Origin of the sequence: Paenisporosarcina quisquiliarum, assembly GCF_043641925.1 — a bacterium.
GTDB classification, from domain to species: domain Bacteria; phylum Bacillota; class Bacilli; order Bacillales_A; family Planococcaceae; genus Paenisporosarcina; species Paenisporosarcina quisquiliarum_A.
Genome location: NZ_JBHZRU010000002.1, coordinates 57,672 through 115,342, shown reverse-complemented (window position 1 = coordinate 115,342; position 57,671 = coordinate 57,672). Strand labels below are relative to the sequence as shown.

The 57,671-nt window shown below is 36.9% G+C and carries 52 protein-coding genes, 1 other RNA gene, 1 pseudogene and 3 other annotated features (1 of these 57 only partly in view); of the genes and pseudogenes, 5 read left to right on the top strand and 49 right to left on the bottom strand.

Features of this window, described 5'->3' with window-relative positions:
* From udk to cymR, 14 genes are all read right to left on the bottom strand, one after another.
* On the bottom strand, positions 1–232 hold the 5' portion of the coding sequence (gene udk, locus ACHUE4_RS02260; protein ID WP_394187663.1) for a uridine kinase. Its footprint begins 407 nt before the window's first position; only the first 232 of its 639 coding nucleotides appear in the window; the start codon lies at positions 230–232; its stop codon lies beyond the left edge, outside the window.
* Positions 229–1,506: a peptidase U32 family protein gene (locus ACHUE4_RS02255; protein ID WP_394187662.1), complete on the bottom strand. Its 1,278-nt coding sequence runs from the start codon at positions 1,504–1,506 to the stop codon at positions 229–231. The genes udk and ACHUE4_RS02255 overlap by 4 nt, the downstream gene beginning before the upstream one ends.
* A gap of 80 nt (positions 1,507–1,586) precedes the next feature.
* Entirely contained in the window at positions 1,587–2,516 is a 930-nt protein-coding gene (locus tag ACHUE4_RS02250) for a peptidase U32 family protein (protein WP_394187660.1), read from the bottom strand.
* Positions 2,517–2,521: 5 nt separating this feature from the next.
* A complete protein-coding gene (locus tag ACHUE4_RS02245) occupies positions 2,522–3,157 on the bottom strand; it encodes an O-methyltransferase (protein WP_394187659.1) in 636 nt (211 codons plus the stop codon).
* Between the two features lie 173 nt (positions 3,158–3,330).
* Positions 3,331–4,446 carry an endolytic transglycosylase MltG gene (mltG, locus tag ACHUE4_RS02240; RefSeq protein ID WP_394187658.1) on the bottom strand — a complete coding sequence of 372 codons (1,116 nt, stop codon included), beginning with the start codon at positions 4,444–4,446 and terminating at the stop codon, positions 3,331–3,333.
* A gap of 96 nt (positions 4,447–4,542) precedes the next feature.
* The gene (locus ACHUE4_RS02235; RefSeq protein WP_394187657.1) at positions 4,543–4,839 is read right to left on the bottom strand and encodes a DUF1292 domain-containing protein; all 297 of its coding nucleotides are present in this window, start codon (positions 4,837–4,839) and stop codon (positions 4,543–4,545) included.
* Between the two features lie 5 nt (positions 4,840–4,844).
* On the bottom strand, positions 4,845–5,270 hold the full coding sequence (gene ruvX / locus ACHUE4_RS02230) for a Holliday junction resolvase RuvX (RefSeq protein ID WP_394187656.1): 426 nt from the start codon (positions 5,268–5,270) through the stop codon (positions 4,845–4,847).
* A gap of 2 nt (positions 5,271–5,272) precedes the next feature.
* Complete coding sequence (locus ACHUE4_RS02225) at positions 5,273–5,539, bottom strand: IreB family regulatory phosphoprotein (protein WP_017380185.1); 267 nt, start codon at positions 5,537–5,539, stop codon at positions 5,273–5,275.
* Positions 5,540–5,628: 89 nt separating this feature from the next.
* On the bottom strand, positions 5,629–8,256 hold the full coding sequence (gene alaS / locus ACHUE4_RS02220; RefSeq protein WP_394187655.1) for an alanine--tRNA ligase: 2,628 nt from the start codon (positions 8,254–8,256) through the stop codon (positions 5,629–5,631).
* Between the two features lie 43 nt (positions 8,257–8,299).
* Positions 8,300–8,509 (bottom strand) — a binding site (T-box leader).
* Positions 8,510–8,605: 96 nt separating this feature from the next.
* On the bottom strand, positions 8,606–11,029 hold the full coding sequence (gene recD2 / locus ACHUE4_RS02215; RefSeq protein WP_394187654.1) for an SF1B family DNA helicase RecD2: 2,424 nt from the start codon (positions 11,027–11,029) through the stop codon (positions 8,606–8,608).
* A gap of 20 nt (positions 11,030–11,049) precedes the next feature.
* Positions 11,050–11,706, bottom strand: coding sequence for a tetratricopeptide repeat protein (locus ACHUE4_RS02210; RefSeq protein ID WP_394187653.1), 657 nt, complete (start codon positions 11,704–11,706; stop codon positions 11,050–11,052).
* An 18-nt stretch (positions 11,707–11,724) separates the two neighbouring features.
* Positions 11,725–12,846, bottom strand: coding sequence for a tRNA 2-thiouridine(34) synthase MnmA (mnmA, locus tag ACHUE4_RS02205; RefSeq protein ID WP_394187652.1), 1,122 nt, complete (start codon positions 12,844–12,846; stop codon positions 11,725–11,727).
* Positions 12,847–12,867: 21 nt separating this feature from the next.
* Entirely contained in the window at positions 12,868–14,010 is a 1,143-nt protein-coding gene (locus ACHUE4_RS02200) for a cysteine desulfurase family protein (protein WP_394187651.1), read from the bottom strand.
* A gap of 35 nt (positions 14,011–14,045) precedes the next feature.
* Positions 14,046–14,465, bottom strand: coding sequence for a cysteine metabolism transcriptional regulator CymR (gene cymR, locus ACHUE4_RS02195; RefSeq protein WP_394187650.1), 420 nt, complete (start codon positions 14,463–14,465; stop codon positions 14,046–14,048).
* A 135-nt stretch (positions 14,466–14,600) separates the two neighbouring features.
* Between cymR and ACHUE4_RS02190 the strand changes: the two genes are divergently transcribed.
* Positions 14,601–15,890, top strand: a complete 1,290-nt coding sequence (locus tag ACHUE4_RS02190; protein WP_394187649.1) for a replication-associated recombination protein A — start codon at positions 14,601–14,603, stop codon at positions 15,888–15,890.
* Positions 15,891–15,920: 30 nt separating this feature from the next.
* Here the strand turns inward: ACHUE4_RS02190 and ACHUE4_RS02185 are convergent, their stop codons facing one another.
* From ACHUE4_RS02185 to hisS, 4 genes are all read right to left on the bottom strand, one after another.
* Positions 15,921–16,682, bottom strand: a complete 762-nt coding sequence (locus ACHUE4_RS02185; RefSeq protein WP_394187648.1) for a tRNA threonylcarbamoyladenosine dehydratase — start codon at positions 16,680–16,682, stop codon at positions 15,921–15,923.
* Positions 16,683–16,779: 97 nt separating this feature from the next.
* Positions 16,780–16,963, bottom strand: a non-coding RNA gene (gene ssrS, locus ACHUE4_RS02180) — 6S RNA.
* A gap of 44 nt (positions 16,964–17,007) precedes the next feature.
* Complete coding sequence (gene aspS, locus ACHUE4_RS02175) at positions 17,008–18,795, bottom strand: aspartate--tRNA ligase (RefSeq protein ID WP_394187647.1); 1,788 nt, start codon at positions 18,793–18,795, stop codon at positions 17,008–17,010.
* Positions 18,792–20,084: a histidine--tRNA ligase gene (gene hisS, locus ACHUE4_RS02170; RefSeq protein WP_394187646.1), complete on the bottom strand. Its 1,293-nt coding sequence runs from the start codon at positions 20,082–20,084 to the stop codon at positions 18,792–18,794. Before hisS ends, aspS begins: the two co-directional genes overlap by 4 nt.
* 62 nt (positions 20,085–20,146) lie before the next feature.
* Positions 20,147–20,381: a binding site (T-box leader), on the bottom strand.
* Between the two features lie 639 nt (positions 20,382–21,020).
* On the opposite strand from hisS, the gene ACHUE4_RS02165 reads away from it, so the two are divergent.
* Entirely contained in the window at positions 21,021–22,571 is a 1,551-nt protein-coding gene (locus ACHUE4_RS02165; RefSeq protein WP_394187645.1) for an SH3 domain-containing protein, read from the top strand.
* Positions 22,572–22,606: 35 nt separating this feature from the next.
* Here the strand turns inward: ACHUE4_RS02165 and ACHUE4_RS02160 are convergent, their stop codons facing one another.
* From ACHUE4_RS02160 to ACHUE4_RS02135, 6 genes are all read right to left on the bottom strand, one after another.
* On the bottom strand, positions 22,607–23,656 hold the full coding sequence (locus ACHUE4_RS02160) for a LacI family DNA-binding transcriptional regulator (RefSeq protein ID WP_394187644.1): 1,050 nt from the start codon (positions 23,654–23,656) through the stop codon (positions 22,607–22,609).
* A gap of 65 nt (positions 23,657–23,721) precedes the next feature.
* A complete protein-coding gene (locus tag ACHUE4_RS02155) occupies positions 23,722–25,395 on the bottom strand; it encodes a glycoside hydrolase family 13 protein (protein WP_394187847.1) in 1,674 nt (557 codons plus the stop codon).
* Positions 25,396–25,426: 31 nt separating this feature from the next.
* Positions 25,427–26,953 (bottom strand): alpha-amylase family glycosyl hydrolase, encoded by a 1,527-nt coding sequence (locus ACHUE4_RS02150; RefSeq protein WP_394187643.1) that lies wholly within the window; start codon positions 26,951–26,953, stop codon positions 25,427–25,429.
* Between the two features lie 37 nt (positions 26,954–26,990).
* On the bottom strand, positions 26,991–27,833 hold the full coding sequence (locus tag ACHUE4_RS02145) for a sugar ABC transporter permease (protein ID WP_394187642.1): 843 nt from the start codon (positions 27,831–27,833) through the stop codon (positions 26,991–26,993).
* A 1-nt stretch (position 27,834) separates the two neighbouring features.
* Positions 27,835–29,118: a carbohydrate ABC transporter permease gene (locus tag ACHUE4_RS02140; RefSeq protein ID WP_394187641.1), complete on the bottom strand. Its 1,284-nt coding sequence runs from the start codon at positions 29,116–29,118 to the stop codon at positions 27,835–27,837.
* Between the two features lie 236 nt (positions 29,119–29,354).
* On the bottom strand, positions 29,355–30,638 hold the full coding sequence (locus ACHUE4_RS02135; protein WP_394187640.1) for an extracellular solute-binding protein: 1,284 nt from the start codon (positions 30,636–30,638) through the stop codon (positions 29,355–29,357).
* Between the two features lie 353 nt (positions 30,639–30,991).
* Between ACHUE4_RS02135 and ACHUE4_RS02130 the strand changes: the two genes are divergently transcribed.
* Complete coding sequence (locus tag ACHUE4_RS02130) at positions 30,992–32,758, top strand: glycoside hydrolase family 13 protein (protein WP_394187639.1); 1,767 nt, start codon at positions 30,992–30,994, stop codon at positions 32,756–32,758.
* 95 nt (positions 32,759–32,853) lie between these two features.
* On the opposite strand, the gene dtd is transcribed toward ACHUE4_RS02130, so the two are convergent.
* From dtd to ACHUE4_RS02095, 7 genes are all read right to left on the bottom strand, one after another.
* Positions 32,854–33,300 (bottom strand): D-aminoacyl-tRNA deacylase, encoded by a 447-nt coding sequence (gene dtd, locus ACHUE4_RS02125; protein WP_394187638.1) that lies wholly within the window; start codon positions 33,298–33,300, stop codon positions 32,854–32,856.
* A gap of 11 nt (positions 33,301–33,311) precedes the next feature.
* Complete coding sequence (locus ACHUE4_RS02120; protein WP_394187637.1) at positions 33,312–35,507, bottom strand: RelA/SpoT family protein; 2,196 nt, start codon at positions 35,505–35,507, stop codon at positions 33,312–33,314.
* Positions 35,508–35,596: 89 nt separating this feature from the next.
* A complete protein-coding gene (locus tag ACHUE4_RS02115; protein WP_394187636.1) occupies positions 35,597–36,109 on the bottom strand; it encodes an adenine phosphoribosyltransferase in 513 nt (170 codons plus the stop codon).
* Between the two features lie 12 nt (positions 36,110–36,121).
* Positions 36,122–38,455, bottom strand: a complete 2,334-nt coding sequence (gene recJ / locus ACHUE4_RS02110; protein ID WP_394187635.1) for a single-stranded-DNA-specific exonuclease RecJ — start codon at positions 38,453–38,455, stop codon at positions 36,122–36,124.
* 321 nt (positions 38,456–38,776) lie between these two features.
* Positions 38,777–39,151: a LapA family protein gene (locus ACHUE4_RS02105; protein WP_394187634.1), complete on the bottom strand. Its 375-nt coding sequence runs from the start codon at positions 39,149–39,151 to the stop codon at positions 38,777–38,779.
* 114 nt (positions 39,152–39,265) lie between these two features.
* Positions 39,266–41,536 (bottom strand): protein translocase subunit SecDF, encoded by a 2,271-nt coding sequence (gene secDF / locus ACHUE4_RS02100; RefSeq protein WP_394187633.1) that lies wholly within the window; start codon positions 41,534–41,536, stop codon positions 39,266–39,268.
* A gap of 108 nt (positions 41,537–41,644) precedes the next feature.
* Complete coding sequence (locus ACHUE4_RS02095; RefSeq protein ID WP_394187632.1) at positions 41,645–41,995, bottom strand: post-transcriptional regulator; 351 nt, start codon at positions 41,993–41,995, stop codon at positions 41,645–41,647.
* 97 nt (positions 41,996–42,092) lie between these two features.
* On the opposite strand from ACHUE4_RS02095, the gene ACHUE4_RS02090 reads away from it, so the two are divergent.
* On the top strand, positions 42,093–43,598 hold the full coding sequence (locus ACHUE4_RS02090; protein WP_394187631.1) for a putative polysaccharide biosynthesis protein: 1,506 nt from the start codon (positions 42,093–42,095) through the stop codon (positions 43,596–43,598).
* Here the strand turns inward: ACHUE4_RS02090 and ACHUE4_RS02085 are convergent.
* The 9 genes from ACHUE4_RS02085 to ACHUE4_RS02045 form a co-directional block, all read right to left on the bottom strand.
* On the bottom strand, positions 43,585–44,232 hold the full coding sequence (locus tag ACHUE4_RS02085; RefSeq protein ID WP_394187630.1) for a DUF421 domain-containing protein: 648 nt from the start codon (positions 44,230–44,232) through the stop codon (positions 43,585–43,587). The two genes, ACHUE4_RS02090 and ACHUE4_RS02085, sit on opposite strands and share 14 nt — an antisense overlap.
* Before the next feature lie 101 nt (positions 44,233–44,333).
* Complete coding sequence (yajC, locus tag ACHUE4_RS02080; RefSeq protein ID WP_394187629.1) at positions 44,334–44,606, bottom strand: preprotein translocase subunit YajC; 273 nt, start codon at positions 44,604–44,606, stop codon at positions 44,334–44,336.
* A gap of 152 nt (positions 44,607–44,758) precedes the next feature.
* Positions 44,759–45,898 carry a tRNA guanosine(34) transglycosylase Tgt gene (gene tgt, locus ACHUE4_RS02075; RefSeq protein WP_394187628.1) on the bottom strand — a complete coding sequence of 380 codons (1,140 nt, stop codon included), beginning with the start codon at positions 45,896–45,898 and terminating at the stop codon, positions 44,759–44,761.
* Complete coding sequence (queA, locus tag ACHUE4_RS02070; protein WP_394187627.1) at positions 45,895–46,953, bottom strand: tRNA preQ1(34) S-adenosylmethionine ribosyltransferase-isomerase QueA; 1,059 nt, start codon at positions 46,951–46,953, stop codon at positions 45,895–45,897. Before queA ends, tgt begins: the two co-directional genes overlap by 4 nt.
* Before the next feature lie 21 nt (positions 46,954–46,974).
* Entirely contained in the window at positions 46,975–47,976 is a 1,002-nt protein-coding gene (gene ruvB, locus ACHUE4_RS02065) for a Holliday junction branch migration DNA helicase RuvB (protein WP_394187626.1), read from the bottom strand.
* Between the two features lie 18 nt (positions 47,977–47,994).
* Positions 47,995–48,615, bottom strand: a complete 621-nt coding sequence (gene ruvA / locus ACHUE4_RS02060; protein ID WP_394187625.1) for a Holliday junction branch migration protein RuvA — start codon at positions 48,613–48,615, stop codon at positions 47,995–47,997.
* A 327-nt stretch (positions 48,616–48,942) separates the two neighbouring features.
* Entirely contained in the window at positions 48,943–49,143 is a 201-nt protein-coding gene (locus tag ACHUE4_RS02055; RefSeq protein ID WP_394187624.1) for a hypothetical protein, read from the bottom strand.
* A gap of 105 nt (positions 49,144–49,248) precedes the next feature.
* The gene (locus tag ACHUE4_RS02050) at positions 49,249–50,091 is read right to left on the bottom strand and encodes a phosphotransferase (RefSeq protein ID WP_394187623.1); all 843 of its coding nucleotides are present in this window, start codon (positions 50,089–50,091) and stop codon (positions 49,249–49,251) included.
* A 17-nt stretch (positions 50,092–50,108) separates the two neighbouring features.
* Positions 50,109–51,080 (bottom strand): LysM peptidoglycan-binding domain-containing protein, encoded by a 972-nt coding sequence (locus tag ACHUE4_RS02045; protein ID WP_394187622.1) that lies wholly within the window; start codon positions 51,078–51,080, stop codon positions 50,109–50,111.
* A 141-nt stretch (positions 51,081–51,221) separates the two neighbouring features.
* Here ACHUE4_RS02045 and ACHUE4_RS02040 point away from each other — a divergent pair.
* A pseudogene (locus tag ACHUE4_RS02040) lies at positions 51,222–51,752 on the top strand (3H domain-containing protein).
* 29 nt (positions 51,753–51,781) lie between these two features.
* Here ACHUE4_RS02040 and pheA read toward each other — a convergent pair.
* The 9 genes from pheA to ACHUE4_RS01995 form a co-directional block, all read right to left on the bottom strand.
* On the bottom strand, positions 51,782–52,666 hold the full coding sequence (pheA, locus tag ACHUE4_RS02035; RefSeq protein ID WP_394187621.1) for a prephenate dehydratase: 885 nt from the start codon (positions 52,664–52,666) through the stop codon (positions 51,782–51,784).
* A gap of 55 nt (positions 52,667–52,721) precedes the next feature.
* Positions 52,722–53,177, bottom strand: a complete 456-nt coding sequence (locus tag ACHUE4_RS02030) for an ACT domain-containing protein (RefSeq protein ID WP_394187620.1) — start codon at positions 53,175–53,177, stop codon at positions 52,722–52,724.
* Between the two features lie 18 nt (positions 53,178–53,195).
* The gene (gene obgE, locus ACHUE4_RS02025; protein ID WP_394187619.1) at positions 53,196–54,485 is read right to left on the bottom strand and encodes a GTPase ObgE; all 1,290 of its coding nucleotides are present in this window, start codon (positions 54,483–54,485) and stop codon (positions 53,196–53,198) included.
* 3 nt (positions 54,486–54,488) lie between these two features.
* A complete protein-coding gene (locus ACHUE4_RS02020) occupies positions 54,489–55,019 on the bottom strand; it encodes a Spo0B domain-containing protein (protein WP_394187618.1) in 531 nt (176 codons plus the stop codon).
* 108 nt (positions 55,020–55,127) lie between these two features.
* Positions 55,128–55,418, bottom strand: coding sequence for a 50S ribosomal protein L27 (rpmA, locus tag ACHUE4_RS02015; protein WP_394187846.1), 291 nt, complete (start codon positions 55,416–55,418; stop codon positions 55,128–55,130).
* Positions 55,419–55,433: 15 nt separating this feature from the next.
* Positions 55,434–55,769, bottom strand: a complete 336-nt coding sequence (locus ACHUE4_RS02010) for a ribosomal-processing cysteine protease Prp (RefSeq protein ID WP_394187617.1) — start codon at positions 55,767–55,769, stop codon at positions 55,434–55,436.
* 18 nt (positions 55,770–55,787) lie between these two features.
* Positions 55,788–56,096, bottom strand: a complete 309-nt coding sequence (rplU, locus tag ACHUE4_RS02005; RefSeq protein ID WP_394187616.1) for a 50S ribosomal protein L21 — start codon at positions 56,094–56,096, stop codon at positions 55,788–55,790.
* Positions 56,097–56,110: 14 nt separating this feature from the next.
* Positions 56,111–56,187, bottom strand: a sequence feature (ribosomal protein L21 leader region).
* 43 nt (positions 56,188–56,230) lie between these two features.
* Positions 56,231–56,833 carry a site-2 protease family protein gene (locus ACHUE4_RS02000; RefSeq protein WP_394187615.1) on the bottom strand — a complete coding sequence of 201 codons (603 nt, stop codon included), beginning with the start codon at positions 56,831–56,833 and terminating at the stop codon, positions 56,231–56,233.
* Positions 56,820–57,368, bottom strand: a complete 549-nt coding sequence (locus ACHUE4_RS01995; protein WP_394187614.1) for a hypothetical protein — start codon at positions 57,366–57,368, stop codon at positions 56,820–56,822. The genes ACHUE4_RS02000 and ACHUE4_RS01995 overlap by 14 nt, the downstream gene beginning before the upstream one ends.
* Between the last annotated feature and the right edge of the window lie 303 nt (positions 57,369–57,671).

The window sequence follows — 57,671 nt, the reverse complement described above, 5'->3', positions numbered from 1 at the left end:
ATTGGTGTATGTGTTCGATTAACAAATCAGTATCAAATGCTAATGGATGATCATAGTTCGTTTTTAAACGCTCTTCCATCTCTAAATGACTCTGATTTTTATAATAATAGTCTTGTTCAATAACTACAACAGCATGCTCTTTGTATACTTCATAAATGGCGTTTGTAACACTTGTTTTACCGGAACCAGATCCTCCTGCAATTCCGATGACAACTGGACGTTTATGATTCATCTGATAATCTCCCTTCGCATCATATTATTTGGGTAAAGCGGGACTTCGGATTTAAATTGAACAATTTGTTTCGGATGTCTTGCTATGTCTATTGGACGACCTTTTTCATCCCACAATTCGTTAATCGTCATACGTACATTGTTGATTTCAGGTCCGAAAAATTCAACTTCGTGACCGACTTCAAAATAGTTTCTTTGTTGTAAAGTAACTATTTGCGATTCTTGATCGTAATTTAAAACTAGCCCTATAAAGTCTGTAGATGTTTTTCTACCATGTATACCATACATTTGTTCATCAACCCCTGGTTCACCTTCAAAGAAAGCCGAAGCAGAGTCTCGATTCGCACATTTATCTAATTCTTCTAGCCATTCTTGTTTAATCTTAAAATTATCTGGATCTGCACAATACGCATCAATTACCTTTCGGTATACGCTAACAACTGTAGCTACATAATGAATCGATTTCATGCGCCCTTCAATTTTAAGAGAGTCAATTCCAAGTTCAATCATTCTTGGAATAGATTCAACTAATTTTAAATCTTTAGGACTCATGGCAAATGGCGCATCCGATTCATCGAATAAAGCTTTTTCATTGCCATCTTGAACGGTATATAAATCATAGTCCCATCGACATGACTGGCAACATCCTCCACGATTAGAATCACGTGCAGTCATATGATTAGACAATGTACAACGCCCACTGTAGGCAATACACATCGCACCATGAATAAAAGCTTCAATTTCAATATCGACTTTTTCTTTCATTTCTTGTATTTCATCACCGCTAGTTTCTCTAGCCAGTACTACTCGATGTAATCCTTCATTTTTCCAGTACTCTACTGCCTTCCAGTTAGAAAGTGATTGCTGAGTACTTAAATGAATCTCAAGTTTCGGTGCTTCTTGACGACAAGTTTCAATGATTAATGGGTCCGCAACAATTATACCAGTGACCCCTGCAGATTCAATGTTCTTTAAATAATCAGCTAACCCAAACATATTTTCATTGTGAGCAAAAATATTGGTCGTTACATAAATCTTCGCACCATAAGGATTTGCAAATTCAACCGCTTGTCGCATTTCATCAATAGAAAAATTCCCAGCATTTGAACGTAATCCAAATTCTCGGCCGCCAATAAAAACAGCATCCGCTCCGTAATGAATAGCTATTTTCAACTTTTCTAAATCCCCAGCTGGAGCAAGGAGCTCAGGTTTTTTTGTAATGACCCGTTTTCCATCTATATATTCGCTGATTCCTTTTTGTTGTAACAATGACATAGAAATCCTCTTTTCTTAAAAGCTTTGTAAACTTTTGCAATGCATTTGGCTTCGTTAAATATTCGTTAAAAAGAGCTATCTTAATAAACCGTTTCCTTAAAGAAAAATCCTGTATCAAGCGGGCGTAAATCTGATTGGATATTCTCTATTGAAGCTACTAGTTGATTTTTTAACTCTTCATATAAATCAGGTGATTCCATATATGCATCGATCGCTTGACGATATAATGCCGTTACGGTCGTAATATACGATTCCTCTTGTAAAATGCCATCGATTTTAAATGAATCGATTTCGGCTTCAATCATTTCTCCTAGTTCATCGATTAAACACATGTCATTAGGACTGAAAATATGTGTTCCATTTACATCTTCAAATATAGGGTATTTATTGTTTCGTTCTTTATCATGTAGAAACATCGGTTGACCACTAGAGCGATTCTCAATTTCCATTGCTTTATCTTGATAAAGAAAATAATTTCCTAACAAGGCTCTTTTTGATTGGAACATGCATGTCATCCCATGAATTTGAACCTCAATCGCTACTTCTGCGTTTTCTTTTATTTCAACGACTTCTTCGAGGCTTAATTCTCTTGCAAGAACTGCTCTATTGGCACCCCGTCTACCCCAGTAGTTTGCTGTGAACCAGTTGGTCGCCGTGGTTTCAGTATTCCAATGCAGAGGAATGGATAGCTGAGAATCTTTTTTTATTTGAACGATTGCTGGATCTCCAAATACAATTCCATCAACGTTCATCTGTTCTAAGTTCTTCATATAAGGTAAAAGGGCATCAATTTTTTCATTATGAAATAAAGCATTCATCGATACATAGACCTTTTTGTTTGAAGCGTGAGCGAGTTGAACTGATTTTTCAATATCTGTTAGTTTAAATTCACCAGGGAGCCTTAATCCGAATTGTTTTTCACCAATTAGAAATGCATCAGCACCCGCAGAAATAAGTTCATTTAGATGATTTACAGATTTTGGCGTAACGAGAAGTTCTGGTTTTTTCATCAATGTCACCTCTTTATACTTATCGTAATTCCATCACCAATTGGAAGGAAGGTTGTTATATAATCTTCGTGATTCATTAACCATTTTGTGAAGGATTGAAGATTTCTTACCATTGTTCGTTTTCTTCTAGGAACATCAGATAGCTGAATCTCAGTAAAACCACGCATCAACATATTGTCACAATAAATAACACCACCTGAAGGCACTAGTGGTGAATACTTATCAAAAAATCGTTGATATTGACCTTTAGCTGCATCAATAAAAATAGCTTGGTATTTAGTGGATGCGAGTGAATGTAAATCAATATCCAATGCATCTCCAGATAATAATTGAATCCTATTGGATAATTCATTTTTTTCGATATATGTGCGAGCTAATTCAGCCCGATTTTCATCTTTTTCAATCGTTGTGATCATTGTATTTGGAAGGGCTGTCGCCATTCGTATGGCTGAATAACCAATTGCAGAACCAATTTCTAATATTGAATCTGGATTTTGTAATCTTAAAAGTTGTAAAAATGATTCAATTGAAACGAGTTCCATAATTGGAATATGGTTGATTCGAGCGAATTCTTCCATTTCCATTAATTGTGGCGAACGATTAATTATATGTGATTCAATGTAGGAATCTGTTGTCCTCATATCGACTTTAACTCCTTTAATTCGCAAAAATTACACTCAATCATAGCATTACAAATTCCAAGCTGGCAACCTTATTGTCACAACCTACCATGTTTTCTTATGTAAAGTTTTCAAAAGTTGGACACCTTTAGACACGAAAAAAGAAGGAAAGCGAATAGCTTCCCTTCAACCCCTTAACGCAAGTGTTCTTCGATTTTTTGCAAGTGTTCTTCGTAACTTTCAGAAAAATAATTCGTTCCATTTTCATCAGCAAGGAAATATAAATTATCTGATTCAGGTGCATTTAGAACTGCATCAATAGATGCTTGTCCAGGATTAGCAATCGGGCCTGGAGGTAGACCTTGAACCGAATACGTATTATATGGATGTTCTGTATTTTTATCAGAGGCAATATTGTCTCTTTCCCCTTCAAATGCATACAAAACAGTTGGATCCGTCTGTAAAGGAATCCCTTCATCTAGACGATTAAAGAAAACACTCGCAATCATTTCGCGGTCAGTGGAAGCTGTTGCTTCTTCTTCTAATAAGGAAGCAAATGTTAATAGCCAATGAACCGTTTTTTCTTGTTCTGCTAACACATCTGTATACGGTGCAACTACAGTAGCAGTTGAACTCAACATTTGATCAACAATCTCTTCTAAAGAAGGGTTTTCTTCATAAAAAGCATACGTAGCAGGATATAAGTACCCTTCAAATGCGTAACGAACATTCTCGCCTTTTACTTCATCAGTCAATAATGTTGGATATTTATTAATCATTTCGTCGATAAAAACTGGATCTTTCACAAGTTCTAAAAAGTCTTCTGCTGAATGAGCAGTTCTTTTTTCAACAACTGCCGCTATTTGACCCAATGTTAAACCTTCAGGTACTGTCATAGTGAAAACTGGTTCACGATATACTTTACCCGTTTTTAAACTTTCAATTAATTCGTCAAGAGTCATCGCTTGCGTTAAGCCATAATCACCTGCTTGGAAATCTGATTCGTTGTTAAACTTTGCATAATATTTGAAAATACGAGCATCTTTAATAATCTCATTTTTTTCTAATAGTGTTGCAATTGAATCTAAATTTGAACCAATTTCGACTGTAATAGGGATAACTTTTTCAGAATTTTCATCCATCGGTTGTAAAGCACTCTTTACATAATTGTATCCACTATAGGCTGCAATACCCCCGCCAATCAAGACAATTAGAACAATTGCAAGCACAATCCGTCGAACGATTTTCACTTCTTTTTTCTTTTCTTTCATACGATTAAACATAATCTCTTTTTTTGTTTCGTTTTCCACGGGTTTCCCCCCTCTATCTGACACTTATTATACTAGAATTTTACACAAAAGAAAAAGGTGGAATGATTTTATTCATTCCACCTTTAGAAAGATTGATTATTCTTCGTCTTCTTCCTCTTCTTCATCTAAGAAAGTGTTAAGCATTTCTTCAATCATCGCCCACTCTTCGTCAGTTTCGATTGGTTGAAGTTCGCCATCTTTACCGTCTTCTGATGGTAAGAAAGAAGATGCATGAATTTCAATCTCTTCATTTTCATCTTCTTCAGCACCAATTGGGTAGTAAAGAACATATGATTTTTTAAATTCATCTGACTCAAATGTAAAAAGAATCTCGCATAATTGCTCTGTACCGTTATCATCTACTACTGTAATGTTTTGTTGTCCGTGTTCCATTCCAATCACCTCATATTAGATTTGCTGTCTAAGTAACCTTGTAAAATCATAACCGCAGCCATTTTATCAATCACTTGTTTCCTTTTTTTACGGCTCACATCTGCTTGTATTAACATTCTTTCTGCAGCAGCCGTTGTTAAGCGCTCATCCCATAAGACAACAGGTTTGTTAAATGTCACTTTGAGCAATTCAGCGAACCTTTCAGATGCTTCAGCTCTAGGACCAATACTGTTGTTCATGTTTTTTGGATAACCCACAACAAAAGTAGACACTTCATGAGATTTCACAAGTTCTTCAATCCGATCAATGCCGAATTGGTTATTACTTTCATCAATTTTGATGGTTTCAATCCCTTGGGCTGTCCAACCGAAAGCATCGCTAACTGCGATACCAACCGTTTTTGAACCAACATCAAGCCCCATTATTCTCATGTCTACGCCTCGTTATTCTTCTTGATATAAAACTTAACAAGCTCTTCAAGGATTTCGTCTCGCTCAAGCTTGCGTATCAAATTACGTGCTTCTTGATGGCGAGGAATATATGCCGGATCACCCGAAAGTAAATAGCCGACGATTTGGTTAATTGGGTTGTAACCTTTCTCTTCAAGTGCCGAATGGACATGAAGCATTACTTGTTTTACTTCTTGTTCCATAGACTCTTCTGGAAAGTTAAACTTCATCGTCTTGTCAAATGAACTCATGATCAGCACCTCGCTTTCAGAAAAAATGGGTTGTACTTATATATATGATTTTGACTTACAACATTAGTATAACCGATTTCATCTGACAATTAAACGGATTTGACATAATCATACACAGATTGTAAAGCACCATCAAGTTTTGAAGCATCTTTAGCGCCGGCCATCGCCATATCCGGACGACCTCCACCCTTGCCATCACATTGTTCTGCAACAAATTTCACAAGATTTCCTGCATGATATTTGCCACCTGATAAATCGTTTGTTACACCAGCGATTAACATAACTTTTCCTTCTTCAGATGCACCTAAAACAATAACAGCCTGTTTCATTTTTGTTTTTAAGTCGTCCACCATTTGTCGTAATTGGTTATTATCTTTCGCTTCAACACGCGCAGATAATACCGTAACACCATTCATTTCTTGTGCATTTGAAAGTACAGAAGACGACTGGCTATTCGCAATTTTTGCGGATAATGATTCATTTTCTCTTTGTATTAGTTTCATTTCCATCTGTAATCCTTGGATTTTCGTTAATAAATCTTTCGGATTTGATTTAACTAAAGTTGCAACTTCACTCAAAAGTTGTTCCTCTGCTTTAATTAATTCATAAGCAGCTTTTCCAGTTAGAGCTTCAATTCGTCGAGTTCCCGCTCCAATACCACTTTCTGAAACAAGTTTGAAGAACCCAATTTGTGAAGTATTACTTACATGGCATCCACCGCATAATTCAAGTGAGTAACTGTCAATTGATACGACACGGACAATCTTACCGTATTTTTCACCAAACAACGCCATTGCGCCCATTTGCTTCGCTTCATCAATCCCATGATAGCCAGTTATAACTTGAATATCTTCCCAAATTTTTTCATTCACTTGTTGTTCAATTTTTTCGAGTTCTTCTTTTGTTACTTGACCAAAATGAGAGAAGTCAAAACGCAAACGGTCAGGTCCAACATAAGAACCAGCTTGGTTAACATGCGTTCCTAATACATCCTTTAATGCTTGGTGTAAAAGATGTGTAGCGGTATGGTTCTTAACAGTTGAGTTTCTTGATGATTGGTCAACTAATGCAGTTACATCATGACCTGTTGTAAGCTCTCCTGATTCAATTAAAACTGTGTGTAAATTTTGACCGTTAGGAGCTTTTTGAACGTCTTTTACTAAACCTTTAAACAAATCACTTTCTAGTGAACCATGATCAGCAATTTGTCCGCCACTTTCAGCATAAAAAGGCGTTTGTTCAAGAATTAATTTAACTTCATCACCTTCATTAGCATGGTTTACTATTTCACCATCTTTAATGATGACAAGCGCTTTTGTGCTTATAGCTAAAGTATCATAACCAACAAAAGTACTCTCCTCTTTAAGATTACCTAAAACTTCTGATTGTACTTGCATTGAATCAACGTCTTTTCTTGCTGAACGAGCACGTGTACGTTGCTCTTCTAGCGATGCTTTAAACCCTTCATGATCAACGGTCATTCCAGCTTCTTCAGCGTACTCTTCGGTTAACTCCACTGGGAAACCGTACGTATCATATAAACGGAAAGCATCATTACCAGGAATAATGTTCAAGCCTGCTTCTTGCTGAGATGATATGACAGCTGATAATATACTTAACCCATCTTGCAATGTTTCATGGAAACGTTCTTCTTCATTTTTAATAACGCGCATAATGAAATCTTGTTTTGATTCCACTTCAGGATAAAAATCGTTCATGATTTCGCCAATAATCGGAACCAGTGTATACATGAATGGACGATCAATCCCTAAATTTTTCCCGTAACGTACAGCACGACGTAATAGTCTACGTAATACATACCCACGACCTTCATTAGATGGTAATGCACCATCACCAATTGCGAATGCAACCGTACGCGTGTGGTCAGCAATTACTTTAAATGCTAAATCATCATTTAAATCTTTCCCGTACGACTTTAATGATACTTCCTCTGTCTTTTGAATGATTGGCATAAACAAATCTGTATCAAAATTAGTTGGAACATTTTGCACAACACACGCCATACGTTCTAGGCCCATTCCAGTATCAATATTTTGTTTTGGTAATGGTGTATACGTATGATCTGGATTGTGATTAAATTCCGAGAAAACTAAATTCCATATTTCTAAATAACGGTCGTTTTCACCGCCCGCATACATTTCAGGATCTGTTGGATCATTGCCGTAGCTTTCTCCACGGTCATAGAAGATTTCAGAGTTAGGTCCGCTTGGTCCTTCTCCGATATCCCAAAAATTTCCTTCCAAACGAATAATTCGTTCTTCTGGAATGCCGATTAAGTCTCTCCAAATCGCATAAGCTTCTTCATCTTCAGGATGCACGGTAATCGATAGGAGTTCAGGATTAAAGCCCATCCATTTTTTATCCGTTAGAAATTCCCAAGCCCATTCAATTGCTTCTTTTTTAAAGTACTCTCCAATTGAAAAGTTCCCAAGCATTTCAAAAAACGTATGGTGCCTTGCTGTTTTCCCCACATTTTCGATATCGTTTGTGCGAATTGATTTTTGTGCATTCGTAATACGTGGATTTTCCGGTATTACACGTCCATCAAAATACTTCTTCAGGGTAGCAACACCACTATTAATCCAAAGTAATGAATTATCATTGATCGGAACGAGTGGAGCACTTGGTTCAACTGCATGGCCTTTTTCAATAAAGAAATCTAAATACATTCGACGTATTTCTGCTGCTGTTTTCATCTTTCATTCCTCCTTAAAATAGAAAAAGCCCTCAATCCCCTAAAAAAGGGACGAAGGCTTTAAATTCGCGGTACCACCCTAGTTACAGCAAAACGTGACTGCTGTCTCTCGATTATGCCTTAACGCGGCTCACGGCAGGGATTAGCTGCACTTAAGAGTAGCTTTCCATTCAAATACTTGAAGGTTCTTTCAGCCGAGGAACCTTTTTCTAAGACAAGAATTTTAAATGTACTTTCTCTATCAACGTGTTTAATTATGCTTGCTTTTCATGAAAAATGAATGAAAATACTTCTTCAAATTGAGCAACTTTTTTTTAGTATAAAAAACAATTGCCTTTGTGTCAATTCACTTATTCCATAAAATCATAAGGAGTTGAACCATTCATGCCAACTAAAGGATGAATTGAGAGATGATTAGCAGCCGTTAAGATTGCCAAATCTTGATTTTCTACTTCTTCAACTGTAGTAGTAGTGTCCTCCAGTTTCTCTGATTCCTCAGAAACTTCCTGGTTGTTTAACCTTTCTTTTAAAGAAGTTAAACGAGCTAGATCATCATTACGTTCAATCCCATATTTAAATACATCAGCATCCCCACAAAGAATCAAGAAATTCTTTGCCCTGGTAATGCCGGTATACAGTAAATTTCGACGCAACATTTTCATATAACTTCTGACAACAGGCATAATGACAATCGGAAATTCACTACCTTGAGATTTATGAATAGAACAACAATAAGCTAATGTTAACTGGCCTAAATCACTACGTTGATAGGTTACTTCAATCCCTTCAAAAGAAACGACCATCATATCCTGTTTTTCAACGTTTTCACTGGCTTTTGAAATACTTATAACTTCACCCATATCACCATTAAATACATGGCTCTCTGGTTGATTGATCAATTGAAGTACTTTATCACCAATTCGATAAATTGTATCACCAAAAGTTAGTTCTTTACGTTTTTTCGTATCATTAGGGTTAACCATTTCTTGAATCATTTTATTTAATGCATCAATACCGGCAGGTCCTTTGTACATTGGTGCTAATACTTGTAGTTCTTTAATCGTGTGGCCTTTAGCAAGTGCACTTTTAATGACTTGTTCAACAACTTTTGAAATTTGTTCCGGCCCCGCTTTAATAAACGAACGATCGGAGGTTTTATCCGTTAAATTCGTTGGCATTTTCCCTTTTTTCATTTGATGAGCAAGCTCAATGATAGAGGACCCAGCTGATTGACGATAAATATCCGTCAATTCAACGGTTGGGATCCGACTGGATCCAAGTAAATCCTTTAATACTTGCCCTGGTCCCACGGGTGGTAGTTGATCTTGATCGCCTACAAAGATGACTTGAGCTCCTTCAGGTATCGCTTTTAGCAATTGATGTGCAAGCCATGTATCGACCATCGACATTTCATCAATAATGATTAGCTTTCCTTTTATATCTCGATCTGTCTCTTCTTCTTTATCTTGACCTGTAAAACCAAGTAAACGATGAATCGTCATTGCAGGCAGACCCGTAGATTCGTTTAAACGTTTCGCAGCCCTACCTGTAGGAGCAGCCAAAATGATTGGAAATGGTTCTTCTTTTTTAGCATAGTCTTTTGGGTCAAGTGTTAAACCATGTAATTCTGCATAGACCTCAACCAGACCTCTAACAACAGTCGTTTTACCAGTACCTGGACCTCCTGTTAACAACATCACAGAAGCATTCATACCAAGTTCTATTGCAGCTATTTGAGTTTCAGCATAGGTTACACCTAGCCGTTCTTCTGCATCTCCAAGTGCTTTTCTAATTTCGGAAGTAGGAAAGCCCGTTCGCTCCTTCTGTTCTTGTATTAAAAGCTCGAGTTTGGAAGCTATGCCAACCTCTGAAAAATAGAGAGATGGCAAATAAAAACGAGACATCTCACCTGCCAGTTTTCCATCTTCAACTAATTCGATACAAGCATTAGAAATGGCATCAAAAGGCACTTCTTCAAACTGACTAGATTCTAATAATTGTTTCACGTTCGGTAAAATATGCTCAGCATGTAGATACACATGCCCTTCACTTAAAGATGCAGCATTTAGCAAATGAAAGACTGCTGCTTTAATTCGATCTGGATGATTCCCTGTCATTCCTAATTTTCCACCTAATTCATCTGCACGATGAAAGCCAATTCCTTCTACATCTTCAATTAATCGAAAAGGATTCTTCATTAATACTTCGATTGTCTCTTCTCGATAGGTTTGATAGATACGCATGGCTAGCTGTGGTCCAAAACCCCATTCATTTAATTGAATCATCACACGTTCTAATCCTAAATTTTGCTCCAGTGTAAAACGAATCGTTTCCTTTTTTTCTTTCGCTAATTTTGGAACAGTATCCAGCGATTCTGGGTCATCTAATATGAGACGAATTGCATCTTTACCAAGCTTCTTGACAATGGTTTCAGCTGTTTTACGTCCAATACCTGGAAATAAATCACTAGATAAATAATGGATAATTCCTTGTTCTGTCTCCGGTACATCTTTTGAGAATGTTTCAACTTGGAATTGTGTTCCATACTTTGGGTGCTGTTTGATTTGACCAGTAAAACGATACATTTCTTCATTCATTAACGGTGGAAAGTATCCTGTAACAATGATCTCTTTATCATCGAACGTACTGTTTGTCTCACTGATTTTGAGTTTAATAATGGAGAATAAGTTGGTGGGGTTATGAAAAATGGTGACAACTGGTTTGCCAACTATAAACAAAGCGTCTTGGTTGAATAATTCGATTTGATTTGGCAAACCAATCATCTCCATTCACATTAATTTCGTAGAGCAATCATGTCATATACGTATCGAGCTTGATCAAAATTTGGTTGAAGTGTATATGCCTGTTTTAAATGATAAAGTGCATCCTCAGTTCGGTCAGTGGAGACTGCGTAAAGTACACCTAAATTATAATGAGCATCGGCATTATTTATATCTTCATGAATGACATATACAAACTCTGGCTCTGCTTCTTTAAACATTTCTAAAGCTGCTAAACCGATCCCAAAAGATAGACGAATTTGAATGTCTTCTGGTTCAAGTTCTGCTGCTCTTTGTAAGTATGGCAGTGATAACTTTGGATTGCCTAATCGTTCAAAACACTTTCCTAACATGAAGTAAGCATCTGCACCTTGAATGTTAAACTTAATGGCTTTTTCATAAAGTTTAGCAGCCTCTTCAAAGCGCTCTTGTTCATAATACAAATTAGCCAAGCCATAATAAGCAGTTGCTGATTGCTCATCTAGCGTTAAAGCTTTTTGAAAAAATCTTTCTGCACGTTCAATTTCATTCATGCGAGCTAATAAATTCCCAAAATTAATGTATCCTAATGGGTTATTAGGTTCCTCTTCAATAGCGTTATTAAAATGAACAACAGCTTGTTCATAATCTTTATTTTGAATTGCTAAAATGCCTAAATCTAATTCATTCACGTTACCACTCCTACCTCTTTAACCAACATAAGTTAGTTTTTTACCCTGCTTCATTACTTCATCAATCGTTCCGCCACCTAGACAAACGTCACCGTCGTATAAAACAACTGCTTGTCCTGGGGTAATTGCACGAACAGGTTCAGCAAATGAAATAATAGCACCGTTAGAAGGAGTAAGCTCAACTTTCACTTGAACATCTTCTTGACGGTATCTAAATTTCGCAGTACAACTAAATATGCTATCTAATGGCTTGGTCGTTGTAAAGCTCATATTTACGGCCGTTAATTGATCTGAAAAAAGTGCTTCATGATGAATATTTTGACCAACTAATAACTCATTTTTTTCTAAATTCTTACCTAAAACAAACCAAGGATCACCTGCGCCACCAATCCCTAGCCCGTGACGTTGACCAATTGTATAATACATTAAACCATCGTGACGACCCAGTTTTTCTCCGTCCATCGAAACCATATCACCTGGTTGGGCTGGTAAATACTGACTCAAAAATTCTTTAAAGTTTCGTTCTCCTATGAAACAAATACCTGTGGAATCTTTTTTGGTTGCTGTGGCTAATCCTGCTTCAGAAGCAATTTCTCGCACTAGTTTTTTCTCTAAATGTCCAATTGGAAACATCACTTTTGACAATTGTTCTTGAGACAATTGATTTAAAAAGTAAGTTTGATCTTTGTTGTTATCAAGTCCACGTAAAAGTTGTGTTTCGCCATCTATTTCTTTAACTTGCGCATAGTGTCCTGTAGCTAAATAATCAGCTCCTAAACTAATAGCATGCTCTAAAAATGCTTTGAACTTAATTTCTTTATTACACATCACATCAGGGTTAGGTGTTCTTCCCGCTTTATATTCTTCTAAAAAGTAAGTGAAAACTTTATCCCAATATTGTTTTTCAAAATTAACTGCGTAATAAGGAATGCCTATTTGATTACAAACTTTAATAACATCGTCATAATCCTCAGTGGCCGTACAAACACCATTCTCGTCTGTATCGTCCCAGTTTTTCATAAAAATACCTATTACATCATACCCTTGTTGTTTTAATAAATAAGCTGCAACTGACGAATCTACACCGCCAGACATACCAACGACAACTCGTGTATTTGCAGGATTTTTAACTTCTTGCATGTCGATCACCTTTTCCTAATATTATTTCACAAGTCTTTTTACAACTTTTGCTGTTTTCTTCGCTGCTTCTTCTATATCCTGAATAGTCAAACCGTATCCAAAGCTAAAACGAATTGAATTACGTAGTTCCTCCGCTTTTCCTCCATACATCGCCACTAGGACATGGGAAGGGTCAATTGAACCTGCTGTACAAGCAGACCCACTTGATACAGCTAATCCCTCCATGTCTAAATTAACAAGCAAAGATTCGACGTCTGTATGCGGGAAACTAATATTTAAAATATGGGGTAGAGCGAACTTTTCATGACCATTTAATTTAAATTGAATTTCCTCATTTTTAAGAATTTCAATCATCGTTTCTTTAAATTGTTTATATGTCTCCACTTTTTCAACTATTGTTTGTTCAGAAATCTTAACCGCTTCAGCAAATGCGATCATAGCCGGTACATTTTCAGTTCCAGCTCGTCGTTTCTTTTCTTGCTGACCACCAAACAGTTGAGGAGATAGTCTCGTTCCTTTTTTTTGAAATAAAAACCCAATTCCTTTTGGACCGTTTATTTTATGAGAAGAAACAGAAAGTAAATCCACATGCAGTTCGTCAACTGAAAGCGGGACTAATCCATATGCTTGTACAGCATCTGTATGGAACGATGCTAAGTGATCTTTTAAAAGGTCGCCTATTTCTTTAATAGGCTGAAGTGTACCCACTTCATTGTTTCCAAATATTAACGTCACTAAAATGGTATCGTCACGTAAAGCTTTTTTGAAATCATCAATTGAAATGATTCCCTTCTCATTTACTGGTAAATAAGTAACTTCGAAGCCATCCTTTTCAAGTTTTTGACATGCATGTAATACAGCGTGGTGTTCAATTTGAGAGGTAATAATATGTTTTCCTTCATTTTTCCGAGCGTAAGCAGTTCCAAATATGGCTAGGTTATCTGCTTCTGTTCCACCAGCAGTTAAAATGATTTCTTGCTCTTTTGCGCCGATGCTCTTCGCTAAAATTTCACGCGATTGATCCAACTCTTTTCGAGCATCACGACCTATGGAGTGAATACTTGACGGATTACCATAGATTAGATTCATTGACTGAACCATTTTTTCAATGACAATCGGATGTACAGGAGATGTCGCTGCGTGGTCTAAATATATTTTGTTCATGGGATTCTCCTTTAAAAATAGTAAAAAATTATAGCTTAAATATAATACATATAACCATCAGGTGATGACTCTTCATTATAAGAAGCCAAATCTTCAATTGATGTTGTATCTAATACTGTTTTAACAGCATCTCGGATACGAGACCAAAGTTCTCTTTGAGGCGGTGCCTCGTTTTCAATACCTTCGACAGGTTGGATGGGTCCTTCGAGAACACGAATAACATCCCCTGCAGAAATTAAATGTGGAGGTTTAGTAAGCATATATCCACCATGTGCGCCTCTAACACTTTTAATTAGCCCTGAATTTCGGAGAGGAGATACTAGTTGCTCTAGGTAAGCTTCTGAAAGTTTGTTCTCTGCTGCTATTTGACGGAGCGGTACAGGACCCTCTCCAAATTGTTTAGCTAGTTCGATCATAATCGTTAATCCGTATCGACCTTTTGTTGAAATTCTCAACTAAATCACCTCTATAAGTCCATTAAATTCATCTACATAGTATAGCATATTTCCGACTAATTACCTCTGAAATGACTTTTATATACCTACGTCGTATAATGGAGAACAAATGTACGAAATAAGGAGGAACTCAACTTGCAAAGAGAACCACTTGCTTATCGAATGAGACCTCAAAAACTTGAGGAAGTTGCAGGACAAAAAAACGTTATCGGGAAACATACACCTTTATATAAAATGATTGTAAATGGTCATGTCCCCTCCATGCTTTTATACGGGGAACCTGGAATAGGCAAAACATCGCTTGCCTATGCGATTGCTGGTACGAGCAACCTTCCTTTCATTGCGCTAAATGCGACAAGATCCGGAAAAAAAGATATTGAAGACGTTGTAGCTGAATCTCGCATAACAGGGAAAGTTCTATTATTTTTAGATGAAATCCATCGCTTCAATAAATTACAACAAGATGCCTTACTTCCACATGTTGAAAGTGGAGCGATCGTCTTAATCGGTGCGACAACAGAAAATCCTTTTCACGATGTGAATCCAGCGATACGTTCTCGATGTGGTGAAATTAAGCAATTAAAACGCTTATCTTCAGAGGATTTATTAACATTAGTTCAACGTGCTTTGCGAGACGAACATAAAGGATTAGGACGATTGACGATTCAAATCTCTGAAGAGCAACAAATGAAAATTGCTGACTCAGCTAATGGAGATGCAAGAAAAGCTTTAACGATACTCGAATCCGTTGTTTCCGCTTCTGACGAAGAAAATGGCATTATTATTGTAGAAGATGCTTTGCTTCAAAACTTGGTAGAACGAATTGGTGTATTTGGGGATAAAAAAGGATCTCATTTTTATAATCTTCTTTCTGCTTTACAAAAATCGGTTCGTGGAAGTGATGTCAATGCTGCTATGTATTATTTAGCTCACTTACTTGAAAATGGCGATCTCGTAGCTGTATCAAGAAGATTACTAGTGATGGCTTACGAGGATATTGGCATGGCAAATCCAGCAGTAGGTGCACATGTATTGGCCAGTATTCAAGCAGCCGAAAGACTTGGATTACCTGAAGCGCGCATTCCATTAGCAAATGCAGTGGTTGAAATGTGTCTTTCAGAAAAATCAAATTCCGCGTATAAAGCGATTGATGCTGCTATTGCCTCTATTCATGCTGGTAAAGTAGGAGATATCCCAAGTCATTTGAGGGATACGCACTACGTGGGAGCAGCTGCTTTAGGTCACGAAGGGTATTTATATCCCCATAATACGCCAATCGGTTCTTTCGGAGGCTGGGTCAATCAAACATACTTACCGGATAACTTAATTGGCACTAAATTCTACGAACCGGTCTTAGCTGGCGAGGAAAAGAAATTAGCCGGAATTTATCAGAAACTTGAAACGTTCAAACAAAAAAAGACGTAAATCGCGATAAATACGATTTACGTCTTTTACTTATTTTCTAACACGATTCATTGGAATTTCTTTAGTTATATCATTAATTACCCAACTCGCTGCTATTAAGCCAGCGACTGATGGTACAAAAGCATTTGAGGACGGAGGCATTTTTGCTTTGCGAATTTTAGCATCAGGTTTTCCTACCGTTTCAACCACATCTTCTCTTACAATAATCGGACTTTCATCAGAGAATACCACTGGAATTCCTTTATAGATACCTTCTTTACGAAGCTTTAATCGAATAACTTTCGCTAAAGGGTCCGTATGCGTTTTTGAAATATCAGCGATTTTAAATCGGGTTGGATCTGTTTTATTGGCAGCACCCATGCTTGAAATCATTTTTACTCCTCGGCTCAGACATTCCTTCATCAAATGTACCTTGTAGATGATTGTATCCGATGCATCAATCACATAATCCAAATCGTAACTAAAGAATTCTTCAAATGTCTCTTCGGTATAAAACATATGTAAATCATGAACTTCACAATTTGGGTTAATATCCAATATTCGTTCTTTCATAATTTCCGATTTAGAACGCCCAACTGTAGAAGTGTACGCAACTAGTTGACGATTAATATTTGTAATGTCTACATTGTCTTTATCCACAAGGATAATCTTCCCCACACCACTTCTAGCACAAGCCTCTGCGGCAAAAGAACCTACCCCACCTATTCCTAAAATAGCAACTGTAGTGTTTTTCATTAGTTCGACACCTTCAGTACCGACTGCTAATTCATTTCTTGAAAATTGATGTAACATGTAATTCCCTCACAATCTACTTCTATTCGGAGTATTTTACTCCATGAAAAACCCTCTAGCAACTACAAATTACTAGAGGGACTATACATAATGTAAGACGAATCCCAACTGTGCCGTCATTTTGAAGCGTATCGTTTTGAACCCGCACACAGCAGGTGGGTATCCACTTTACAACTTAAGACTTCCCCTGGGGGCATGTCAGCTATTGTAAAAGTAAGATTCCCGACGATATAATTGTTCGGTCAAAAGCGATTGGCAATTAACGAACACTTCAGGATTCGTATTACTAGTATCCTACCATGAAATATCTAAAAACTCAATGTATTTACTCTGAATCTTTCGCACTATTCTGAATACGAACCGAAAGACTTAGTTCTTTTAATTGGTCATCAGATACTGCTGAAGGAGCTTTCGTTAAGATATCACTAGCACTCGCAGTTTTAGGAAATGCAATCGTATCTCTTAAGTTTGTACGGCCAGCTAACAACATAACTAAACGATCTAGACCTAGTGCGATTCCGCCATGCGGAGGTGTTCCATACTCAAATGCTTCCAATAAGAAACCGAATTGAGCTTTAGCTTCTTCAGGCGTAAACCCTAAAAGACTAAACATTTTTTCTTGAATTTCTCTTTCGTAAATACGTAGAGATCCTCCACCTAATTCATAGCCGTTTAACACCATATCGTATGCTTGAGCACGAACTTCCATCGGATTTGAATCCATTAACTCAATGTCTTCAACAAATGGCATTGTGAATGGATGGTGAGCTGCATAATATCTACCTTCTTGCTCATCGTATTCAAATAATGGCCAATCGATAATCCATAAAAACTCATATCTGTTCTCATCAATCATTTTCAAGTCTTTTCCTAATTTCGAACGTAATGCGCCAAGTGAATCTGCAACGATAGATTTCTTGTCTGCAACAAACAATAAAAGATCTCCTGGTTCAGCTTGTAGTTTTGAAGAAAGATTTACTCCATCTTCTCCCTCAAAGAATTTAGCAATTGGACCTTTTAATCCTTCAGCATCTACTTTCAGCCAAGCAAGCCCTTTTGCTCCGTAGCGTCCAGCGAATTCACCTAAAGCATCAATATCTTTTCGAGAATATTGGTCTGCAGAACCTTTTACATTTATTGCTTTTACTTGACCACCCGATTCGACTGCTCCAGAAAATACTTTAAATGATGAATGAGCTACTAAGTCAGATACATCTTGTAATTCAAGACCAAATCGCACATCCGGTTTATCTGACCCAAATCGATCCATAGCTTCTGTATACTTCATTCGGTTGAAAGGAATTTGAATATCGATTCCTTTTACTTGCTTCATAATTTTTTGCATCATACGCTCATTCATTTCTAAAATTTCATCCATAGACATGAAACTCATTTCCATATCAATTTGCGTGAATTCTGGTTGACGGTCTGCACGCAAATCTTCATCACGGAAACAACGAGCAATTTGGTAATACTTTTCAAAACCTGACACCATTAGCATTTGCTTAAATAATTGAGGTGATTGTGGTAAAGCGTAAAATTCACCTTCATGCACGCGGCTTGGAACTAAATAATCTCTAGCACCTTCAGGAGTAGACTTCGTTAAAATTGGTGTTTCCACCTCTAAGAAGGTCTCTTCATCTAAAAACTGACGAATCGTTTTGGTAACGTCCGAACGCATTTTAAATGTTTCGTACATAACCGGTCGACGCAAATCTAAATATCTGTATTTTAATCGTAAGTCTTCATTTACATCTGATTGGTTTTCAATTGCAAAAGGCGGATTTTTCGCTTCGTTAATAATCGTAAGGTGAGATGCCTGAACTTCGATTTTCCCTGATTTCATATTAGGATTGATTTGAGCATCTTGACGTGCAACTACTTCACCACTGATTTCAATGACGAATTCACTTCTTAATTTGTCACCTATTGTTAAAGCTTCAGGTGAAATTTCTGGATTAATAACAACTTGTACAATACCCGTACGATCACGCAAATCAACAAAGATTAAACCACCAAGATCACGTCTTTTTTGTACCCATCCTTTTAATAATACCTGTTGTCCAATTTCTTTTTCTGCTACTTCTCCACATGGATGTGTACGTTTTGTCATGCTAATTCCTCCTGCCAAGATAATTTCAGTTGTTCTACATTTTCAACGATTTCTTCAAACGTCATTTCTTTTTGAGCTCCAGTCGATAAATTCTTCAATGCGACTTTTCCAGTCTCAAGTTCTGTATCACCAATAACAACAACGTATTTAGCTTGTAATCGGTCGGCAGATTTCATTTGGGACTTAACTTTACGGTCTAAGAAATCCATTTCAACGGACATGTTATGTTCTCGTAGTTCAGATACGAAAGATAAAGCTTTATCCTTCGCTGAATCTCCCATTGAAACAATGTACATATCAAGTGATTCTTGATTATCAAAACTTTTACCTTCAGCTTCTAGAGCAAGGAACAAACGCTCCATACTCATCGCAAATCCGATACCAGGTGCTTCTGGTCCACCAAGGTCTTCAACAAGACCGTTGTATCGTCCACCGCCAGCAAGTGTAGTAATTGCCCCAAATCCTTCACCTTCGCTCATTATCTCAAAAGCCGTGTGGTTGTAATAATCGAGTCCACGGACTAAATTCGGGTCCACTTCATAACCAATTTTTAAAACCTCTAAATAATGTTTCACTTTTTCAAAATAACCTGCAGATTCTTCATTTAGATAATCTGGTAATTTTGGAGCGGTATTCATCAGTGGGTTTTCACGATCTCGTTTACAATCTAAAATTCGTAATGGGTTTTTTTCTAATCGATTTTGACAATCCGAACAAAATTCTTGAATATGAGGTTCAAAGTGAGCGATTAATGCATCTCTATGAGCTTGTCGACTTTCTGTATCTCCAAGTGAGTTGATGACTAATTTTACTTTCTTTAATCCTGCTTTTTCATAAACCTTCATTGCTAAAGCCATTACTTCTGCATCAATAGCTGGATCTTTACTGCCAATAGCTTCAATTCCAAATTGTACAAATTGACGATATCTTCCTGCTTGTTGACGTTCATAACGGAACATCGGTCCCATGTAGTAAAGTTTAATTGGTTGATTTGGCAACCCAAATAATTTGTTTTCTACATATGAACGTACTACCGAAGCAGTTCCTTCAGGACGTAAAGTTAAGGAGCGATCTCCTCTATCGGTGAATGTATACATTTCTTTTTGAACGATATCAGTGGTATCACCAACTCCACGAGTAAATAATTCCGTGTGTTCAAAGATTGGCGTGCGAATTTCTTTATATTGATATAATCTACATGTATCTCGAACAAGCTCTTCAAGTGCATGCCATTTAAACATTTCCTCGGGTAAAATATCTTTTGTTCCTCTTGGGACATTAATGGACATTTGTTTGTCTCCTTCCATTTCGCAAATAAAAAAAATAAAAAAGCTCCCGCCCCTTGCATATAGCAAGGGACGAGAGCTTATGTAAGCTTCCGCGGTTCCACCCTAGTTGACACAAAATTTTGTGTCCTCTCATTCCGGATAACGACCGGTTCCGTTTTCACCTACTACCTAAAAAGGTTTCGACGAAAAGCCTATCAAGTGTTGTTCACTGGATGCTTCTGTAGGAAAGATTACAGCCACGTCTTTCCCTCTCTTTACAGCGTTTTAAACAGCTAATTTCTTGGTCATCGGCATGATGTTTGTTTTAAGATTAGTTCTTATCTTAATCACTGTGAAGATGGTTGTCAATCTTTTTTTGATTTGTACTGAATTAACAGGAATCAATTTACTCAAATGTAGAAATACCATTTTTTTAAGGAAAAGATGTAAACATATTATATACCTTGTTTCGCTCCTGTCGAACGCTTTCCGCGGAGGCCAACAGGATGTTGGTTTCACAGACGTTGCCACATGATGTAGCGTTCTTAGTCTGTGTTCCTCTTACAGCCGCTTCCCTCGCGTTGCTCAGTCCAGGGTCTTCAGTTCGTGCGTATTCCGCAGGAGTCGCCGACTTCCGCTTCACAGATCACATTATGAAAATTTTTTACTCACACTTTAGGAAAGTTGATTATTTAAAGAGAAATAAAAATTAATCCTTTATTTATTTAAAACATTCTACAAACCTGTTGATGATGTACCTTTTCCACCGACGAAAACACCTGCCACATCACCCTTTAACGGAGAAAGTTGATAATAAGTGAAATACCACTATCCCGTTAACAGGCCAATGAAATTAATAATTCTTTATTACATAGAGTCGAAGTCTGTCTCAAAATGTCAGAAAGTTATAGTCTTTTCCCTCTTCTCTATTTACAATAGATAAAAGGGAGGAATTTCATGAAAAATGTATCTTTATATAAACTATTTTCTTATGCAATCGCACTTATATTAATATGTTCAATTCTTATCCCAACGAACTCTCAAGCAAATGGTGAAGAAGTTATATCTACTGTTTCTTCATTAAATATGCGTTCTGGTCCTGGATTAGCTTATCCAATTATGACTTCTCTTAACAAAGGCGATCGAATGATCGTAACTGATAAACAAGGAGATTGGTTGAAGGTAACAAAAGATCAACATAGTGGATGGGTGGCAGCATGGTATACCAAGAAATCAGAAGCTCAAGAGATAATTAAACAAACAGTGATTTCGAAAGTGGATCGATTGAATGTACGTTCTCAACCTTCTATAAATGCTGCAACGCTTACTCAATTATCTGCAGGTGATCAAGCCTCATTTATCAGTGATCAAGGCGATTGGGTTGAAATTGCCTTTAATCAAGTTAAAGGGTTTGTTTCAAAGGAATACATAACGATTTCTAAGGAATCAAAAGATACTCCTAAGTCAATAGTTGACTCAACTAACGCTTTTCAAGTTTCAGTCGACTTGCTAAATGTTCGGTCAAAACCAGATTTAACATCAAAAAAAGTATCTCAGATAAAAAAAGGCGATCGCTTTAAAATTTTAGAAAAACGCAATAATTGGGTGAACATAGCCCTATCGAACAAAGAGTCTGGATGGGTTTATTCGTTTTACGGTACCTATACAGATTTAGCACCGACAACTACTAAACAAGATAAAGATAAAGATACTTCTTTAAAAACGGTCACTATTGTTTATAATGGGACGAATTTGAGATCAGATGCATCTACTTCTAGCGAAGTCGTATACAGAGCAAATGCAGGAGAAACATTTTCTACAATTGGACAAACAGGTGATTGGTACGAAGTACAATTAAATGATGGTGAAAAAGCTTTCGTAGCTAATTGGGTTGTTTCATCAAACCAAAAAGGAACAACTTCTGATACAAAAGACAAAAAAGCTCCTAGAAAAAAAGGCACACTTAACGGCTTAACAATTGTTATTGATCCTGGACATGGTGGTAATGACCATGGAACCACTGGTGCAAGAGGAACCGATGAAAAAGGGATTGCTCTCCAAACATCTGAGTTACTAAGTAGTAAATTACGCGCTGCAGGTGCTGATGTAGTCATGACAAGAGATTCAGATGTGTATGTTGATTTACGTAAGCGAGTATCCATTGCTCATCAGTTACCTGCGGATGCATTTATCAGTATTCATTATGATGCAACCGATGATTCATCGATTAATGGATTTACCACGTATTACATGCATGGCTATCAAAAAAACTTAGCGAAAGCAGTACATTCTGGACTTAGTAAAAAAATCTCATTAAGAGATCGCGGTTCACAACCTGGTAATTACTTAGTATTACGTGAGAATCGTCAAGAAGCAATTTTGATTGAATTAGGATTCTTAAGTAACCCGTCTGAAGAACGCTCAGTCTCAACTGATCAATTCAGAGAACAAGCTTCCCTAGGAATATATAACGGCGTAGTGAATTACTTCGACAGCAAATTAAAATGAAATTCATAAACGCAAAATATAAAACAGCTCATCCATTAATTCGGATGAGCTGTTTTTATGTCTATTATTCGACTAGAACATGAAACTCTTTTGATTAATTTGTGAGGGACGATAATACGCCTCACTGGTTCATTTTCATTACTCAAAAGACGAATTAAACTTCTTGAGGCTTGGTAGCCTAATTCAAAAATATTAATATCTACTGAAGTTAAAGGAGGATTGGATAACTCTGAAAACAACACATTATTAAAACTCAAAATGGAAATATCCTCTGGAACAGAAATCTTCATTTCCGTTAATGTATTTAAAACCCCAAGGGCCATTAAATCATCGGCAACTACTAAAGCCGTTGGTGGATTCTTTAAATTCAGCAACTGGCTGATGGCTTCTTGACCACCTTCTCGAAGAAATTCACTGTGAATAATATATTCATCATTGCTTTCAATATTTGCTTCTCTCAGAGCTTTTTCGAATCCTAAAATCCGCTCGATCGTAACGACAAAATTCAAGTCACCACCAATAAACCCAATTTGTTTATGGCCTAATGATAATAAATAATTCGTTGCTTCTTTCGAGGCTTTATAATTATCATTATCGACGTACGTAATTTGATCGACATCTTTAAAAGGTTTTCCAATCACAACAAATGGAAACTTTCTTTCCCTCAGATAATTCAACACTTTATCTTCCGTTCTAGAATACAACAAGATGACCCCATCTACTCTTCGTCCTTGAACCATTTGGACAACACCTTCAAAAATTTCATCATCGGTTTTACCCGTGCTAATTTGCAAAGCGTATTGTCTTTCATTAGCTCCATCACTTAAACCACGAAGAACAGTTGGGAAAAAGGGATTTTGAAAGAACACATCTGTTGAGTTTGGCAAAACTAAACCAATGACTCGAGTTGACTGATTAGCTAAACTTCTTGCTATAAAATTCGGGTGATAGCCTAGTTCGTCCATTGCTGCTTTCACTTTTTCTTTGGTCTTATCACTGATCCGCGGATTATTTGCAATAACTCTGGACACCGTAGAAGGAGCAACATCAGCTAATTTAGCAACATCTTTTATTGTAATGGCCAATTGTTTTTCCCCTCCCTACGGTTTTATGTTTTATCCAATATGTTTTTTTTAATAGAACCTACAATTTAGTTGTTTTGAGTAAATAAATAAACTCTTGTTTCATATGGTTTTAATACCATACTAGATGAGAAGCTACTGTCTTCCTGCTTAACATTACTTAAAAGTAACTGCCCCTGTTTTGTTGCTGCATCATCAAATGTTACAGTCTCTTCTTGATCACTGAAATTGCAAATAATCATAGCTTCAGACTCACCTTCAGTACGTTTATAAGCAAAGATACTTGGATGATCTGCTAACAACAATTCATATTTTCCGTAAACAAGGACTGAATTCGCTTTGCGTAATTCAATCATTTTTTTATAAAATGAATAAATAGAATCAGAATCATTAATTTGAGATTCTACGTTAATTTCTTGATAATTTTCGTTTGTCATTAACCAAGGTTTACTCGTAGTGAAGCCAGATTCTGAATCTCCATTCCACTGCATTGGTGTTCGTGAATTATCTCGACCCGTTCTCCATACGATTTCCATAATTTCTTCGTGTGATCTACCTTTAGCTGTTTCTATTCGATAATAATTCTTCATGCCTTGATCGTCATAATCATCAATGGAATCATATTGAACATTGGTCATCCCGATTTCTTGACCTTGATAAATGAAAGGTGTCCCTTGCATGAAGAAGTAACAAGCACCTAACATTTTAGCACTTTCTGACCAATACTGGTCATCATTGCCCCAAGTAGATACACTACGTGGTTGATCATGATTTTCGAAGAATAAGGCATTCCATCCTTTTTCATGAAGCTCAGTTTGCCATTTCGATAGTGTATTTTTTAAACCAATGACATCTACAGAATTATTTGTACCTTTTTCCCATAGTCCAAGGTGTTCGAACTGGAAGACCATATTGAACTTCCCGTTTTCTTCCCCTACCCAGTCATCGGCTTGGTGAATTTTCACACCATTGGCTTCTCCGACCGTCATAATATCATATTTATCAAATGTTTCTTCTTTTAACTCTTCTAAGAATTCATGTATGCCTTCTTGATTCATATGCATATCAAATGATGACACATAATCCAAGTTTTCAGGGTTCGGTAAATCTGGCATCCCTGGACGTTTTTTAATATGCGAAATAGCATCAACACGGAAACCATCAATGCCTTTGTCAAGCCACCAATTAACCATGTCATATAAAGCATGTCTTACTTCTTTGTTTTCCCAATTCAAATCAGGCTGTTTTTCATGGAATAAATGCATGTAGTACTGATTCGTTTCGCTGTCTAAAGCCCATGCACTTCCAGAGAATATACTTTCCCAGTTGTTTGGTTCTTTTCCATCTTTACCGTCACTCCAAATATACCAATCACGCTTTGGATTGTCTTTAGAGGATCGTGATTCAACAAACCATGGATGCTCATCACTCGTATGATTGATGACTAAGTCTAAGATTACTTTTAAGCCTCTTTTATGTGACTCTTCTAGAAGTACTTCAAAGTCTTCCATCGTCCCGAACTCTTCCATAATATCTTGATAGTCACTAATATCGTAGCCATTATCGGCATTTGGTGATTTAAAGAAAGGACAAATCCATAAAACATCTACACCAAATTCTTTTAAGTAATCTAACTTAGATACAATCCCTTGCAAATCACCAATTCCATCACCATTACTATCTTTAAAGCTTCGAGGGTAAATTTGATAACATACTGCTTCTTTCCACCAATACTTTTTCAGTTTAAAAACCTCCAATGAATAAATTGCGATGTCATACTTTTTTTGTTTTTCTCCAAATAACTAAAGATAGTAGAATAAAGCCAGTCACTCCTACACCAATCCAAATCTTAGTTGAAGTTTGCAAACCAGTATGATCTGCCACTAAGTAGATGTCTGCCTTTTCTGCTGTAAGTTCTAGATTAAAAGTTTGATCGCGATCTTTAATTTCAAGTTCATTTAATACGCTAACAAGTTTCTTATTTTCACCAAAATTCGAATCAATTTTAATTGATTGTGTTTTGGTTGTATTGTTGATGGCAATAATCATCGTTTCTTGTTTATGTTGTTTGCTGTATATTGCAACACCATTCTCTTCATGTAAAAGTTCTAACTTCCCTCTGGTTAATGAAGGATGAACTTTTCTTAATTCTCCAAGTTTGGCAATATAAGAAATGAGCTCGTCATCTCCATCGAACTTCATCATCCGACGGTTATCTGGATCTTCTCCTCCATCTAACACAATCTCAGATCCATAATAGACGATTGGAATACCAGGAGCCGTGAATAAATAGGTCATAGCGAGTTTCCATCGAACGACTGGATCATGCTTATATTGAAGGATTTCACGAGTGAATCTGGTCATATCATGATTATCCATAAACGTTCCTAACAATTCAGGACGATCGTAAAATGCCTGATTTCGATCGAGTGATGCAAAGAGCCAACCTAGACTAGTATTTGGCTTAGAAAAAGAAGTACGAAGGTGTTCGTTTTGTGGGAAATCGACAAAACCATCAATCCCTGTATCTTGATATGCTGCCACTACACGTAAATCATTATGCCAAACTTCACCTAATAAATAAAAATCTTCTTTTACTGATTTTACTTCACTGGCAAATTCCGTCCAAAATTCTTTTGGCACATGTTTTACTGTATCTAAACGATATCCATCAACATCCGTTTCTTCAATCCACCACTTCGCTGCGTCAAATAAATACGTGCGCGTTTCTGGATTTTCAGTGTTCAAATCGGGCAAATCGAATAGCCAATTGTTTTCAACTTCTTCTTGGCTATTCCAATTTGTGATTGGCTGCTTATCGTGAAACCACGATTTTTTCGCCTCCTCATTAACCCACGGATGATTAGGTCCAACATGATTTACAACAAAATCTAATATCACTTTAATATCTCGATCATGAGCTTCTTTTACCAGAGTCTTGAATTCTTCTAACGTTCCAAAATGTTCTTCTGTTTTATAGAAATCCTGAATCCAATAACCGTGATAACCATTGGCTTCATTATCAAACACTGGCGTAAGCCAAATGGATGTGAAGCCCATTTCTTTTATGTAATCTAACTTGTCAGTGATTCCTTTAAAATCACCGCCATTGTATGATTTTGAATCAATAGGGTTTACTTCAAAATCATTATTCGTATCACCATTATTAAATCGATCGACCATTATGAAATAAATACTTTCATCTTGCCAACTACGTTCTTCTTTTTCAATGGCATCAACTGGCAATGCAAAAAAAAGAAGAAACGGAATAATAATGAGGTTTTTGAATCTTTTTCTCATTTCCCGTTCCCTCCATATCAATAAATCATTTTAATTATTATCCTTTCGTTCCACCTGCAGTTAAGCCAGAAACGAAATATTTTTGGAACATTAAGAACAATAATGCAATCGGAATTGCTACTAATACTGCACCAGCCGCAAATTTAGTGAACTCATTTCCAAATTGCTTAGCTACTAGTTCATACAAGCCAACTGCTAGAGTGAAATTCTTTTCAGAACGAAGTAGAATTCGAGCTAAGATGAAATCACCTAGTGGAGCGATGAATGAAAACAATGCTACTACTGCAAGAATTGGTTTTGCTAAAGGCATAACAATTTGGAAGAAGATCCGGAAGTGACCCGCCCCATCCATTTTCGCTGATTCATCCAACTCTTTTGGAATGGTATCCAAGTACCCCTTCATTAACCAAGTGTTCATTGGAATTTGTCCGCCTACGTAAACTAAAATCAAACCAATATGTGTATCTAATAAACCAGTACGATTTGCTAATACAAATATCGCGATTAAAGCTGCAAAGTTTGGAATCATTTGCAGGATCAAGAATGTCATTAAGCCATTTTTACGGCCAATGAAGCGATATCGTGAAAAGGCATACGCAGTAAATGCTACAGAAATGACTGAAAGTATCATAGTGGTGATACTGATTTTCATAGAATTCCAATACCATAAAAGATAATTTGACTTCTCTAAGTCAAATAAGAATTGATAGTGGATCAATGTAGGATTTTCAGGAAACATTTTTGAACCAGACAAACTTTGTCCTGGATTTAGAGATGATCCAATAACCCATAGAAGTGGATAAACCACGATGAAGATCATTGCTAATATAACAATATAAGAAAGTGTGAGTCGGATAATTTTGTTTTGTTTATTGCTCATGTTACATCATATCCTCCTCTTGGAAAGATTTCGTGCGTTTAAACTGCCATAGTGCAACAGTAATTACAATTAAAGAAAGGATCATGGTAACAGCTGCAGCCTTACCATATTGAGCACTCGTCATCGTGAGTCGGTAAATCCAAGAGATAAGTATATCCGTTCCTCCTGCATTTTGGCTCGGAAGTGCGGGTCCTCCTCCATTAAAGAGGAAGATTACATTAAAGTTATTAAAGTTAAATGTATACTGTGTTATCAATATCGGTGCAGTCGCAAACAATACTAAAGGCAACGTAATGTTAAAGAACTTCTGCATGATTGTAGCCCCATCAACTGTTGCCGCTTCATAAAGTTCTTCTGGAATTGATTGAAGAACACCGGTTGTCATAGCAAAAATGAACGGGAATCCTAACCATGTTTGAATCATGATTAAAGCGAATCGAGTCCACACTTCATTGGTCATCCAAGGTTGAGGTTCCATTCCTAAAAATGGAAGCAAGGTCTTATTTATTACCCCAAAGGATTCATTAAACATTCCTGAGAATATCAAAATGGTAATGAATGATGGCACTGCCCAAGGTAAAATCATCATTGTTCGTATGATGGCTTTTCCTTTTAAATCTTTTTGGTTTACAAGAATAGCTAAGAAAATCCCTAAAGCTACCTGTAAAGTCGTTGCACCAAATGTCCAAACAATTGTCCACGCAAGTACTGCGAAGAATGTTGTTCTCCATATATCCAATTTGAAGATATCAATGAAGTTTTGGAAACCTACCCAGTCAACTAACTTAGCTGGCGGCGAATGATATAAATCATAGTTTGTAAATGCTAGTAAAAGTACGAAAAGGATTGGGAAAATAACAACAAAAATTAATAAGAAGAATCCTGGTGTAATCATTAGATAAGGGAATCCATTATCAATTAAATTGTGATACTGCTGACGAACTGAATTTAATTCGAGTCCTGCATCACGTTTCTTACCATTATTTCGAGCATCATAAATATTAAGTGCAAAAATTCCTAAGCCCATAATCGTAATAATCAATGCAATGATTCCATCGATTAATAAAAACACAGAATGATCCAGTCTAGGGATTTCACCTAGAGTGAATAGTCCCCAAAATCCAACTGGTAGGACATCGTAAAAAGTAAAGGCAAACGACATCGCTAAAATAAGGAAAATGAATCCTTTTACAAACTGTTTATTATAAAACTGCCCAAATCCAGGAATAATGGAAAGTAGTGCAGCATTTCTTCCATGATTAGTGATCTTTTTTGTTTCTTCCATAGGTTCTCTGCCTCCCCTTTCATAATAGGAGAAAGTATTTGTTCAGGTACTACCGTACCATTATTCATTGCAATAAACATTAAGTTTTTAAAAGTTTAAGCTTTTATTAATAAGAAATGATACAAAATCTAACGGTATGTATTTCATACAGATTATGTTAATAAAACTTTGTTAATAAAAGGATGGGCAATACCTTCAAAAAGAAGGTACCGCCCGACACTTTTTTCACCTGCTTATTATTTAGCTGGGTGATTTGTTTCGATATTTGTTTGAATCGATTTAACCGCTTCATCTAAAGCAGCTTGTGGTTGTGCTTTTCCTGTTGCTAAAGTTTGAAGTGCTGAAGCCATTGGGCCCCAAACTTCTCCCATTTCCGGGATATTAGGCATTGGAACTGCATCTTGTGATTGAAGAGCAACTGCTTTAGCGCCTTCATTGTCAGCAATAATTGGATCTTCAACTAACGCAACGTTAGCTGGGATTTCAGCTACTGCTTCAAAACGAGCTTTAGAGTTTTCGTCATTTGATAAATGTTCGATTAACTTAGTTGCCCAGTAAGGGTTTTCAGAGAACTCAGTTACATGCCATCCTTTAACACCCATGAATGTCTTAACTGGATCACCATTTGGAAGTGTTGGCATTGGTGCTACACCAATATCAATACCAGCATCGCGCATACCTTGGAAAGCCCATGGTCCGTTCATAACTGCAGCAACTTTGCCTTCGTTAAATAATCCGTCCATTGCAGCTCCGCCACTTTCACCAATGATACCTTTAGGGAATAATCCTTCAGAGTACCATTTTCGAATGTAAGCAGCACCTTCAACTGCGCCTTCATTGTTTAAGCCTAAATCATCGCGATCTAAACCATCAGCTGTTTCATTGAATACATATCCACCCATACCAGCTAGTGGACCGTGAGCGAAGTAGAAGTTATCCCATAATGCTAAGAAACCATAGTTTTCACCTTTAGTGAAATCTTTAGAGAAAGCATATAACTCATCCATCGTTTTTGGTGCTTCTTCCATCAATGCTTTGTTATAGATTAAAACTGGAGTTTCAGTAGCTTTTGGAAGACCGTAAAGTTTTCCATCATACATTTGAGCTGTAATTGATGACTCACTGTAAGTTTCTAATACTGAATCTTCAACTTCGATTTCACGAATAAGACCCTCAGTAACTACTTGACCGATTTGGTCATGTGGAAGTGTTACAACATCTGGAGCGTTTCCAGCAGGACCATCTAAACGTAATTGGTCACGAATTTTGTCAGCCATGTTTAATTCTTGGAATTCAACTGTAATACCGTATTCTTCTTCAAAAGAAGCGATAGCAGCTGGTAACCAATCTTTAGACTTGTCAACATCTTCCCAAATCACTAATTTCTCAGGTTTTGGCTCTTCAGATGCAGTACCATTGTCGCCGTCTTTAGTATCCGTACCTTCTTCGCGGTCTGGAGCACAAGCTGCAACAAAGCCTAATAAAAGAATAAGCATCATTAATAATAAACTCTTTTTCATCATGACCCTCCTATACTCTATTTATATTTTTTTGGATTTATACAACCGGTTGCACAAAAAGAAATTGACACAAAACTAGTAGTCAAATCAGGTTAATATCTTTAAGCAAGACAAAACTTGAAAATGTGAAAGCGGTTGCACAAATGTAATTTTAATTATAAAGATTAATTTATTTATTACAACAATTATTTTTAAATTGAATGGATCCTATTTCTATTTTTATACAATTCACTGCTTGTCTCCCCTATCTTTAATTCTTTTAGAATGATTGTATTCAAATGTTGATTTTGTTATTCTGTATCAAAGTTTGATTGAAAAGGTGCAGTGCACTAAAAGATAAGGAAGTGTTACATATGGAGCAAGCGGCTATTTTTCACCGACCTGGAATGAATTTTTCATTTTTGGTGGATGAATCTACTTTAGGTATACGCATTCGAACAAAGAAAAATGATGTTGAAGAGATTGTTTTAATTCATGGAGACCCCTATATTTGGGAGGAAGGAAAATGGGTAGTAGATAAAACAGACATGTACCTAAGTGCTAGCGATTCTATTTTTGATTATTGGGAATGCAAAATCACCCCTCCTCACCGAAGAATTCGCTATGGTTTTGAATTAAAAAACCAACAAGAATCTTATTTATATACAGAAAAAGGATTCTTTCCAGAAGTACTTTACGATTGTGACTATTATTTTTGTTTCCCATATGTCCATGCATCAGAATTATTTGATGCCCCTACATGGGTAAAAGATACAACTTGGTATCAAATTTTTCCGGATCGGTTCAACAATGGCAACCCTTCGATAAATCCTTCAGACACTCTTGTTTGGGGTGAAGTAGAACCTACACCTTCGAACTTTTTTGGCGGAGATTTTGAAGGGGTATTGCAAAAACTTGATTACTTAGTAGATTTAGGGATTAACGGAGTTTACTTTACACCTATATTTAAAGCAAAATCGAATCATAAATATGATACAAGTGACTACTTTGAAATCGACCCACAGTTTGGAACAAAAGATGATTTAAAGCGATTAGTAAATGCCTGTCATCAACGAGGGATTAAAATCATGTTGGACGCTGTCTTCAATCATAGCGGATATTTTTTCGAACCATTTCAAGACGTGTTAAAGAATGGTGCACAATCACCTTATGTAGATTGGTTTTATCCACATGATCTTCCTTTACAAGGTGGAGATCGACCAAATTACGAAACATTCGCTTTTGTCGAATCTATGCCGAAGTTAAATACTCAAAATTCGGATGTCAAAAAATATTTACTTGATGTAGCTACTTATTGGATTAAAGAGTTTGACATTGATGGATGGCGTTTAGATGTCGCGAATGAAGTAGATCATCAATTTTGGAGAGAGTTCCGAACAGCAGTAAGAGCAGAAAAATCCGACCTATATATTTTAGGAGAAGTTTGGCATGACTCTATGCCTTGGTTATTAGGAGATCAGTTTGACGCTGTCATGAATTATCCGTTTACGAGTAATGTTCAGAAGCTTTTAGCTTCTCAAACCATTACATCACAAGAATTTATGGATTCAATGACTACCGTGATACAAAGTTATCCGGAGAGAGTATTAGATACAACATTTAATCTTGTAGGAAGTCATGATACATCTCGTATCTTGACTGAATGCCAAGAAGATAGCAAACGAGTTAAATTGATTTATACCCTTTTATATACGTTTATGGGTTCCCCTTGTATGTATTATGGAGATGAGATTGGAATGACCGGTGGTAAGGATCCTGGTTGTCGAAAGTGTATGGAGTGGGATTCTACTAAGCAAGATTTAGATTTGTTCAATCACGTCAAAAAATTAATTACTTTAAGAAGTTCCGAAAAATTATTAGCAAATGAAGGAACATTCCAGTTCCTTAATCATAATCTGACGAAATTAGTTGTTTATCGTAAATATACTTCCACTAAAAATGTTGTGGTTTTAATAAATCCAACCAACGAGTCAGAGTTGTATATTTTACCGTTCAATATAGAGGATCAGAAAGTTCGAGATGTATGGAACAATTCAACACTACAAATGCCTGAATCTAAGGAAATCACGATTGAGCCTTACGGATTTAGAGTTCTTTCGTTTAGCGGTCAGCTTATTTAACTTTCACTTTGCTAAGAACTTTCATGTTTCGAAGCTTATCAAAAAACCTCTACCAATTATCTGATAAACAATCAGGTATGGTAGAGGTTCTTTTTTTATTTAGCTGGTGATTCAACAATTAAAGTGACAGGTCCATCATTGACTAAAGAAACATTCATCATAGCGCCAAATACACCTGTTTCAACTTGAACGCCATTTGAACGTAACTCTTCGTTAAACATTTCATAAAGCGGTTGTGCATAATCTGGTTTAGCTGCCAGAGAAAAACTTGGCCTTCTACCCTTTTTCGTGTCACCGTATAGAGTGAATTGGGATACTGACAAAATTGAACCACCTTTTTCTAGAATGGAGTGGTTCATCTTCCCTTCCTCATCCTCAAACAATCTTAGATTCACTACCTTGTCAGCTACATATTTAGCATCAGCTTCCGTATCTTCGTGAGTTATTCCAACAAGTAATACGAATCCATAATTTATTTGACCAGTGATTGCACCGTCAACTTCCACTTTTGCCTCTAGACTTCTTTGCAAGATGACTCTCATACATTAAAACCTCAATTCGTCATACGTTGTACAGAATAAATATCTGGAATTGACTTAATACGTTCAACTATTTTGTGTAAATGCGCAATATTTGTAATCATAATCGTCATATTGATCGTAGCAATTTTATCTTTATCTGCTTTCCCACTTACAGCGACTATATTTGTTTTTGCTTCATTTACAACCTGCATAACTTCGTTTAATAAACCGGGTCGATCAAAGGCGGATACTTCAATATCTACTTGATATTCCTTACGGCCGATTGTTAGTTCTTGTTCCCATTCAACATCAATAATACGTTCATTTGAATGTTCATCTTGAACATTTGGACAATCTGCACGGTGAACAGAGACACCACGACCTTTTGTAATGAAACCAACAATTTCATCGCCTGGAACTGGACTACAGCATCTTGAAAGACGAATGAGTAAATTATCAATTCCTTTAACAACTACTCCTGAGTCAGTCGATTTTCGAATAGTCGGCGATTTCATTTCTTGCGTTATTTTTTCAAGAGCTACTTCTTGATCGCGAATTTTGCGCATTTTTTCAGCTAATCGATTAACCACTTGTTGAGCAGTAATTCCGTTAAATCCAACCGCAGAAAACAGGTCATCTTCACTCGTAAAGTTGAATTTTTCACAGACACGCTTAATATTTTCATTCGATAGCACTTCTTTAATATCAAAGTCCTGGGATTTTATTTCTTTTTCAATCATTTCGCGGCCTTTATGAACATTTTCCTCTCGCAGTTGCTTTTTAAAGAACTGCTTAATTTTATGTTTCGCTTGCGAGCTCTGAGTGATTTTCAGCCAGTCTCGACTTGGTCCAAATGATTGTTTCGATGTTAAAATTTCAATAATATCTCCTGTATTTAACTTGGTATCAAGAGGAACCATTTTACCGTTTAGTTTGGCTCCAATGGTTTTATTTCCAATTTCAGAGTGAACTCGGTAGGCAAAATCAATTGGAACGGAACCTGCAGGTAATTCCATTACATCCCCTTTTGGAGAGAAGACGTACACCATATCAGAAAATAAATCGAACTTTAAGGATTCCATGAATTCTTCAGCATTAGAAGATTCATTTTGAAATTCTAAAATTTCACGGAACCACGTTAATTTAGAATCTACTGATTTACTATTAACATCTATTGTTTTTCCTTCTTTATAAGCCCAATGAGCTGCAACCCCGTATTCCGCGATACGATGCATTTCTTCTGTACGAATTTGCACTTCTAATGGATCTCCTTGAGGTCCAATGACTGTCGTGTGTAAGGATTGATAAAGATTTTGCTTTGGCATAGCGATATAATCTTTGAATCTGCCGGGCATCGGCTTCCACAACGTGTGAATAATACCAAGCACTGCGTAACAGTCTTTTATACTTTCGACCGTTATACGAACAGCCAATAGATCATAAATCTCATTAAATTGTTTGTTTTGAATAACCATTTTTTTATAAATGCTATAAATATGTTTTGGACGACCATATAAATCCGCTTCAATTTCCACGTCAGATAATTGATCTTTAATATCTTCCATTACATCATTTAAATATTCTTCACGTTCGTTACGTTTGCGTTTCATCAGATTGACAATGCGATAATATTGTTGTGGATTTAAATAACGCAATGATATATCTTCTAGCTCCCATTTAATCGTCGAGATACCAAGACGGTGTGCAAGTGGAGCAAAAATTTCAAGTGTTTCGCTCGCTTTAATTCGTTGTTTTTCCACCGGTTGGAATTTTAGCGTTCTCATATTATGTAAACGGTCTGCGAGCTTAATTAGAATCACACGAATGTCCTGTGCCATTGCAACAAACATTTTACGATGATTTTCTGCTTGCTGTTCTTCCTTAGACATGTATTTAATTTTACTTAGTTTCGTTACACCTTCAACCAGCATGGCTACTTCTTCATTAAATTCATGAACAATGACTTCGCGCGTCACTTCCGTATCTTCTACGACATCATGTAAAAAACCTGCAGCAACTGTTGCAGGGTCCATTTGTAGTTGAGCTAATATACCGGCAACTTGAATCGGATGAATGATATAAGGTTCACCAGATTTTCTAAATTGCTCACGATGTGCATACTCAGCCACCTTATAAGATTTTTTGACAAATTCTACGTTATTGTCATTCATATACGTAGCGACAATTGCGAAAACTTCTTCAGCTGTCATTACTTGGTCTTTCGCCATGTCGACTCACCTGACTCCATTCGTTTTTAAAAATGTATATATAATCACTATTGTATAAAAAAAAAGGAGGACTTGTAAAGTCCGTCCTCTTAGTATTGCATTAATGTACAAATATCATAACCTTTTAGCTTCTCACGGCCATCTAAATAAGTTAATTCTATTAAGAATGCACAACCTGCTACAATTCCACCCATTTGTTCAATCATTTTGATTGTTGCTTCAACAGTTCCTCCTGTTGCTAATAAATCATCGACGATTAAGACTCGTTGACCAGGCTTAATTGAGTCTTTGTGCATTGTAAGAACGTTAGTACCGTACTCAAGGTCATATTCTTCACGAATAACTTCTCTTGGCAGCTTTCCTTCTTTTCGAACTGGGGCAAACCCAAGTTCCATCGCATATGCAACTGGACATCCAATGATAAACCCACGAGCTTCAGGTCCTGCAATCATATCTGCATCTATTGTTTTTGCATATTTTACAATTTGATCGGTTGCATATTTATATGCTTTCCCGTTATCCATAATTGTAGAGATATCTTTAAATCGAATGCCCTTTTTTGGCCAATCTTCTACTATTGTTACATATTGCTTTAAATCCATCATTGCTCCTCCTCAGGAAACTGTCTGTTTGACGAGTCTCGAGTCAAACCACTGTTTCAACTCCATATAAGGCGCATATAACAACTTTTGTTCAAGCTCTATTTGTGCTGCGCGTGATTGGTATGCTACAGATTCAACAAGATCTCGTTTCACTTGACCTTCAAGTATGTCAATTCGTCCATTGTCTATTCTAACAAATCCAAGTTCAAAAAACACCTGTGCCATAAAAAATAATGTTTCTTGACTCCAACCTTTATGTTTTGCCAATTCTTCAGCATGTAATTGTAAGTCAAAAGATTTACGTTTAAGTAAGAATCCGTAAAACCACTTAAAGTGATCTCGATTTGGTATTCCTTCAAAATATTTTGATTCTGGAACGTAAAAATGAGCGTAAATTCTTTTTGGTTCAAGCATTCTTAAAACCTTTTCGAGAAGCTGTTCATCAATCGGAATATCTAATAAAGCAATGTACGGTTTGTGTTCCGTAAATATAGTATCTTCTTTCACATGGAGAATAGGTTGGTTTAGAACAGTTTCAAAATGCTTAATTGTTTTCTGATCAAATGCTATAAATAAAGTTTCCTCTTTTTGAATTAAGTGAATCCACCTATTCGTTTGTCTAATACCTCGAATATCAAAAAGCTGCCACTCTTTTGTTTGTACATCATTTATCATAAATTGTGGCTTTTTTCGTCCATTCCATTCATTAATTTGTAAATCACCTACAAATGAAACACGAACGCCAGAAGTTAACTCATCCACTAAATGACCTTGACCAAAACCTACTGCATCCAAAATCGTTGAATCATCCTCAATTTCTAATTTCACATGATTTTGGTTAGCCCCAATTTTTCGCATAGAAGCCACATTTACATCTTCAATACAATATACGGGTTTCGGGAAGTCCATTCCAAATGGACCTAACTCTTTTAAAGCCTCGATTGAATCAATATCAATTTCATCCATTTTAAGCTTAATATCAATTTTTTGAATAGGAATTAAATCTTCTTCAGTTAAAATTTCTTCACCCTGTTTGTTCAATCTTTGTCGGAGTTCATTTACTTGATCAAAAGCAAGAGTCATACCAGCCGCCATTGGATGACCACCAAAATGTGGAAGGATATCACGATTTTTAGATAGTTCATCGTATAAATGAAAACCTTCTATGCTTCTTGCAGAGCCTTTTGCGATTCCTTTTTCAGAATCAAGTCCTAGTACTAGCGTTGGTCTATAATATTTTTCAACTAATTTGGAAGCGACGATTCCGACAACTCCCGGATTCCATCCTTCTTTCGCAACTACAATTACGTGTGGGTTAAGTCCGATTTCTCCTGATTCAACCAACGCAATAGCTTCTTCTGTCATTTTACTTACGATACTTTGACGTTCTTTATTATAAGCATCCAGTTCTTTTGCAATCAATTGAGCATCTGCTGTATTAGTTGCTAAAAACAAATCAACTCCAGGGCCTGCATCCGCTAAACGTCCAAGAGCATTTATTCGTGGACCGAACATAAAACCAATTGTTTCTTCTGTTATATTTTGTTGTTCAATTCCAGAAATTTGACATAATGCTTGAATAGCAGGTCTGACTGATTTGCGCATGTGATGAAGACCTTGTTTCACAAAATATCTGTTCTCATTCTTTAAAGGAACTAAATCAGCAACCGTTCCGATCGCCACTAATTCAAATAACTCTTTAGGGATAGATCCTAATAGTGCGTGTGCTAATTTAAAGGCTACTCCAACTCCAGCTAATTCGCCGAATGGATAATTCCCTTTAGGATGTCTTGGATGGATGATCGCATCAGCTGGAGGAAGAATGTCTCCAGGTTCATGGTGATCCGTAATAATGACATCCATACCTAGTTCTTTTGCTAATTTGATTTCTTCAATACCTGAGATTCCATTATCAACAGTAATAATCAAATCGATTCCATCTTCGTAAGCTTGTTTAAAAAGACGCTCACTTGGACCGTAGCCATCAGTAAAACGATTTGGTATAGCAAATGCTACATTTGCTTCTAATGATTGGAGTACGCTCATCATTACGCTTGTACTCGTCACGCCATCTGCATCGTAATCTCCATAAATAAGAATATTTTCTTCATGGGCAATTGCAGATTTTATACGTTTCACCGCTACGTCCATGTCATGTAACAAAAAAGGATCATGCATAGTGCTCTCATCCATTTTTAAAAATGAACGAGTTTGTTCAATATTTGAATATCCGCGAGAAGCCAATAATTTTGCAGAAACTGTGGGTATATTTAATTCTTTTTTTAGTAATTCAACGATCGTTGGATCAGTATCTTCGATCTGCCATCTTTTCTTGGAGTCTAGCATTCTCTTCACATCCTCAAGTCACCATTATACAGAAAAATAAAAATAAAAGAGCAATTAAGCGTCTGAACATGGGAAAGACTTTTCAAGCAACGTTTGAATTCATGCAACTTATTTTTTACAGAAAAAATCACCAATTAAATTAGTTTATTGCTTTTAAACTAAAGACAAATAAAAAAATGTTGATTTACATTACTGCGGACGCTTCCTTCGCAAAGCTCAGTCCAGGGTCTACAATTCGTGCTATTCCCTCGGAGACGCTACATCCCAATCAACAGAAAAAAACCAACAAACAGGTTTGTTTGTTGGTCAATTTAACGTTTATTAGATTGTTGTATTTTGATCTGCTGCTGGTTTTGAGTCTTGGTAACCAACTGGTTCTGCGTCTTGATAACGCACAGGTTCATTTTTTTGCAACGTACTAATTTCATTTTGTTGTGTGGCAATTAATGATTCCTTTGATGTTACTTCTTTTTCTAAGTGCTTCACTCTTCTTTGGAGAACGAATGAACGGAAAATAGCAACTGAACCACTAAGAAGCGCTCCTAAAAGTGCTGATCCTAAAATCACTAAAATTAACGGCCACTCTGCATTCCCGAAAACATAATTTACTGGGACTGTTTCAACATTTACAACGGCAAATACGGCAATAATTACTGCAAAAATTAGTCCAATTAATAATGACCATTGAAATTTCATTTTCTAACATCCCCTTCTTTAACCTAGTATACAACTTAAGCCACAAAAAATGGAACAAAGTATAGTTCCCTATACCCTGTCCCATCTTTTATTAATCAAATTGACATGTTTTATTTAAACAACAGGCTCATCTGAACCCCATTTTTTCTCTTCTGCTTCTACATCAATTGTACCTACTTTTTTCAGTTCACGTTTCTTTAATACAAACCACAACTGTGCAGCGATAAAAATTGATGAATAGGTTCCTGCAATTAATCCTATTAATAAGGCTAAAGAGAAATTACGGATTGAATCTGCACCAAAGATTAATAGAGCAGTTACAACAATTACGACCGTTAATACAGTATTAACTGATCGTCCAAGAGTCTGGCGTAAAGATTTATTAACAATCAAAGCCAAATCTTCTTCACTTTCAACTTTTCTTGAACGTTTCATATTTTCACGAATACGGTCAAAAGTAACAATTGTATCGTTAATAGAATATCCGACAATTGTTAAGATTGCGGCGATAAATGTAATATCAACTTCTATACGGAATACACTAAAGATTGCAATCATGAAGAACGCATCATGCATTAACGATACAATCGCCGCTACACCCATTCTCCACTCGAAACGAATTGCCGTGTAAATGATTATACCAATAGCAGCAATTATTAATGCGTAGACTGCATTTTTCGCTAGTTCTTCTCCAACTGTTGGAGATACTGTGCTAATACTTGGCTCTGTACCATACTCCTCGGAAATGGTTCGTTTCATATTATTAATTTCATCTTGACCAAAATCATCTTTGTATCGAATGACACCGATTTCTTTATTATCACCTGAGATGACAATATCTTCAGATGGATAGTCAATTGATTCTAAGTAAGTTGATAATTCATCTTTCGATAATGAGTCTTCAGATAAAATTTCTACTCGGGTACCACTAGAGAAGTCGATCCCTAAATTTAGTTTAAAAACACCCAATAAAATTGCACCAATTGCAATGAATACAATAGAGGCAGTAAAGAATTTTTTACGTGCATTTACGAAATCAAAACGGTCGAATTTCGTTGGCAAATCAAGTGTATCAAATTCTTCTTCAATTGGATGAATCGATGCTTTATTGACACCAAATAACCATGGTTTTCCATCAAACATTCCGCTATTTACAAGGAGACCTAATAATAATCGAGAACCCCAAACAGCTGTTATGAAGCTGGCTAGAATACTGATGATGAGCATTAAGGCAAACCCTTTAACTGAGCTTGTACCAAAATAGAATAATACTGCAGCTGCTATTAAAGAAGTAATATTGGCATCAAATATTGCTGAGAACGATGAACTAGCACCTGTTTTAAATGATGCTTTAACTGACTTCCCAACTCGTAATTCTTCTTTTATTCGTTCATAAGTTATGATATTAGCATCTACTGCCATACCAACCCCTAGAACGATAGCTGCTATGCCTGGCAAAGTTAAGACACCGTTAATTAAATCAAATACTAGAAGAATTAAGAAGACATAAATTGATAAAGTAATCATTGCAACTAATCCAGGTAGTCGATAATACATAACCATAAATAGGAATACAATCGCAATACCAATAATTCCTGCTGTAACAGTAGATGTCAATGCTTGTTCACCAAACTGTGCACCTACTGATGTGGAGTAAATTTCTACTAATTTTACAGGTAATGCACCTGCATTTAATACACCGGCTAAATCTTTCGTTTCGTCAACAGTAAATGATCCAGAAATTTGGACACTATTAGAATTGATTCTTTCATCTACTGTAGGACTAGAAACGAATTTTGGATCTTCTTTTGTCATTTCTTCGCTGAATGAATCTACACCTTCTTCAAAATCCAACCAAATGACAAGTAAATTTGTGCCGAGTGGCTTTTGACTAATTTCTTGTGTGACATCAGCAAACTTAGATGGATCTTTTAATTCCAGTGTAACCATTGGGCGTCCTTGCTCATCAAAAGTTGCTTTTGCGCCACCCTCTTTTAGATCTGATCCATCTAACATTAATTTGTCTTCCACATCACGGAAAGTTAAATTCGCTTGTGTAGAGAGTAATTCGCGAGCAGACTCTTGATCCTCAACGCCTGCAAGTTGCACACGAATACGATCTTCACCTTCGACCTGGATAACCGGTTCACTAACACCCAAGACGTTAATACGATTTAAAAGAGCTGTAGCGGTATCCGCTAATACATCTTCTGAAATTTTCTGACCATCTTTTAAAGATTGAACCTCATATAAAACTTCGAATCCACCCTGTAAATCTAATCCTAATTTAATATCCTTAACAATTCCTTCAGCTGTTGTACTAATGGAAGCCGCAAATACTACGATGAGTAATAAAAATGCGATAATCCGGCCTCTAGTTTTCATATGTAAACTTCCTCCTCAACTTGTCAAATGGTAACCTAAAATTACCACTTCCGAAAAAAAGCGCAACATGGTTATTATGAAACACGTCAAGCCTGGTGTCAAATCGACTTAAAGTTCTTCCAAATCAGTACTTCGTTGAATCTGTTGACCTTCATTGATGTTGTTTTGTAGTAGGACTTGTAGTTCGTCTTGATTTAACTGTGAAAACCAATTAGAAGTTCGAGATTCTTCGATTTGCGTATGTGTCATATATTTAGCTGGTGAAGTAGATAAAATGTCATTCACTATTTCATAAATGCGCATTTCTTTCACGTCTTTATTTTTCCATTTTTTCTTCATACAATAATTCCAAATATCTGCTTCAGTGACTGATGTGTATTGATAAACATGAAACTCGCTCTTTTTACTTTCTAGTGCAGGCATGACGTGATCGTACAATTCAAGTTTTTGCTCATTCATTTTTCGTCACTTCTCTCTTCTATGGTTTTAACTCTTCTTTCTCTCGCATACGAATATTGTATATGAATTTGTGTGTCTTGAGAAGGAAGTGGCAGAATTGTCTACATTTTTTCGTGGAACTTTAGTTTTAATGGGGGCTGTATTTCTATCTAAGTTATTTGGCTTTGTGTTTCGAATTCAATTTGTTCGAATTGCCGGAGAAGAAGCTGTCGGTATTTATATGGCTGCCTATCCAGCTTTCATCTTTTTTCTCTCTCTCATTCAGTTAGGTCTGCCTATTGCTGTTGCAAAAATTATTGCTGAACTTTACGCCAAAGACAAATTTGGTGATATTAAAGCATTAATGAGAAAAGTTTGGAAGATGACAGTTTTATCTATTTGTTTTTTGGGTCCATTCCTGTGGTTTTTTGTTCCTTTTTTAGCTTCAGAACTTTTACGAAATGAAGAAATAGAAAAAACACTGTACATTGGATTAATCACCATTCCCATTGCAGCTTTTTCAAGTGTTTTAAAAGGGTATTTTCAAGGTTTAGCAAAAGTAGAAGAAACTGCTTGGTCACAGTTAATCGAACAATTTCTAAGAATCGGATTGGTGACCTGGTTCCTCCCTTATATCGTCATACAAGATTCACCTGCTGAAACAGCAGCAGCAGCTATGTTACTTGCTTTGGTTGCAGAATTAGTAGCTTTCTTATACCTATGGATGAAATATAAACGTCAGAAAATGAAGGCAGTCGCAAGTGATTCCTATCCATCAAAACCGATTCTACAAGTTGCCCTCCCTTCTGCAGGAAGTCGTTTATTCGGATCTTTTACATGGTTTTTAGAACCAATCATTTTTATCCGGGCATTATCTGTAGCTGGTGTTAGTGCTGTTGCAGCGACCAGTTTATACGGTGTGATTTCTGGCGTATTCATTCCATTGTTACTTTTCCCGGCATTTATTCCTTATGCGTTATCGATTGTTTTAGTTCCAGCGGTTAGTGATGCTCGTGCACGGTCAAATAAACATATGTTGCAAGAACGTGTGTCTTTAGCTATGCGTGTTTCAGCAATTACCGGCTGTTTTGCAGCTACTGTGTTTTATTTGCATGGTGAACATATTGTAAATGTACTGTTTCATATTGATGAAGGATCAGGTTATATGGCCTTGTTAGCGCCAGTGTTTTTCTTTTACTACATTCAAAGCCCGCTCCATGCCATATTACAAGCAATGCACGAAGCAAAAGCAGCTATGATGAATTCGATTTATGGTGGACTAGGCAAATTATTTGTGATGTTTGTATTGGCGTCACAACCTGGCGTAGAGGAAAAAGGAGCTATTTTAGCTATTGGCTTTGGGGTATGCTTAACTTCATTTTTACATATGGCGACATTACGGCAAAAAAAAGAAGCCGGAATTGGCTTCACCTTTTTTGCTTTCCCATATTTATTATTCATTACAACGGTGATATTAAGACCGCTTGTCTGGCCCATTGCTGAACTTCCATGGGTTGCAGATAGTTTAATTACTTGTGTTATGGTGGGAATTGGGTTGATTTTATTCAGACAAATTCGGTTGACAGATATTCGTATGATGAGAAAACTTGTTAAGAAGTCCTAAATTTTTCTTTTAGCTGTAAAAACAAGCTTTCATTTTCATAACTACAATAAAAAACCGTGTTTGGATCATCCACTTGTCTGTCTTTAAGCATTTGTAGGAGCCATTGTTTGTCTTGTTGAATTAAGTTTAAATGCTTCTCTTGAATATCACCATCAACAATTAAAGGCAACACAGGATGATCGCCATCTTTCTTAAATACCGATAAATTACCTGATGGTTCTAAAAAAGCATAGTCCACGTTTTGAATTGAGCCAATTTGTTGCTCACGAAGTTGTTGAAATAAATCATCTAGATTGTATCGTTGTTTACGCATTTCGGTCTCAATTATTTCTCCATTTCGGATAATAACAGATGGATCACCATCTATTAAGTCCCTAATTTTTTTACTCTTCAGCGACCAATATGATGTGATTAATTGAATCGCAAGTAACAAAAGCATCGGCATGATTGATTCGAACAATTTTTGTTTCGGATTATCTATGGCGAATGAAGCAACTTCCGCAATCATAACAAATATCACTAAATCCATTAAACTTAATTCGCCAACTTCTCGTTTCCCCATGAGTCTAAAAATGACTAAAATGAGGATGTATAAAAAAATGGTTCTCCAAGCAACAATCAAAAGTTCACTCATAAAGACGAATCCCCTTTTTCCTAAGAGTATGGGGAAAAAGGAAATGACCTATACAAAAAAACCTATTTCTCCAAAACGGAGAAATAGGTTTTTATCATAAATTAAAGTACAGGTGATGCATCAACAACACGTGCGATAGCTGCACGTTCAAATTGAAGACGTGTCCCATCTGCAACTGTTAAGAATACAGTTGACTCATCAACTGCATCTACTAAACCGTGAAGGCCACCTACAGTGACGATACGATCTCCACGTTTTAAGCTTGATTGCATAGAAGCTGTCGTTTTTTGACGCTTTTGTGCTGGTCGGATAATGAAAAACCACATCACAACGAACATTAAAATTATTGGTGATAACCCAAGTAATGTTTCCATTCTCTAAATTCCCCCTCTCTCTATTAAAGCAAGTTCGAATAGAACTTAAAAATAACTTTATGTTGAACTCTATTGAAACCTTCAGATGGTTTTGAGATACGACAGGTTATTTTTAGCGGACTATTAGAACACCCTATCTTAGTATACAAGAATCAGAAATTTTTCGCATTAGGTTTATTATAACCGTATTGTTCAAAGAACTCTGCTCGGAAATCTCCTAGACGATCTTCTCGTATTGCTTGTCTAACTTGCTTCATTAAATTCATCAAGAAATATAAATTATGATAAGAAGTTAAACGGATACCAAATGTTTCTTCTGCTTTAATTAAATGACGAATATAAGCTCTTGAATAATTTTGACATACATAACAATCACAGTTTTCATCGATTGGACCAAAATCACGTGCATATTGAGCCCCTTTAGCAACTAAACGTCCATTGCTTGTCATTAAAGTACCATTACGTGCAATTCTTGTTGGTAACACACAGTCAAACATATCTACACCACGAATAGCGCCATCGATTAGTGAGTCTGGCGAGCCAACACCCATTAAATATCGAGGCTTATCTGAAGGTAAAAATGGAGTTGTAAATTCAAGCACACGATTCATGATATCTTTAGGTTCTCCTACGGATAGTCCTCCGATGGCATAGCCTGGGAAATCCATTGAAACTAAATCAGCTGCACTTTGACGGCGAAGGTTCTCATACTCTCCACCTTGGACAATACCAAATAGTCCTTGATCTTTTGGACGTGCATGAGCTTCTAAGCATCTTTCTGCCCATCGAGAAGTACGTTCAACACTTGCTTTCATATATTCAGGAGTAGCAGGGAATGGTGGACATTCATCGAATGCCATCATAATATCAGAACCTAAATCATTTTGAATTTGCATCGCTTTTTCAGGACTTAAGAAAAGTTTATCGCCATTCATATGATTACGGAAATGAACGCCTTCTTCTTCAATATTTCGGAATTCACTTAAACTGAACACTTGGAAACCGCCTGAATCGGTTAAAATAGCACGATCCCAGTTCATAAATTTGTGTAAGCCACCAGCTTCTCTAATAATGTCATTTCCTGGGCGTAACCATAAATGGTACGTGTTACTTAAAATGATGCCTGATTCCATCGTTTTTAATTCTTCAGGAGACATCGTTTTTACCGTGGCTTGTGTTCCCACCGGCATAAATGTTGGCGTTTCAAATGATCCGTGAGGTGTATGCACGATACCTAAACGTGCTCCTGTTTGCTTACAAGTTTTAATTAGTTCGTATCTTATTGCTGTCATGAACGAACTCCTTTCTGATTAAGGGATGGGCGAATAAACATCGCGTCTCCAAAACTAAAAAATCGGTACTGTTGTTGAATGGCTTGATTATAAGCTTTTAAAATATGGTCACGAGTTGTTAAAGCACTTACTAACATCACTAAAGTAGATTTAGGTAAGTGGAAATTCGTAATTAACCCATCTATACATTTAAATTCATACCCCGGATAAATAAAGATGGAAGTCCACCCACTGTCCTCTTGCAGTTCACCATTAAATTTGTTGGCTACTGTTTCTAATGTACGTGTTGACGTAGTTCCAACAGAAATAATACGTCCCCCTGCTTTTTTTACACGATTAATTGTATCAGCTGTTTCTTTTGAAAGACGATAAAATTCTGAATGCATTTCATGCTCGTCAATTGACTCCACGCTTACTGGTCTAAAAGTTCCTAATCCTACATGCAGTGTAATAAATACGACTTCGACACCTTTTGCTCGAATGTCATCTAATAGACGATCTGTAAAATGAAGTCCTGCAGTTGGTGCTGCAGCAGACCCTCGCTCTTTCGCGAAAACAGTTTGATATCGGTCTTGATCATCTAATTTTTCACGAATGTATGGAGGTAGTGGCATTTCCCCTAACTGATCCAAAATTTCGTAAAAAATCCCTTCGTAGGTAAATTTGAATATTCGTCCACCATGATCCGTTTCTCCAACACAGGTTGCACGAAGCAACCCTTCTCCAAACGACACAACTGTTCCTAGTTTAATCCGCTTCGCAGGTTTAACTAATGTTTCCCATGTATCTTCTTCTGTAGCCTTTAAAAGAAGAACTTCTATGTTTGCACCAGTATCTTCTTTTACACCCATTAAACGAGCAGGCAGTACCCGTGTATCATTAAGCACAAGACAATCGCCATCTTGGAACTCATTAATAATATGTTTGAACGTATGATGTGTTACTTCGCCACTATCTTTGTCCAATACTAAAAGCTTGCTCGACGTTCGGTCGGCAAGAGGGGTTTGAGCAATTAACTCTTCTGGTAAATTAAAATCAAAATCTTCTACTTGCATAATTCTACATCCTTTTAGTCTTTATTCTTCAAAATAAGGGAATTTGAAATGATCATATGCGCTCTTCGTGACCACGCGTCCACGAGGTGTTCTCTGAAGGAAACCGATTTGAAGTAAATAGGGCTCATAAACATCTTCAATCGTTGTAGATTCTTCGCCAATACTAGCGGCAATGGTATCCAGTCCAACAGGTCCACCTCTAAACCGTTCAATCATTCCAATAATTAATTTATGATCAATGTGATCCAAACCTAAAGGATCAACTTGTAATAATTCTAACGCATCATTGGCAGAGTCCAATGTGATGTCACCATTTCCACGGACTTGAGCAAAATCTCGAACTCGTTTTAACAAACGGTTCGCAATTCGTGGCGTCCCTCGAGAACGACTTGCAATTTCTCCAGCCGATGGAAGATCAATATTTGCATCAAATAAAGCGGCACTTCGTGTCACGATTTCAGTAAGTGCCTTTTGATCATAATAGTCTAATCTCAATAAAACACCAAAACGATCGCGTAAAGGTGCTGATAAAGCCCCTGCTCGAGTTGTTGCGCCTATTAATGTAAACGGTGGCAAATCCAATCGAACAGACCTAGCAGATGGTCCTTTCCCGACGACAATATCCAGACAAAAATCTTCCATTGCCGGATAAAGCACTTCTTCAATCGAACGATTTAATCGATGAATTTCATCAATAAATAACACATCACCGGGTTCCAGCGAACTTACAATGGCTGCTAAATCTCCCGGTCGTTCGATTGCAGGACCACTTGTCATACGAATGTTCACATTCATTTCATTCGCAATAACAGCTGCAAGCGTTGTTTTTCCAAGTCCAGGAGGTCCATATAACAACACGTGGTCTAAACTTTCTTCCCGCATTTTTGCTGCTTCTACAAATACTTCTAAATTGTTTTTTACTTTTTCTTGACCTATGTATTGCGATAAATACTTCGGTCTTAATGACTGTTCAAATCGTTCATCAAATTCAGATACATCACTAGAAATAACACGTTCTTGCATATTATTGACCTCCTTTCGTTAGCTTTGTTTCAATAGCAATTGTAGTGCTTTTTTCATATACCCATCAGTTTCTAATGAATCAGGAATGGATTCTAATTGTGGGCGAACTTTGGCAAGTTCTCTATCTGAATAACCAAGTGCTGCTAAGGCTAAGAGTGCTTCATCAATTTCTTGCTTACCCGATTGATCTGGGAATAATTGAAGCTCATCTTCGCCACTTGGTAAGGCATTTTCTCCAACCAAGTCTCCTAGTTTTCCTTTTAAATCCAAAATCATTTGTCGAGCAGTTTTCTTACCCACACCTGGGAATTTCACTAAGAAAGTCTCGTCTTCCCTTTCAATTGCTTGAATAACTTGAGAAGGTTGTCCACTAGCTAAAATGGCTAATGCTCCTTTAGGTCCAATACCTGAAACCAAAATAAGCTTTCGAAAAAGTTCGCGTTGTTCAAGTGAAATAAACCCAAACAAATTTTGCGCATCTTCTCGAACATTTAAATGGGTAAATATTTGCTGTTCATCAGTTGAAACTCTAAAAGCATAAGGGTTTGGCGAGAAAATTTGCCAACCGATTCCATTCAATTCTAACGTAATATATTCTGGTGTTACACGCGTAACTACCCCTTTAATATAATCATACATAGTTAAATCTCCTCACAATCAACGTTCTTGATTATAGCATAATTCATACGAGAACGTATGTATTCATCAAGTTATTCGTATTTCTTCTGCATGAAAATATGTCGATGTACAATTAGTTCAGTTTATTTTCTAAAACAGCAATTTTTTCCGCCAGATAGCGATCAGTACTTCAAATGAACAAGCAATTTTCAGCACTTAATGGTCTAAGAAAGCTCCAGGGTATGCGTGTTACGCTCTCCCTTTCTAAACCCTAAAAAGTAAGGTATTTATAGCATAAAAAACCCTACTCGAGTGAGCAGGGTTTTCATGCAATATATTTTTAATTTGTTAGACACCCATTTTTCTACGTGTATTACTAACTTTTTTTGTTTGTTGACTCGTCATTTTTTTTGTGGATTGTGTTGCGTTTCCAGTCAAATTCGCTGAGTTGTTTTTATTCTTTTTCGCTTCTAATTGTTGCTTCATAATTTCTTTTAAGCTCAATTTTTTTGGCGCTTCCGTTTCATTCGTTTGATTTTGTTCTGTCATGAGTATTCCTCCTAAGTGAAAATGTTGCTAACAATGTGTTGCTGATTTCTCTATTATACCACGATTAGCTAGCATTTTTGTTGTGATTTAACCACTATTTTTAAATCAGCCCATTTGATTAATTTCTATTTGTAATTTTGGCAACATTTTTAGGGTCTTATCCGTAAAAATTTTCAATTTTGGAATGAAAGTTTTTAATTGCTGATTACTTAATGTCGTTGCATATAACCATTCTCTTAGCAATTCGTTTGGAAATAATAAATAGTGAAATTCTTTTGCAGTAAGTGTTTTAAGTGAAGGATTTTGTAAAATTAATTTTTGCAAATTATAGTCGAGATGCGGTAATACCCGGTGAATCCATAAAATTAATTCAACTTCTTTTGGACCTACACAAGCTAAGTCAAAATCGATTAAATACATTTGCCCGTTTTGATTTCGAACAAAATTATGATGGACGACATCTCCATGTAGTAATGTTTTATTTTCAGATGAGAGAGGTTTTATGTTCTGAAGGGCTTGCTGCGCGTATTTCGATATTTGGCGTGTTTTTGCCTCTCCTAAATGAATGTGTAAAAAAGAAGTAGCAAATTGCCACTTCTCCAAGCGATGTTCCCATTTTCGGATTAAATCGATTTCATGTAAATAGGAACATCTCTTCCACTTAATGAGTTCACCAGTTCGATGCAATTTATTTAACAAACGTAGAGAATCTTGTCGATCTCTTAAATTATCAAACTGTACTTTTCCACCATCTTCTACCCAGGGTTGTTGAATAACTAATTGATCTGAATAAGGTTCGATTGGCAAAATATAGGTTTGGTTCACTTCTAATAATTTTTGATGAATGAAACGAATTTTTTCCGCTTCAGCAACATCTTTATATTTTTTCAACGAGTATTGATGTCTTCCAACTTGCCATTTCCAAACATTTGGCTTAAGTTGAATCAAATTCTCTTTATCCACTTTTAACGTTGACGACCAGGGTAAGGATATCCCCAAGGTCCATGTGGAGCATGGCACATGTGACAAGGCATGCAAGCCATATATGGCATCATTTGAGGAGCCATCATATATGGATGATGAGCCATCATCATGTTTGGTTCTTGGTATGCGCCTAATGTTTGTTCAGGTAAGCCATTCGACTCGTTGCTATTATCTCCATAATTCATTTCAGCCATTGCATAGGGCATCGGTGGATGGCCACAACCACAAGGCGGCATTGGTCGTACATATGCAGGGTGACCACATCCGCATGGTACATACCCGTCGGTTGGATGAGTCTGTGGTAGGACTTGTTCTGGTAATACAGGATGGTGAAGTGATGATGAATCCATAAGTGAACTCGAATCTTGTAGTTTCCACCCTTTAATAGGTGCTGGTGCTGGTGCTGGTGTTGGTGGTGCTGGAACTGCTGGTGGAGTATAAATCGGCATGGTTTGTGTTTTCTTAGGCATTGGTTGCGGAATATGTTGTGTATCCATATCAGGTACTGGCATCCAGCCATATGGTATGTTCATCATTTGAGGCATTATATTCGTCATTGAAATATCTTGTGAGAATGGATATGGGTATGGCATTGGGATAGGTTGTGGAGTCGGTTGTTGCATGATTGGCGCAACAGGCTGAGGAATCGGTGCTGGCGCCGGTTTAGGTGTTGGTTGTGTGACAGCTTTTGGAATAGGTTGAGTCACGGCTTTTGGTGCCGGTTGGGAGATCATTTCCTCCTTTTTACTCTTCACAGGACGGCCATCGTAGTATGGATGTTCTTTTACCTCTTGCGTTTTTGCCGTTTCCGGAACAAAAATTTTCATACCAGGCACAATATAATCAGGATTTGCCAAATGGGCATTTAGACGTTTTACTTCGTCAAACGAAACCCCGTATTGTCTTGAAATTTTCCAAAGTGTGTCTCCTTTTTGGACAACATGTACGTGCACATGTCTTCCCCCTTTCATCTATGTATCGTATGAAGCTCTATACAAAATGGTCACTTTCATTTCATGCATCAAACGAACTCTGTTCATGTTAAACTATGATTATTAGTGGGTTGATTATGCACAACTAGGAGCGGGGTTTTTTTGAAGAAATTATTAGGCGAGGCTAGACGCAATGAGTTACTGTTGCTTTTGAAGCAATCCGATGCACCTTTAACTGGAACAGACCTTTCAAAAATTGTAGGTGTGAGCAGACAAGTTATCGTTGGGGATATGACATTACTAAAAGCTAGAAATGAACCGATTATCGCGACAAGTCAAGGCTATGTGTACTTTGAGAACTCGAATTAAGGTCCTTTGTATGAACGCCAAATTGCTTGTATTCATTCACCAGAGGACGCAAAAGATGAACTTTACACTTTAGTTGACGCAGGTGTTTTAGTAAAGAACGTGACGATTGAGCATCCTGTTTACGGCGATTTAACGGCTTCCATTCAAGTTTCAAATCGTCATGAAGTTGATTTGTTTTTGCAGAAAGTGAATGAAACAGGGGCAAGTTTCCTTTCTGAATTAACTGGAGGAATTCATTTACATTTAATTGTCGCGACTGAACCTTCCATTTTAGAACGTGCGATCGTAGCAATGAGTGAAAAAGGATATATTGCCAATGATTGATCAATAATAGAAAAAAGGTGATGAATACCCTATTTGGTATTCATCACCTTTTTGTATGTATAATAAGTTCCTAAAGATTTCACTTCACAGCCTAATGCTTGCAGCTCCTCTTTAGCTCCCCTCATCATAGGAGATTCCTCATCTGCTAAAACATCAATGATAAAGAAATAATGACCCAGTCCCGTCTTCAACGGTCTAGACTCAATTTTACTTAAATTTAATTGTCGCCAAGCGAACACTGATAGCACTTGGTGAAGTGCTCCAGAACGATCATCAACTGGAAGTTGAATCATCATGGTTGTTTTCGGTTGATTGTCATGACCATCCACATCAAAAGTTGAATTGTTCTTAGACAATACAAAAAACCGTGTATGATTAAAATGAAAATCGTGGATATTTTCTTGAACGATCGTCAATCCATATTTTTTAGCTGCGTAAGCATTTCCAATAGCAGCTATACATTTCTCTGGATTTTCAGACACATACTTAGCAGCAGCTGCCGTAGATGTTGTTTGTTCTAATGGGATCCCACGAAAGCGATAATATAAATATTTATGACATTGTGCTAGAGCATGTGGATGGGAATAAACTGCTTCAATTGAGTCGCTTTGTTCAACTTGTGATGGATGAACCATAAAATGCTGTTCAATAGGTGAAAGAATTTCCGCTGATACATGTAAGGACACATCATGGAACAAATAATCTATCGTTAAAGGGACAGAACCTTCCAACGCATTTTCTAGCGGAACAACTGCATATTCCACTTCACCATTTGCCACTGCTTCAATACACTCAGGTATTGTTGTAAAAGGCATTAACCATTTATCCATAAATAGTTCTTGGGTAGCTAGATGAGTAAATGAAGCTTCTGGACCTAAATAAGCGATACACGTTTCATAAATGGAAGAAGACATCGAAGACACCCCTTTACATAATACACACCATACTCTATCAAGTTATAAAAGAATACTAGGATGCTCCAGAACTAATTACTTCAGCAGATTCCACAAAGTCTAGTCGCTTCAATTGATGAATAAAATCATCCAATTGCATCGACATTGCCGTAACATCGAGAGATAACGTGACATTTGCTCTTCCTTGGATAGGTATCGTTTGATGAATCGTTAAAACATTGCATGTGGCTTCTGCCACCGTATGTAGAAGGGTCGCAAGCGTCCCTTTTCGATCTTCTAACTGTAAAAATACAGTTAGTATGCGTTCCCTTACAATGGAATGGAAAGGAAAGACCGCATCGCGATATTTATAAAAAGCACTGCGTGAAAGATCGACTTGTTTAACAGCATCCCAAATAGAAGCCACTTCTCCGCTTTGCAAAAGTTGCTTTGCATCAAGTGTTTTTTGCATCGCTTCTGTTAGGACATCCTCACGCACTAAAAAATATCGTTGTTCCGATACGTCTTTCATTTAGTCCATCCTCACCTTCTATTCAATAAATTCAAATTCAAACTCAAGTAAACGAACCGTATCTCCATCAACAGCTCCACGTTCACGTAGCGCTTCGTCTACGCCCATTCCACGTAATTGACGAGCAAATCGACGGATCGAATCTTCACGAGAGAAATCAGTCATTTTAAATAAGCGTTCGATTGATGAACCACTTAATACGAAAGCACCATCATCATCACGCGATACTTCGAAGCCATCGCTTTCTTTTTTGTGCTTGTACATTACAGTTGCGTCTGATTCTTCATCAGCCATCTCATGAAGCAAGAATTCTCCAGTTACTTCAAGTAAATCTGCAATTGCAAATAAAAGTTCATTTAAACCTTTACGAGATAGCGCTGAAATTGGGAACACTTTAACATCTTCCGGAAGTTTTTTACGGAATTCTGCTAAATTTTCTTCTGAATCAGGCATGTCCATTTTATTTGCAACAATCAGTTGAGGACGTTCCGTTAATCGTAAATTGTATTGTTTTAATTCATCATTGATTGTGACATAGTCTTCATACGGATCTCTACCCTCTAGGCCAGACATATCGATTACATGCACGATAACACGTGTACGTTCAATATGACGCAGGAATTGATGACCAAGACCAACACCTTCACTTGCACCTTCGATTAAACCAGGTAAATCAGCCATCGCAAAGCTTCTTCCATCTTCTGTTTCAACCATTCCCAAATTCGGTACGATGGTTGTAAAATGGTAAGCAGCAATTTTCGGTTTTGCAGCAGATACAACTGATAACAATGTAGATTTTCCTACACTTGGGAATCCAACTAAGCCGACATCAGCTAATACTTTAAGTTCAAGTACAACTTCAATTTCCTCGCCTGGTTCACCTTTTTCAGATAGTTCAGGTGCTGGATTTTGTGGTGTAGCAAAGCGTGAATTTCCACGACCACCGCGGCCACCTTTAGCAATAACTGCTTGTTGTCCATGCTCCACAAGATCAGCTAAAACTGTACCACCTTCTTCAGTCATCACAACTGTACCTGGTGGAACTTTTACGATTAAATCATCTGCACCTCTACCGTGCATGTTTTTACTTTGACCATGATCTCCACGGTTTGCTTTGAAATGTCGCTTATAACGAAAATCCATTAATGTTCGTAAGCCTTCTTCGACTTCGAATATTACATTTCCTCCACGGCCACCATCTCCACCAGCTGGTCCACCATCTGGTACATATTTTTCGCGACGGAATGCTACCATTCCATCTCCGCCATCTCCGCCTTTAATAAATATCTTTACGTGATCGACAAACATCGCTTATCCCTCCTTGCTTTCTTCTATATGAAAACGCCATTTTTCAGTCGTTTTACATTCGTGAGTAATTGTTAAGCCTTGGGTCTTCATCAAGAAATCGTCGCCGAGTTCCCATTTCCCATTTGCTTCAACTGTTAACCTAAATAGATTTTCTGTACTTTCAATCCATACACGCAATTCGTGTTCAAAATATGGATTCAATTTTGGCTCTAAGAATTTAGTGAAAAGTTCTAAACTGTCTCGAATTGAAACATCCATTTCAGTTTTATAAGGCATTGTAATCTCAGTGCCGACTTCAACTTTAAATCCTGGAAAACGCCAATTGGCAGTTTGAAGCCATTCTGAGGTTTTAGGAAGTTGTAATTTAGATAACTCATAAAACACTTTACATCTTTCTGTATAGCTTGCTATGACTTCCCTTGCTTCATCCAATCGAGCAAGATCCATATTCATTTTTATAAGTTGCATTTGATTTAAGAAATCATGACGAGCATGTCGCAATGCATCGTTTACTGAAAAAGGCTTTTCAGTCATAGGTCACTCTCCATTATGCTTTTCTAATTTCTTAAGTATACCAAGAAATAGACCTGTTTTGTTGCAAAAGAAAAAGGACTGCAAACATGCAGTCCTTTGGCTGTTGAATTAAGCTTCTTGAGCTACAGGATATACACTAACTTTTTTCTTGTCGCGGCCATAACGCTCAAAGCGTACTACTCCGTCAACTTTCGCAAAAAGTGTGTCATCTCCACCACGGCCTACGTTTTCACCAGGATAAATTTTTGTTCCGCGTTGACGGTACAAAATTGATCCACCTGAAACGAATTGACCATCAGCGCGTTTAGCGCCAAGGCGTTTTGATTGAGAGTCACGACCATTACGAGTCGATCCTACTCCTTTTTTCGATGCGAAAAACTGAAGATCTAATCTTAACATCATCTGTTCCACCTCCTACTTTTTGAAGGTTATTTTTATATGCTGTGCATAATCATGTTCAATCGTTTGTAAAGAAACAATCATTGCTTGTACAAGTAATTGTACTTGCTCATTCGTTCTTGTATCCAGGTTTTGCGGGAACGAGACTTTGAAAAATCCGCCATCTTGTCCTTGCTGAATATCTGGAGTAATGTTTGTAAGTGACATGATGGCATTAACTGCTCCAAATGAAACAGCAGAAGCACCTGCACAAACTAAATCTTTTCCATGTTCAGCAAAATCAGCATGTCCCTTCATTTCAAAAGAACGAACTTGTTTTGACTGATCTTGATCAATCGTTACTTGAATCATCAATACCACATCTTTTTCTTACAGGTTAATTTCATCAATCACTAATTTTGTATAAGGTTGACGATGACCTTGTTTACGACGGTAGTTCTTTTTCGCTTTGTATTTGAAAACAGTGATTTTTTTACCACGACCGTTTTTAACGACTGTCGCTTTAACTGTTGCACCTTCCACGAAAGGAACTCCAACTTTAACATTGTCTCCACCTACAAATAGAACTTTGTCAAATGTGAAAACGTCTTCAGCATCCACACCTAATTTTTCGATGTAAATTTCTTGACCTTTTTCAACTTTGATTTGTTTCCCACCAGTTTCGATAATTGCGTACATTTTACTGCACCTCCTCTTAGACTCAGACTCGCCTTTAAATAAGGTGATCTTTTCAGATACTTAAACCTTTTAAGAGCGGTTGTAGTAGCACGGGTGCTACAAACAATAACATTAAAATATTATCACACTTGAGGTCATAGAGTCAACCGCTTTTGAACAATATCCTGAAATGCTGCTTCGTATTTACGATATTGCCATGATTTAATATTTTGATAGGCAATAAAAGCAAATATAAATACCAAGTGAATTTGTGTTGATACAAATAAAATCAAAAACAATGGTAAAAAAATAGACATCATTAATATCCATTCATACCAATTAGGAACTAATGCTAAAAGAGCTTGTCCTCCATCTAACGGAAGAATCGGTAAACAATTTAAAAACAATATTGTAAATTGGACTTGAATAAAGAAAGCTTGTCCAGGAAACGATAAGAAATTCGCAAGTAATATAAGTATGGCTGTCGTGAGTGGACCTGAAATTGCCACTAACCATTGGTGATGTTTTGGTGCCTGCCTAAAATTACGAATGATAATTTCTCCACCATACGGCATTATTGTACAAGATTTAACCGATAGGCCTGTCCATTTTGCTGCAACTAAATGTCCAGATTCATGAATCAATAATGAGACAAAAATAATCGTATAATGAGCAAATTGACCAGTTCCAATCAAAAAGAAAATGAGCGGAATTAATATCGGATGTAATCTAAATCGCATCGTGCTATTTAACGGCATCCGATATCCATTCAGTCAATGTAGATGGTTCTAAATACTGTCCATCCCGTTCTACTCGAACATACATTGATCCTGGTTGTACCTCGGCAATTAATTCGTTCGTAGCAACTGCTGTATATGGTAAATGTGAGAAGCTTTCTATAAATCCATAGGTCACAGTTTCCCCACTATCATATAAAATAGTCATGGTTTTCCCAGTTTGCTTTGTTTGACCAGTAAACAGAATTAATCCATCTTCACGAGCAACCACTTGAACTGGACTGGTATACGAAACCAGTACGCCATCTTGATAAGGTTGCATTGATTCATAGGTTTTCATTGAAGGGTGCACAGATGCCGATACTGGAATCACTTCTTCAAGTTTCTCATCAGTCATTAATGACATAATCATTTTACGTGCGTACTGAATATCTTTCCCTTCCTCAAAAAGGGAACGAATCTGTGAATTTCCACCATCACGTTCTTCAATTTGAACCATCCCAATAACTCCTATTGTTAATAGACAAGCTACGAACCACTTTTTCTGCCATCTCATCGCTCACCCCTCCTTTTAATGCACTATATGCAACAAGAAGAAAGAGCATGAATGACAAATGCCAAGTTTGATAGATTTATTAATAGACTTGAGTTAAATTAGTAAATAATACACATAAAACACTCGTTCCGCTTCAGGTGGACGCTTTCCGCGGGCGGTCCGTGAGCCTCCTCATTCGCAATGCTCACTGCGGGGTCTCACATGGACCGGCTATTCCGCCGGAGTCGCCACCTTGCACTACACTAAACAAAATATCATCTACAATAATAAAAACAAAATCGCCTGATTTTATAACATTCGCTA

What these genes read in the sequence shown, in the direction of transcription:
- ACHUE4_RS02255 (WP_394187662.1), bottom strand. Translation starts at nt 1,506, where the DNA reads ATGTCATTGTTACAACAAAAAGGAATCAGCGAATATATAGATGGAAAA.
- ACHUE4_RS02250 (WP_394187660.1), bottom strand. Translation starts at nt 2,516, where the DNA reads ATGAAAAAACCAGAACTTCTCGTTACGCCAAAATCTGTAAATCATCTA.
- ACHUE4_RS02245 (WP_394187659.1), bottom strand. Translation starts at nt 3,157, where the DNA reads ATGAGGACAACAGATTCCTACATTGAATCACATATAATTAATCGTTCG.
- ACHUE4_RS02235 (WP_394187657.1), bottom strand. Translation starts at nt 4,839, where the DNA reads ATGGAACACGGACAACAAAACATTACAGTAGTAGATGATAACGGTACA.
- ruvX (WP_394187656.1), bottom strand. Translation starts at nt 5,270, where the DNA reads ATGAGAATAATGGGGCTTGATGTTGGTTCAAAAACGGTTGGTATCGCA.
- ACHUE4_RS02225 (WP_017380185.1), bottom strand. Translation starts at nt 5,539, where the DNA reads ATGAGTTCATTTGACAAGACGATGAAGTTTAACTTTCCAGAAGAGTCT.
- alaS (WP_394187655.1), bottom strand. Translation starts at nt 8,256, where the DNA reads ATGAAAACAGCAGCAGAAATACGTCGAATGTATTTAGATTTCTTTATT.
- mnmA (WP_394187652.1), bottom strand. Translation starts at nt 12,846, where the DNA reads ATGCAAGAAGTTAAAAATCCTGCAAATACACGAGTTGTCGTTGGTATG.
- ACHUE4_RS02200 (WP_394187651.1), bottom strand. Translation starts at nt 14,010, where the DNA reads ATGAACAAAATATATTTAGACCACGCAGCGACATCTCCTGTACATCCG.
- ACHUE4_RS02185 (WP_394187648.1), bottom strand. Translation starts at nt 16,682, where the DNA reads ATGTTACATCAATTTTCAAGAAATGAATTAGCAGTCGGTACTGAAGGT.
- aspS (WP_394187647.1), bottom strand. Translation starts at nt 18,795, where the DNA reads ATGACAAAACGTACACATCCATGTGGAGAAGTAGCAGAAAAAGAAATT.
- hisS (WP_394187646.1), bottom strand. Translation starts at nt 20,084, where the DNA reads ATGTCCATTAATGTCCCAAGAGGAACAAAAGATATTTTACCCGAGGAA.
- ACHUE4_RS02165 (WP_394187645.1), top strand. Translation starts at nt 21,021, where the DNA reads ATGAAAAATGTATCTTTATATAAACTATTTTCTTATGCAATCGCACTT.
- ACHUE4_RS02150 (WP_394187643.1), bottom strand. Translation starts at nt 26,953, where the DNA reads ATGAGAAAAAGATTCAAAAACCTCATTATTATTCCGTTTCTTCTTTTT.
- ACHUE4_RS02145 (WP_394187642.1), bottom strand. Translation starts at nt 27,833, where the DNA reads ATGAGCAATAAACAAAACAAAATTATCCGACTCACACTTTCTTATATT.
- ACHUE4_RS02140 (WP_394187641.1), bottom strand. Translation starts at nt 29,118, where the DNA reads ATGGAAGAAACAAAAAAGATCACTAATCATGGAAGAAATGCTGCACTA.
- ACHUE4_RS02135 (WP_394187640.1), bottom strand. Translation starts at nt 30,638, where the DNA reads ATGAAAAAGAGTTTATTATTAATGATGCTTATTCTTTTATTAGGCTTT.
- ACHUE4_RS02130 (WP_394187639.1), top strand. Translation starts at nt 30,992, where the DNA reads ATGGAGCAAGCGGCTATTTTTCACCGACCTGGAATGAATTTTTCATTT.
- dtd (WP_394187638.1), bottom strand. Translation starts at nt 33,300, where the DNA reads ATGAGAGTCATCTTGCAAAGAAGTCTAGAGGCAAAAGTGGAAGTTGAC.
- ACHUE4_RS02120 (WP_394187637.1), bottom strand. Translation starts at nt 35,507, where the DNA reads ATGGCGAAAGACCAAGTAATGACAGCTGAAGAAGTTTTCGCAATTGTC.
- ACHUE4_RS02115 (WP_394187636.1), bottom strand. Translation starts at nt 36,109, where the DNA reads ATGGATTTAAAGCAATATGTAACAATAGTAGAAGATTGGCCAAAAAAG.
- recJ (WP_394187635.1), bottom strand. Translation starts at nt 38,455, where the DNA reads ATGCTAGACTCCAAGAAAAGATGGCAGATCGAAGATACTGATCCAACG.
- ACHUE4_RS02105 (WP_394187634.1), bottom strand. Translation starts at nt 39,151, where the DNA reads ATGAAATTTCAATGGTCATTATTAATTGGACTAATTTTTGCAGTAATT.
- secDF (WP_394187633.1), bottom strand. Translation starts at nt 41,536, where the DNA reads ATGAAAACTAGAGGCCGGATTATCGCATTTTTATTACTCATCGTAGTA.
- ACHUE4_RS02095 (WP_394187632.1), bottom strand. Translation starts at nt 41,995, where the DNA reads ATGAATGAGCAAAAACTTGAATTGTACGATCACGTCATGCCTGCACTA.
- ACHUE4_RS02085 (WP_394187630.1), bottom strand. Translation starts at nt 44,232, where the DNA reads ATGAGTGAACTTTTGATTGTTGCTTGGAGAACCATTTTTTTATACATC.
- yajC (WP_394187629.1), bottom strand. Translation starts at nt 44,606, where the DNA reads ATGGAAACATTACTTGGGTTATCACCAATAATTTTAATGTTCGTTGTG.
- tgt (WP_394187628.1), bottom strand. Translation starts at nt 45,898, where the DNA reads ATGACAGCAATAAGATACGAACTAATTAAAACTTGTAAGCAAACAGGA.
- queA (WP_394187627.1), bottom strand. Translation starts at nt 46,953, where the DNA reads ATGCAAGTAGAAGATTTTGATTTTAATTTACCAGAAGAGTTAATTGCT.
- ruvB (WP_394187626.1), bottom strand. Translation starts at nt 47,976, where the DNA reads ATGCAAGAACGTGTTATTTCTAGTGATGTATCTGAATTTGATGAACGA.
- ruvA (WP_394187625.1), bottom strand. Translation starts at nt 48,615, where the DNA reads ATGTATGATTATATTAAAGGGGTAGTTACGCGTGTAACACCAGAATAT.
- ACHUE4_RS02055 (WP_394187624.1), bottom strand. Translation starts at nt 49,143, where the DNA reads ATGACAGAACAAAATCAAACGAATGAAACGGAAGCGCCAAAAAAATTG.
- pheA (WP_394187621.1), bottom strand. Translation starts at nt 52,666, where the DNA reads ATGTCTTCTTCCATTTATGAAACGTGTATCGCTTATTTAGGTCCAGAA.
- ACHUE4_RS02030 (WP_394187620.1), bottom strand. Translation starts at nt 53,177, where the DNA reads ATGAAAGACGTATCGGAACAACGATATTTTTTAGTGCGTGAGGATGTC.
- obgE (WP_394187619.1), bottom strand. Translation starts at nt 54,485, where the DNA reads ATGTTTGTCGATCACGTAAAGATATTTATTAAAGGCGGAGATGGCGGA.
- ACHUE4_RS02020 (WP_394187618.1), bottom strand. Translation starts at nt 55,019, where the DNA reads ATGACTGAAAAGCCTTTTTCAGTAAACGATGCATTGCGACATGCTCGT.
- rpmA (WP_394187846.1), bottom strand. Translation starts at nt 55,418, where the DNA reads ATGTTAAGATTAGATCTTCAGTTTTTCGCATCGAAAAAAGGAGTAGGA.
- ACHUE4_RS02010 (WP_394187617.1), bottom strand. Translation starts at nt 55,769, where the DNA reads ATGATTCAAGTAACGATTGATCAAGATCAGTCAAAACAAGTTCGTTCT.
- rplU (WP_394187616.1), bottom strand. Translation starts at nt 56,096, where the DNA reads ATGTACGCAATTATCGAAACTGGTGGGAAACAAATCAAAGTTGAAAAA.
- ACHUE4_RS02000 (WP_394187615.1), bottom strand. Translation starts at nt 56,833, where the DNA reads ATGCCGTTAAATAGCACGATGCGATTTAGATTACATCCGATATTAATT.
- ACHUE4_RS01995 (WP_394187614.1), bottom strand. Translation starts at nt 57,368, where the DNA reads ATGAGATGGCAGAAAAAGTGGTTCGTAGCTTGTCTATTAACAATAGGA.